The sequence below is a fragment of the Bifidobacterium criceti genome (assembly GCF_002286935.1).
Lineage (GTDB): Bacteria > Actinomycetota > Actinomycetes > Actinomycetales > Bifidobacteriaceae > Bifidobacterium > Bifidobacterium criceti.
The window spans coordinates 1-57,671 of record NZ_MVOH01000011.1; the positions used below are offsets into that span (position 1 = coordinate 1).

The following is a 57,671-nucleotide window of genomic DNA, read 5'->3' on the forward strand; positions in this document are numbered from 1 at the left end:
TTGCTGTTCTCCGGCCACCATGTTTCTCCCGTGGTCTTGTCCACGGCGAGTGTGTTCTTGGCTTGGTTCCACCACCTGCGCAGCCCGTAGTACGACCATTCGGGTTTATCGCCACGTTCGAGCATGTCCTTGACATGAGCGAGTCCCGCGTTGTAGACGAACCGCGCCGCACCAGCATGAGACTCCAAGAGTCGTTCCTGCCGTGGCGTCGGGTCAAGCGCCACCTTGACCGCCTCAAGCATCGCGTGCCGCCTTCAACGCCGCGTCCGTCTTGCGCTTGGCCGCGCGGCGTCCGTACAGCCTCGCGCACAACGAGGTCAGCACCTCGCTCATGTCGCGCACCAGATCGTCGTCCAGTTCCGTGTCGTCCACCACGACGATCCGGCGTCCCTGCGCTTTCAACGCGCTCTCCACCAGTCCCGCGTTCATGCGGGCGAGCCTGTCCCTGTGCTCCACGATCAGCGTGCCCACGGTCGGGTCGGACAACAACCGGTTGAGCTTGCGCCGCCTGTCGTTCATGCCGGAACCCGTCTCCGTGACCACCTCGGGCTTCTCGACGCCCATGCCAAGGGCGAACGCTTTCAGTCGGTCGGCCTGACGTCGCAGGTCGTCCTTTTGGTCGCCGCTGGATACTCGCGCATAGCAGACGGTGCGGGATTCCATGCTTTTCGATTGCGGCATGGTCTCGTATTTCGGGTCGTGGATGAGCCACATGCCAGACGGCGTGTGCTCCACGGGGACGGGCATGGTGCCCTGACGGCACCATTTCCACACGGTCTGCGGGTGCAGATGCTCACGCTCGGCCCATTCCTTCACCAACATGCAACATAGTATAGCATATTAAAATATATTTAAGCAAATCGTTTAGGAAACAGCCGACCGCCCCGCTATTTCTTCTTCGGTGCGAACACTTTCGCGACGATCCTGCCGATGAGGTTGAGGATGAGGACGATGACGATGAGGACGAGCGCGGCCGACCACGCGCGTTCCATCGGGATCGTCGTCACGCATCCGCTCGACGCGTCCGCCGGGCAGTTCGCGCGGTACTTCGAATACTCCTGGTACACGTACACCGGCAATGTCGTCATCTCGCCGCTGAAGAGGTTCGCGTTCGTCGACACGATGTAGCCGGCTGTAATGAGCAATGGCGCTGTTTCGCCGATGACGCGCGCGATCGCGAGGATCGAGCCCGAGACGATGCCGGAGAGCGCGGTGCGCAGGACGACTTTCGTGATCGTGCGTTGTTTCGTCACACCGAGCGCGAGCGACGCTTCACGCAGGTCGTTCGGCACGATCTTGAGCATCTCCTCGGTCGTCTTGACGACGGTCGGGATCATCAGGAGCGACAGCGCGACCGATCCCTCGAATCCGTTGAGCGTACCGGGGCCGACGAGGATCGCGAACATCGAGTAGGCGAACAGGCCTGCGACGATCGACGGGATGCCGCTCATGACGTCGACGAGCAGATGGATCGTGTGCGCGAGTTTCGAGGCGCCCGCGTATTCGATGAGGTACACGGCGCACATGACGCCGATCGGGATCGAGATGAGCATCGCGCCGAGCGTGATCTCCAACGTGCCGATGACCGCGTGCAGGATGCCGCCGTAGCCGCCCGATGGCGTCGGGTTGCCGCCGATGACGTTCGTCATGTTATGGCTCAGGAAATCCCAGTTGAGGCGTCGGATGCCACGCGCGAGCGTCGTCCAAAGCACCGAGACGAGCGGGATGAGTGCGATGACGAACGCGAGGATGATGAGCGCGCGCATCGCGATGTCCTTGCGTTTGCGCGCGGCCGTATAGGAACGCGTCGGCTTGAACTTGTCGAAGTCGATGACGGGTGCCGTGTCGGCGGTCGCCGGCGTGTGCTTCGGTGTCGTCTCGTCCATCACTTCCCCGCTTTCTCGGTGATGCGGCGCGCGAGCAGGTTCACAAGGAACGTGATGACGAAGAGTACAAGACCCGTGCCGATGAGCACCGAGACGCCGATACTGTCGGCTTCGGGGTACTGTGCGGCGATGTTCGCCGCGATCGTCTGGTCTTGCGACGCCTGCAGCAGCCGGAACGAATAGGTGAGGCCAGGCGACAGGATCATCAGGACCGCCATCGTCTCGCCAAGCGCACGGCCAAGGCCGAGCATCGACGCCGAGATGACGCCGGATTTGCCGAACGGCAGCACGGAAAGCCTGATCATCTCCCATTTCGTCGCGCCGAGGCCGAGCGCCGCCTCCTCGAGGAGCTTCGGCGTCTGCAGGAAGATGTCACGTGCGATCGACGTGATGATCGGCAGGATCATGATCGCAAGCACGAGCGCGACGGTCGCGACGGTGCGAGGCGGGTTCGCGGCCGGTCCGGCGAAGAGCGGGATCCAGCCGAGGTATTCGGCGACCCAGTTCCAGAACGGGTAGATCGCCGGCACAAGCACAAGGCCGCCCCACAGGCCGTAGATGACCGACGGGATCGCGGCGAGGATGTCGACGATGTAGCTGAGCACGGCCGCGAGGCGTTTCGGCGCATAATGCGAGATGAACAACGCGATGCCGATCGAGACGAAGAACGCGAGCACGAGCGCGATCGCCGCGACGAGCACGGTGCCGAACAGGAGCGGGCCGACGTAGCCCCAGAAGTTCTTCGCCTTGCCGCCGGTGAAGTTCTCGATGACCGCGCTGTTCGCCTGCTGGTCGCCGCCGATGAGCGGCCATGCGCGGAACAGCAGGAACAGGGCGACGGCTGCGAGCGCCACGAGGATGAGGATGCCGCATGCGGTCGCGATGCCGCGGAAGACGCGGTCCGCCTTCTGGCCGTTGACCGGTTGCGTCAACGATGACGCGCGTGTGGGCGCTGATGGTTTCGATGCCGTGGACATGGTCCTCACTTCACTTCGATCGCGTCGACCGACGCGCGCACGTATTGGGCGATGTTGTCGGGAAGCGGGGCGGAACCGGTCGCGTGCTCCGCCTGGTCCTGCCCGGATTTGCCGGTGATGTAGCCGAGCCACGATTGCGCGAAGCGCGCCGTGTCCGCGTCCTTGTAGACGGGGCATGCGATGTCGTAGGAGACGAGCACGATCGGGTAGGCGCCTTCGACGGTCGTCTTGTGGTTGATGTCGAGGACGACGCGGTTGGCTCCGGGGACGGTCTCGTCAAGCGTCGAATCGGCGACGGCCTTCGACGCGGCGTCGGCCGAGATCTCGGTATAGCTATCACCGACCTTGACGGCGACGGTGCCCATGCCGCCCGCCTGCGAGAGGTCGGCATAGCCGATCGTGCCGTCCGCCTGGTCGATCGTCGAGATGACGCCCGACGTGCCTTTCGCGCCTTGGCCGACGTCGTTCGGCCAGTTCTCGGAGAGGGCGTATGGCCAGTCCTTGCCGGCCGTCGCCTTGAGGTATTCGAGCAGGTTGAGCGTCGTGCCGGATTTGTCGGAACGGTGCACGACCGTGATCGGCAGGTCCGGCAGGTCGAGGTCCGGGTTCTGCTTGGCGAGCGCCGCGTCGTTCCAGCGTGTGATCTTGCCGTTGAAGACCTTTGCAATCGTCGTTGCGTCCATGTTGATGTGGTGGTCTTCGTCGGAGATGCCGCGCAGGTTGAACACGATTGCGATCGGTGAGATGTAGACGGGCACGTCGAATGCGGTCGAACCGGCGCACACCTGTTTCGATTCCTCGACCTGTTTCGCGTCGAGCGGCTTGTCGGAGCCGGCCCAGACGGTCGCGCCCGTCAGGAACGTGACGACGCCCGCGCCCGAACCTGAGGGGTTGTAGGAGATCTTCGCCTTTGGATTCGTCTTCTGGTATCCGGCGATCCACGCCTCGACGGCCGTCTGCTGCGAGGATGCGCCCGCACCGGCGAAGCCGCCTGAGATCGATGAGGCGTTGGAGACCGGCCGGTCCGAGGGATCCGTGTTGTCTCCGCATGCCGCCGCGACGGCGATGAGCGCGACGCCGCACAACGCCGCGAGCGCACGCCGCGCAAGATTGCTACGCATGTGGTTTCCTTTGGTCACGATGCCATTGTATCCGACCACACCAGTGTAGAGGAGAGCGGCGATGGCGCGGGCGTGGAAAGTGAACTCACGGTGAAGGTTCGTCGCTGATCCGGTATCCGACGCCGCGCACGGTCGTCAACAGCGCCGGTTTCGTGGGGTCGTCCTCGATTTTCGCGCGGATGCGTTTGATGTGCACGTCGAGCGTTTTCGTGTCGCCGACGTAGTCGCTGCCCCATACACGTCCGATGAGTTGTTGGCGCGTCACGACGCGTCCTTTGTTGCGGATGAGGTATGCGAGGACTTCGAATTCCTTGAGTGGGAACGCGGTGAGTGTGCCGTTGACGTGCACTTCGTGCGATGCGATCTCCATCGTGACGGGGCCGCATACGAGCGTCTCGCCGTCGGTTGGCGGCCCTGGGGTGATCCGTTCGAGCGTGCGCCGCAGCACCGCGTGGATGCGGGCGAGCAGTTCGCGAAACGAGTATGGTTTCGTCACGTAGTCGTCGGCGCCGATTTCGAGTCCGACGATGACGTCGTTCTCGGTCGATTTCGCCGTCACCATGATGATCGGCACCGGATGCGTCTCGCGGATGCGCCGGCACAGTGTCGTGCCGGATATGCCCGGCAGCATGAGGTCGAGGATGACGAGGTCGAACGGCATCTGCCCGAAGAGCTCCCAGCCTTCCTCACCGGTCGATGCGCCATGCGCCTCGTAGCCTTCGCGCGTGAGTTGGAACAGCAGCGGTTCAAGATAGGATGGTTCGTCCTCGACGACGAGAATGCGTGTCATCTTCCAAGCTCCTTGTCCGTGTCGGGGGTGCCTGCGACGCGAGCGGCATAACGACCGTGAACGTCGAGCCCTCCCCCGGTTTCGACCATACGTCCATCTTGCCACCGTTCGCGAGGATATGGTGCCGCGCGATCGACAATCCGAGTCCTGTGCCGCCCGTGAGGCGCGAACGTGCGGGGTCGACACGGTAGAACCGTTCGAAGATGCGCTGCTGGAGTGCCGGTGGGATGCCGACACCGTGGTCGACGACGCGGATGCGCGCGGCGCCGTCCACGGCGTCGACGGCGACGGTCACGCTCGCATGCTCGGGTGAATAGTGGATCGCGTTCTCGACGAGGTTCTTGACCGCGGTACGCATGCCGCCCGCGTCGACGGCGACGGTGAGCGGCACGCCCGCGGCGTCGTCGCGCATGCGTACGTCCGTATGCCGTACGGCGGCCGCGACGTCGGTGTCGGCGATCGCGCCGGCGACGACATCGCGCACGTCGACGAGGCGCTGCTCGCGCGCGCCGTCGTCCTGCATGCGCCCGAGTTCGATGAGCCTGCGCACGAGCCCGTCGAGCCGTTTCGCCTCGGTGCCGATGCGGCCGGCGAAATGCCTGATCATCTCGACGTCGTCGCCCGCGTCATCGATTGTCTCGGCGAGCAGCATGATTGCACCGACCGGTGTCTTGAGCTCATGGGACACATTCGTCACGAACTCGCGGCGCATGCGCTCGGCGTCGCGCCGGCGGCCGGTGTCGGCGCATACGACGGCGGTGCGTCCATCGCCGATCGGCTGGGCGCGCACCGCGATCCGACGCATGCGTGCGCCGTCCGTGACTGCGAGTTCCGCGGCCGCTTCCGACTGCGCCGTCGCGGCATCGGCGATGAGGCCACGTACACCGTCGTCGGTGAGGTGCCCGTCAGTGACGATGCCGCATGTCTCCGCTGCGGCGTTCGCGGTAAGAATGTTGCCGTGTGCGTCGGCGATGAGGACGGCCTCTTCGAGCATCGCGAGCATCCTGCGTTCGCCATCGATTGAGTCGGCATCGGCGAAACCGCCGAACAGCGCTGGCATTCTCGGGGACCGGTCACGTTCGTATGCGCGACCGGCGCGGTAGGCACACACGCTGGCGATCGCCAACACGACCGCGGCCGTGAGCGCGACGGCGATGACCGCCGATACTGTCATGCCGCGCCTCCCATTCGTCCGTTCACATGCGGGTGAGGATCTCGACGGTGAGCTTCGCCGCCGTGTCGGCGTATTCGCTCACATCGAAGGTCTTGAAATCCTCGTAGTCGGTGTCGGCGTTGTCGCTCATCGCGCGGATGACGAGCGCGGGCACGTCGTTGCGCGCGGCGACGTGCGCGACGGCGGCGCCTTCCATCTCGACTGCGTCCGCGTGCGTTTCGCGGATGACGCGTTCGACAGCTTCGGGCGAATCGACGAAATAGTTTCCGGACGCAATGACGCCGTTGACGTGGTGGATGCCCATGCCGTCGAGTGCCGCCTCGGCGAGCGCAATGAGCTCGGGGTCGGAATGGAACTCCTCGGTCTGCGGCTTCCACTGGCCGACGAGGCGCATGTCGGTGTCGAGGTAGCGCAGCGTCTCGCCGAGCACGATGTCGTTGATGTGCAGGTCGGGGTTGAGGTTGCCGGCGATGCCGGAGAAAAGCACGGCGTCGGGCTGTGCGACGTCGATGAGGCACTGCGTCGTCGCGGCCGCGTTGACGAGGCCCATGCCGCCGACAGTCACCGAGACGTTGAGTTCGCGGCCGTCATGCGTCGGCAGTGTGCCATGTGTGATCGTCAGGCTCGCGCGGCGCTCCTCGGTCACGTCGTTGAGCGATGCGGCGATATGCGCCGCCTCCTCGTCGAGCGCACTGATGATGACGACGGTGGATATCGGCTTGTTCGCCATGGTTCGGTTGTCCCTTCCGGTCGGCTGGTTCGTGGATTGTGATGCTTGTGGGGGTGCCGTGTCAGCGCCAGCGCCGCGCGCTCACGGCGTCGGCGAGTTCGTTGAGCAGCTGTTCCGTATCCGGCCAGCTGATGCAGCGGTCGGTGATCGACTTGCCGTAGACGAGCTCGTCGAGCGGCGCGGCCGGCTGGTTGCCACCTTCGATGAAGCTTTCCATCATGACGCCGGTGATGCCCCGCTCGCCGTCCGCGATGCGCGCGGCGATGTCGCGCACGACGGCCGCCTGACGCACTTCGTCCTTGCCGGAGTTGCCATGCGAGCAGTCGACGATGAGCCCGTGCGCGGCGGCCGATTCCTCCGGCATCGACGCGCGGACCATCGCCATCGCGTCGGCGACCGACTGCGTGTCGTAGTTCGGGCCGCTCACAGAACCGCGCAGGACGATATGGCAGTCGGGGTTGCCGAGCGTCTCGACGGCGCATGCGCGGCCGAGGTGGTCGATGCCGAAGAACGTGTGCTGGCCCGCGGCCGTGATGCAGCTGTTGACCGCCGCCTTGACCGAGCCGTCGGTCGCGTTCTTGAAGCCGATCGGCATCGACAGCCCGCTCGCGAGCTGGCGGTGGACCTGGCTTTCGGTGTTGCGCGCGCCGATCGCGCCCCAGCTGATCGCGTCGGAGATGTACTGCGGGCTTGTCGGTTCGAGGAACTCGGTCGCCGTCGCAAGCCCCGCGCCGAGCACGTCGAGGAGTGTCCTGCGCGCGAGGAGCAGGCCTTTTTGGATGTTGTGGCTGCCGTCGATGTCCGGGTCGTTGATGAGGCCCTTCCAGCCGACCGTGCTGCGCGGCTTCTCGAAATAGACGCGCATGACGATGAGCAGTTCGCCTTCGAGCCGTTGCTTGACGTCGTAGAGGCGCTGCGCGTAGTCGAGCGCCGCCTTCGGGTCATGCACGGAGCATGGGCCGACGATGACGAGGAGGCGGTCGTCCTGCCCATAAAGGCATGCGCGGATCTCGTCGCGCGAATAGGCGACGATGTCCTGCGCGACGCGGTCGAGCGGCAGCGCCGAAAGCACTTGCGCGGGCGTCGGCAGCGGGTCGAGTTCCATGACACGGCGGTTGATGATGCGGTCGATGCCGACGGCGTCCTCCCAGCGGGGCAGGTCGGGAATCGCCGTGAGCGGGTTGCCGCCTTCGGCGATGACGGCGTGCACTTCGTCGAGTTTCGCGTTCGTATATGTCAGCGGTTCGCCGCGCTCGATCGCATGCCGATGGTCCTCGGAGAACGTGTGCATCGGCGCATGCCCGTCCGCGTGCGGATTGTGTCCGTCCATGAGCGCTCCTCCCTGCGTCTCCTCAATGCTTGTCCGTACCCCAGCATAGCAACGCGCACGCCCGTGGTGAAGGACGCTGCGGGATGGGCGCTACTGCGGGCATACGGCGCGCAGGATCATCTGCGCATACGCCTGCGCGCCGAGTTCGTTCGGATGCGTGCCGTCGTCGTACAGGTATTCGGGATGCGCGCCCGACAATCCGGACCAGTCGATGACGCCGACGTTCCCATGCGCATGCGCGGCATCGAGGAACATCTGGTTCGTCTGCTCGATCCATGCGACGGGGGCACGTGTCGTCAGGAAATACAACGGCCTGCCGTTCGCGAGGCGGATGACCTCGTCGACCGCCTGCTGCGTCGGCGGCCCGTTCGTGCCGAGCGCGAAGATGATGACCTGCGGGTCTTCGGATGTGAGGAACTGCGTGAGCATATCGACGCCCGCGCCGAACTGGCGGCTCACGGCACCGTCGACATGCGCGTTCGGGAAATGCTGCGTGAGCACAGGCGCGACGCCTTCGGTCACCGAATCGCCGATGATGAGCATGCGCGCGTCGCATGTGCCGGCCGCGTTGTCGCAGTGCCAACGCGCGGGGTCGAGGTTGTCGGGCGCCTTGAGCGCATCGACCTTCGGCTTCGGCGGCTCCGGCTTCGCCGTAGGAGTCGGCGCCGTCTGCAGGGGTTTCGGCGGCGGCGATGACATCTGCTGCTTGCGCATCGCGTCGAGCTCATGCTTCGCCTGCTCGGCCGTCATGCCGAGTTCGGGGCGCAACGCGACGGCACGGTCATGCATGAGCGTGCGCCACGGCAGCGGCAGCATCATGACGATGATGATGACGACGCCCGTCACGGCGCCGATGAACGCCCCCGGACGCTGCGTGCGCTGCGGGTTGTCATGGGTGCGTTTGAGCCACGGCAGCCACGGTGCGCCACGCAACGCCTCGATCGTCTGGTGGAAGACCTCACCAACGATGAGGATGATGGCGAACTGCCCAAGCACCATCCACCACGGCGTCGTCGCACGCGTCGCCGGGTTCATCACGAGGATGAGCGGATAGTGCACGAGATACAACGAGAACGAGCGTGAACTGAGGTATGCGAGCGCCTTGACGCCCATCGCGCGGCGGAAGGCACCGCCGTGCATGCCCGCCCAGACCATGAGCGCCGTGAGCGCCGCGTACAGCAGGAATCCCCCATGGTACATCCACGCGGACGACGCGTCGACGGTGAACATCGAGATGACGATCGCGGCGGCGCATACGAACGCGCAGCAATCGACGACCGTATGCGCGCGCACGGTGACGGTGCGTGCGCCGACGTGCACATCACGGCTCCATGCGCGCCATGCGGCGGGCAATGCGAGGCCATCGCCATCACCGGACGTGCGGTGGACGAGGACGGCGAGGAGCGCACCGACGAGCAGTTCGGCGGCGCGCGTGTCGAGACCGTAGTAGATGCGCGACGTGTCGCGGCCCGGCGCATACAGCATCGCCATATCCGCCGTCGAAATCGCGATGAGAACGGCGATGGTGCATGCACGCGCCCATGTGCGGCGCACGACGCGCGCGATAAGCGCGAACAGCAACGGCCACAGCAGATAGAACTGCATGATGAGGCTCGTATACCACAGATGCGTGAGCGGCGACGGCAATCCGGCGGCGTCGAAATACGAGACGTGGCGGAAGATGTACGACCAATTGCTGTAGAAAAGCGCGCTCGGCACGGCGTCGGCGCGCAGTTTGAGCAGCAGTGACGGCGCCCACGTGTACACGATGACGGCGGCGAACGCGATCGTCGTCAATACGGGCGGCCAAATGCGGCGCGCGCGCCTGTCCATGAACCGCGGATAGGAGAAGCGGCGCGCGTCAAGCAATCCGAGCATGCCACGCGTGATGAGGAACCCGGAGATGACAAAGAAGACGGTCACGCCGAGGAAGCCGCCCGACGCGAGCTGCGGGCGCATATGGTAGAGGATGACACCGAGGATCGCGAGCGCGCGCAGGCCGTCGATCGCGCGGATGTGCGCCTGGGTGGCCTCACGGCGCGCGACGGGGCGCACAGGCGCGCCGTCGCCGCCGCTGCCATTATGTGGTGTTCCCGGAACGTCGGGGTGCCCCGGGTTCGTCGTGACGTTGAGTTGCGACGCGTTGTCGCTTGCGATGATGCGTTGCATCGTGCGTCAGCGGCGTGCGGCGACAGCGTCGGCGAGTGTACGCAGCACCTCTTCGGTACGGTCCCACGGCACGCACGCGTCGGTCACGGACTGGCCATAGACGAGTTCGTCGAGCGGCGCGGGCTTCTGGTGGCCGCCTTTGAGGAAGCTTTCCATCATGATGCCGAGGATGCCGCGTTCGCCGGCGGCGATGCGCGACGCGATGTCCTCGACGACGCGCGCCTCGACGACTTCGTCCTTGCCGCAATTGCCATGCGCGGCGTCGATGATGAGGCCGTGGTCGCTCGGGCCGGACGCCTTCGACGCCTTGAGCGCGGCAAGCGCGTCGGCGACCGAGACCGGATCGTAGTTCGGGCCGGCGCTTGAGCCGCGCAACACGAGATGGCAGTCGGGGTTGCCTTTCGTCTCGGCGGAGATGACCTGGCCGTCGAGGTTGACGGACAGGAAATGGTGCTCGAATGCGGCCGTGTAGCATGAGTCGGCGGCCGGTTTGACCGAGCCGTCGGTCGCGTTCTTGAAGCCGATCGGCATGCTCATGCCGCTCGCGAGTTCGCGGTGGACCTGGCTTTCGGTGTTGCGTGCGCCGATCGCGCCCCAGCTGATGAGGTCGCACAGGTACTGCGGTGTGATTGGGTCGAGCCATTCGGTCGCGGCGGGAAGCCCGAGCGACAGGACGTCGGTGAGCACTTTGCGCGCGAGCCACATGCCTTTGCGGATGTCGAAACGGCCATTGAGGTCGGGGTCGTTGATGAGGCCCTTCCAACCGATCGTCGTACGCGGTTTCTCGAAATAGACGCGCATGACGATCATCAGGCGGTCACGCAGTTCCTCGTTCAACGCGGCGAGTTTCGTCGCGTATTCGTGCGCGGCCTTCGGATCGTGGATCGAACAGGGGCCGACGATCGCGAGGAGGCGGTCGTCGCGGCCATGGAGGATGTCGCGAATCTGGCGGCGGGAATCGAGGACGAGGTCGCCCATCTCGTCGGTAAGCGGCAGTTCCTTGATGAAATAACGGGGCGCCGGGATCGGGTCGAGCTGACGGATGTTGACGTCGACGGTCTCAGGGACGACGGCGCGTGCGTCGAGCACCTTGTCCTGTGAACTGTCCGGACCACGAAGGGCTGCCATGGTTCCTCGTTTCCTCTCCTCAATACACCACTGAATCCGGATCCTGCCGGAAAAACCGAATACCCATACTAGGACACATCCCCTGACGTATCGGGCGCCTGTATCACAACGCGGCGCGAAGGATGCACCCATCCTCCACACCGCGCGTGCACACACCACTCACACCGTGCACATTGCGCACACCATGCACACCGTGGCCGTGGTTACCGTCGCATCACGCGAGCGCGCCCATCGGATCCCACGCCGGCAGCATCGTCGCGGGCTCGTCGAGCGCCTTGCGGTACTCGTCGGGCAGCATCGCCTTCGGCACGGCGACTTCGAAGACGTATTCGTCGAACCAGTCGTCACCCATCGTGAAGTACCCCTTGTCGGCGATCTTCGTACCCCACGAATTCTCGACGCGCCAGCGGCGCGTCGTCGTGCCGTCGTCGTCGACGTCGACGCCGACGAACGCCATCGCATGGTTCATCGCGGAATCACCGAAGCGTACACGCTGCTCCTTCGTCATGTCGAAGTCGACACGGTAGACCTTGCCGTATTCGAACAGGTCGGCCGCCCATGCGCCGTCGACGCGGTCCATCATCGGATGGCAGTCGGCGCCGAACCACACCGGGATGCCCTGCTCGACGAGGATGTCGCGCACGCAGTCCTTCATGAACTGCACCGGCACGTTGAGGTATGCGGTCGGGTCGCCGCCCGCGACATTGTTCAGATGCTCGATGCCGATCCTGTGGCCCTTCACATGCTCACGGCGCGGGTCGTCGACGAGGCACACGTAGCTTTCGAGGTCGGCGGAGCCGACGTACTTGTTCCAGAACTCCTGCGGCGTGATCTCGCCGTCGCGGTGGAACACGCCGTCCGCATCCGTCCACTCCCAGTGGAAGCGCTTCGGCGGTTCGCCGAGGTGGATCGTGAGCATGCGGTGGCCGGCTTCGACGGTACGGCGCACGATCTCGTCGATCTGGTCCGGTTCGTCGACCATATGCGCGACGGCCGTATGCAGCAGGCGGCGCAGCTGTGTGTTCATCTCGCCGGTGTTCTTCGACGATTCGGTCTCCGGGTACAGGTCCTTCGGCACGGCACCGTACTTCTTGTAGATGTTCATCGCCATCGTCCACTGGCCACCGTCGCCCATGACATCGGCGAGCATATGCTGGAACAGGCGCGAATCGACGGGTTCGCCCGAACGGATGAGGTCGGCGATGTCACCCATGAAATAGTTGACGCGCTCAAGCTTGTCGTAGTACATCGCATAGTTCTGCGAGAACTCGAACTCCTTGAGGTTCATGTTCTTCTTCGCGACGAACCTGGCGACGTTGAGCGAGCTGAACAGCCAGCAGCGGCCCGAACGGTCCTGATGCGTCGCCTCGCCGTTGTCGACGGTCGTCGAGAACCGGCGCTGGAGCAGGCGCGCACGGTCGTAGTTGCGCGCGACCTTGTCGATGCCGGCGGCGGTCACGGCGTTCATCGCCATGCGGTTGACGGGGTCGGAGTCGAAATCGGCGGTCATTTCGTTGAGTGTGTCGGCGGACAGCGGTGCTATCTCGGTCAAGGTCCCTCCTTGTATGCTGGGGTTGGTTGTTGGTCGGTCAGTTGGTTCGGGAAACAGATGTCGTGCGTTCGGACGCGGCCTTATGCGGCCGCCCGCCGCATACGAACGAGTTCCGGACGTGGTCCACGTCCGGAACTCGCCGGCGGTGCGCGCATGTGCCGCGCGCGGACAGCGTCAGTCGGTCAGCTGTGTCGCGTCGGGATCGTTGTCGCTCGCGTCGAACGACGTCGCCGCCGCATCGTCGGCGCCTACGGGACCATCGGAACCGTCGTCGGTCACGACATCGATCGTCTCGGTCTGCGTCTCCTGCACGTGCGGTGCGGCATCGTCGGCGGTGTCGTCCGCACGATCGGCGTCGCCATCATCGGTGGCATCGTCGTGCAACATCGGCGTCGGCGGCACAATCGGCGTATGCGCGACGGGCGCGTGGTCGTCGATGAGCACCGACGCCTGCGCATCGTCATCGTCGGTGTCGTCATCGTCGGTATCGTTGTCGGATTCGACGAAGGCGTTGACGACGGACATGTTGTCGGTCGAATGCGCGTTGTCGACGCCGAGACCGAAGCCGGCGAACGCGTTCGCGAACATCGAACGCAACTCGGAGACGCGCTGCGTGATGTCGGCCTCACGGCTCTGCAGGTCGCCGATGCGCTTCGTCAGGCCGTCAAGCTCGGACTGCGCGGCGCGGCGGCGCTGCTCGATCTGGTTGCTCGCCTCCTCGCTCGCCTTACGCACGATCTGCGCGGACTCCTCGTCCGCCTCCTTGCGCTTGTGCGCGGCGTAGGCGTCGGCCTCCTCGCGGATCTGCTTCGCCTCGGCGATCTGCGTCTCGGCTTCCTCCTTCGCCTGCTGACGGCGCTCCTCAAGGTTCTTGAGCAGCTCGGAGACCTTCTTCGTCGCCTCGTCCTGCTGCGCGGCGATGTCGGCGCGGATCTGCTCGACCTCGGCGTTGACCTGGCTCATCGTCTTCGTGCGGTTGACCTCGGCCGTGTCGGTGATCTCCTGCGCGTGCGACTTCGCGGAATCGGTGATCTCACCGGCCTTGCGCTGCGCCTCGGTCATGAGTTTCGACACCTGCTCGCGCACATCGGCGAGTTTCTTGTTCGCATCGGCGAGCGCCGTCTCGATCTGGTCGTTCGTCTCGCTCTTGAGACGCGCGATCTCCTCGTTCGCGCTGCGGCGCTGTTCGCTGATCTGTGCGGCCGCCTGCGCGCGCATCTCGGACAGCTCACGTTCCTGCGACGCCTTCTCCGCCTCAAGACGCTTGACATGTTCCTCACGCGAATTCGTCAGCTCAAGGTCGAGCGTCTGACGTTGCTCGCTCACCGTCTTCGCCGTCGACGCCTTGAGCTGGCTCGCTTCCTGCTGCGCGTTCGTGATGATCGTCGTCGCTTCGTTCTGCGCGTTCTTGAGCATCGTGTCGGCTTTCGCCTGCGCATCGTCGACGAGATGCTGCGCGTCGAGCTTCGCGTTGTTGATGAGCGTCTGCGATTGCGATTGCGCTTCGACGCGCGCGCTCGCCGCGTCCTTCTTCGCGCGTTCGAGCAGCTCGGTGCTCGTCTGCTCCGCGGACGCGAGCATCTGCTGCGCGTTCGCGCCAAGGGATGCGAACGAATTGTCCGACGTGGCCTTGCGGTTCTTCTCCTCCTGCAGCTGCGCCTGAAGCTGCAGCACCGTGTCGTCCCCGGCCTTCACCTGTTCGCGCAGACGGTCGATCGTCGTCTGCGCCGCAATCATCGCCTCATCCACACGTTCTTTGTCGTAGCCACGCAGCACGACCGGGAACCGCTCAACCATAGTCAATCCTTTCGCGAAAGGTGTCCGCAAAGACGTCGCGCACGTCCCGCGACGCGCGCCCACTTCAATGAACTCTAGTCTATCCGTGTCGCCTATCATCGCCGCAACACGCAAAAACTCACATTGAGCGGAAATCGACGCCGATTGCGGCGTGCGGCGAACGTTGTAGACAGCCGCACACTGCGGCACCGCCGCCAACCATGTCCGCACAACCGCCGCAAACGGCCGCGCACGGCGGCACCGCCGCCAACACCGTCCATACAACCGCCGCAGACGGCTGTACTCTGCGGCACCGCCGCCGACTACAGCAGGATGTCTTTGCTCGTCGGCTGCAGATAGTAGCGCGCGGCGGATCGGACGAGGTCCTTGCCCGCCTGCACCTGTTGGCGCAGCGAAAGCCCATGCTGCGGATGCGGCTGTTCGTTGACGGGGGGAAGGTTGACGAAACCACCCATTGTGTCGCCGCGTTGCGCCGCCCATTCCTGCAATTGGTAGAACAACGCGTTGCACACGTAGGTGCCCGCGTCCGAGCTGAGCGTCGCGGGGATGTTGTCCTTCGCGAACGCGTTGAGGATCGCGCGCAGCGGCAGACCCGTCCAATACGCCGCCGGACCGTCCTCGTTGATGACGCGGCGTCCGGGGATCACGTTCTCCGCGTCGGGGCGCGTCGTGTCCTTGAGGTTGATCGCGCACCGTTCGAGGAGGATGCCGCGCGACGCGCGCTTGAGGCCCGTCGCGATGACGATGTTCGGTTGCACGTCCTCGAGGGTGTCTCGTAGTTTCGCCCATCCGTTGCGGAAACTGACGGGCACGTGCACGGCGTGCACATCGATCGCGACGTCGTGCAGCGGATCCTCGATGTTGTCCGGATCGACGCCGACACCTTCGTTCGCGAGCGCATCCGGTACGACGAGCGACGGGTTCACGCTCACACCTTCATACGGATCGAATCCGGAAATCACGACGGTAAGTTGCTTCATACGACCCCAGTGTAGACGCGCGCGGCGCACGGGGTGTCCATTCCTCGTGCGCCGCGCGGCCATATCAACGATTCCGACGATGTTCAGCTGAGCGCTTGTGTGAACATCGTATGCACATGGCGTTTCGCGGCCGCCTTCGTGATCTCGTCCGCGATGACGGCTGCGAACGGCATGTCGTCTTTCGTCGTGACCTTCATGTTGAGCGGCGAGCCGCCGACGATCGCCACGGGCGTATCGGGGAGGTAGTCGACGACGACGCGCGTGTCGTCGGTCGGACGGAAGTCGGGGTCGTCGGACGCGAGGTCGTAGGCTTCGTGGATCGTCGAGAAACGGAACGCCTGTGGCGTCTGCGCGCGGTACGCATGGCGGCGTTCGGGCACGGAACGTACCGTTTCGCGGTCGCCGAGGTCCTCGGTGAGCAGGATCGTGTCCGTCGAGGGGCATGCGACGGTCGCCGCGTCGAATTCGTCGAGCGCGTCGATGCAGCCGTCGATCTGCGTTTGGGTGACGAACGGACGTACCGAATCGTGGATGAGGACCTTCGCGTCGCCGGGCACGCCGGCTGCCGCGAGTGTCTCGAGCGCGGCGGATGTGCTGTCCGCGCGTTCGGCGCCGCCGTCGATGACGGCACGCACTTTCGTGTATGTGGCGTCGGTGATGAGTTGTTCGACCGCGCCGCGCACATGTGCGTTGACGACGACGATGATGTCGCTCACGCGCGCGTTGTGTTCGAACGCGTCGATGCTCCATCCGACGATCGGTTTGCCGTCAAGCGCGACGAGCTGTTTCGGATTGTCGGGGTCGAACCGCAACCCCGCGCCCGCCGCGAGCACGACGGCGACGACGGGTGCGCCCTGCTCCGCTTCGCGGCGTCCCTCGGCGCCGACGGTCGTCACATCCTGTTGTTCCATGGTCTCATCCTTCGTTCGTTCCTACACAATACAATATACAATACAAAATAAATCTAACATCAATGCAGCGCACATATGCGCAACGGCGCGTTCAGCCGCGCACGATGAGCGCGAGCATGCGCCCTTCGCGCGTCTTGTGCGCGAGCTGCGCACGGCGGTGCGAGAACCATAACGGGTTCTCGAGCGTGCACATGCTGTGGCGGATGCCTTTGATGCGTTCGTCGAGTTTGGGGTCGCCCTCGTTGTCCTCACGGCACAGCTGTTCGAGTTCCACGTCCTGCGACAGGTACTGCGTCGCCGCGTTGACGCGCGGCTGCGACGAGAAGATGCGCTCGGGGCGCACACCCGCTTCGCCGAGCGCGATGAGCGCCGCCTTGTTGATGTCGATGCCGGGACCACCGAACCGTGTGAGCGTGAACGTGCCTGGGAAGCGCGCGTCGAACGCGTCGGCGATCTCGTCGCCTGTCTCATAGCAGTCGCCGCAGATCGCCGGTCCGAGCGTCGCGACGATGCGCGCGGGGTCCGCGCCCTTGTGCTGCATCATCGCGACCGTTTCGCCGATGACGCCCGCGACGAGGCCCTTGCGTCCGCAATGCGCGGCCGCAATGACGCCCGCGACCGGGTCGGCGAGCAGCACCGGCAGGCAGTCCGCGGCGAACACGCCGAGCGCGACACCGGGCTTCGTCGTGACCTGCGCGTCGCCTTCGATGATCTGCACGGCGCCGTCGACCGATTCGACATCGTCGACGCTGTCACCTGGCCGCTGCACGACGATCGAACCATCCTCCCCGCGCACGGCGGTGCGCTCGGTGCCGGACGCATCGAACCCGAACGTCGCGTTCTCGGTGAACACATCGTCCGCGTCGACCGCCGTCGCCGCATGCACCTGGTTGATGATCGACAGTTTCGCGTGCAGCTCATTCGCGAGCGCATCGCGGTTCGCGCGCACATGCGCCGGGTCGTCGCCCGATTTGCCGCCGAGGTTGAAATGCGCCCATTCGTCGGTGCTCACGCCGCCGAGGCGCGTCGTATAGATGACGTTGATGCCGGGCGCGAGCACGATCGGGATCGTGACAGGGATCGGATTGCCTTCGTCGTCGGTCGGTTCGATCGCGGAACTGTCGAGGATCGCGTCATCGTACTGCTTGCCGTCCGCATCCTTCGCGTCGCGCTCGCGCGCGGCCTTGTCCTGTTCTCCGACCGTTTTCTGGCCGTGCGCCTGCACCGCCTTGAGCAGATCGTCAAGATCGATCTGCGTCGGCGTGTGTTCGCCCTGGGCGTCCGCGTGTGCGTCGTTGTGCTGTGCGCTCGCCTCGTTCGGCTGCGCGTCGTGTGCTGATTCACTCATACCGCTCACTTTAGCGGTGTCGCGCGCGTGCGGCCACCGTTGGCGTCATTCCGCTTTGAGCGTCGGCTTCTTCGTACGCGAACGCAATACGGCGTTCACCGGCACTTCGACGTCGAGCGGCAACGAGAACACATGGGCGGGGTTGTTGACGACCGGCACGTCGTTGCCGTCGGCGTCGCGGATGCCGTCCGCGGGCACGACGTATTCGAGCGGTGCGCGCCCCGGCAGCAGGAACTCGACCGTCTGCCCCGGCTCGATCTTGTTGCGGCTCATGATCGTGACACGTCCTCCCTCCTCGGGGCTCCATCCAAGCGTTTCGCCGACGATGAGCCATTCGCGGAAGTACGCGCTGCGGTCGGTGTTCTGCGTCACTTTGTGCTCCGGATAGTAGAACCCGGTGCTGTAGTCGCGGTGCGCGACCTTGTACGGTTCCTCGATGAGCCAATCGGGCAGTTCGACGGGCGGCGCGGGGCGCACGGCGGCGTGCCGCCATCCGTCGGATGTCTCTGCGGCGTACGCGCGCTGACGGTCGAGCCCGGTGCGGCGCGCCGCGCGGTTCGAGATCTCCGCGCGTTCGCAATCGGCGCGCGCGGCATCCGCGATGTCCATGTCCGCGTCCGCCGCAACGCGCGCGTCCTCACCTTCGTCGTTCGCGCTGTCCCAATTCGGCATCCCCGCGAACGCGGCGTCGGCGTTGACCATGATCTCGTCGCGCACATCGTCGCCGACGTCCTCCCCCGCGCGCACGACGCGGTCACGGAACGGCTTGATCACATTGCCGTCCGCATCCTCGAACCCACGTTGCACCATGTACTCGTTGACGGCCGTCTTGTACGCGTTCGTCATCGCGGCGACATAGTACGCGGACTTCGCACGTCCCTCGATCTTGAGCGACGTCGCACCCGAATCGATGAGATCGTCGACGTGCGCCATCATGTTCATGTCCTGCGAATTGAACAGGTACGTGCCCTGCGCCGTCTCCTCGATCGGAAACACCTGCCCCGGGCGCTTTTCCTCGACGAGCGAATACTTCCAACGGCACGGCTGCGCGCATTCACCGTGGTTGCCGTCGCGGCCCGTCAGATAGTTCGAAATGAGGCACCGCCCCGAGAACGCCATGCACATCGAGCCGTGGACGAAGGCCTCGATGTCAAGGTCGTCGGGGATGTTCGCGCGGATGTCGCGCACGGCCTGCAGATCCATTTCGCGCGCGAGCACGACACGCCGCGCGCCAAGCTCATACAGCGCGTTCGCCGCGAGGTAATTCGTGACGCCCGCCTGCGTCGACACGTGCAGTTCGAGTTCCGGCGCGATCCTATGCGCGAGCATCATGACGCCGATGTCGGTGACGATGAGCGCGTCAACGCCGGTGCCGCGCAGGTCGTTGATGTACGCTTCGATCGCCGTGATCTCATCGTTCCTCGGCAGGATGTTGAGCGTGACGTAGACGCGCGCGCCGCGCTCATGCGCGTAACGTGCGCCCTCGGTGAAGTCGTCGATGCTCAGGTTGCGCGGCGCCGAACGCATACCGAACGCCTTGCCGCCGCAATACACGGCGTCCGCGCCGTAGTCGACGGCCGTCTTGAGACCACGTAGATTGCCCGCAGGCGCAAGCACCTCAGGTTTCACGCGACGTTTCATGCTCGATTCCTCCATATGCTCACCCATATCCTCACCCACTGTGTCCGTTTTTCGTCGCAGACCAGTGTAGCGTCAGCGCGCGCCTTCACATGCGCGCACCACGTTGCCGACTGTGTGCGGGTGCGGGCGTTCCGTCCCGTTCTGCAGACCCCACCAACTAATCCACCCGCAAACCACACCGTTTCCGTCCCGTTCCGCAGACGCGCGCTACCAAACCACCCGCAAACCCCGCCATTCCCAACCCGTTCCGCAGACCCTACCGACCAAACCACCCATTCCGTCCCGTTTCGCAGCTCCGCCCAACCAATCCACCCGCAAACGCGCCCGTTTCCGTCCCGTTTCGCAGACCCCACCAACCAAACCGCCCACACCTACGCACAACGGGCGGCTCCCGCGCATATCGCGCGGAACACCGCCCGTCGGACACGACTGTTCCGAAGTCCCGGCGTCAGCCGAGCGTCGCGAGTTCCTCCGGAGTGAGTTCGAGGTCGCCCGCGTGGAGCGAGTCGAGGATCGTCGCCGGACGATGCGCACCCGGAATGACGAACACATGGTCGCCCTTCGCAAGCTCCCACGCGAGCACGACCTGCTGGTAGCTCACGCCGCGCTTGTCCGCGATTGCGCGGAACGGGTCGAACTTCGTCTCATCCTTCGGTTTACGGAATCCACCAAGTGGACTCCAGCACACGAAGCTGATGCCGATGCGCGCCGCATGCTCAAGCGTATCCGCAGTCTCCGTATAGATTGGAGAATACTGGTTCTGCACCGCGATGAGCGAGTCCCCGAGGATTTCCTGTGCGATGTCCATCTGTTCAATCGACGCGTTCGATACGCCCGCCTCTCGCGCGACGCCCTCGTCGACGAGCTGCTTGATCGCTTCGATCGACTCCCCGTACGGCACACGCGGATCAGGACGGTGGAAATACAGCAGATCGATTGTGTCGACACCGAGCGCGAGTGCGCTTTCCTTCGCACGACGGATCAGGTTTTCCGGGGTGCCGTCGACGGCCCACGTCGGTTTGCCGTCGGTGAAGTTACGATAATGCCCGACCTTTGTCGCGATGAGCACTTCGTCCTTCGGACCTTTCCAGCTCGCCATCGCGTCGCGCACAAGCTTCTCGCCCGTCTGTTCCTCACCGCCCGAGCAGTAGTACGCCCACGCTGTGTCGATTTGACGGCAGCCCGCGTCGAGCGCCGCGTGAATCGTCTCGATGCCCATGTTCGGACCGAGGTTGTTCTCGATCGTCAACGGCATTTCGCCGAGCCCTATCGCCGTCGTATCGAACGGTCCCATGTTTCTGTGCAGTACCATCGCTGCTCCTTCGCGTTGTGACGAGTGGTCGTGACGAATGTCGGCGCACCGCGTCACGCGGAGCACCGTCCGCCACCATCATAGGAATCGCCCCGTAATTCCCCGCGTACCACCGCGCGTGAAACACCGCACAACGGTACGCTCAGCGGCCGCCGAACGAACCGCCGCCGGAGCCGCCCGACGATCCGCCGAATCCACCACCCGAGAACGATCCACCCGAACCACTGAATCCGCCCGATCCGCTCGACGACGGCGCCGCAGCGGCGATCGTCGACTGCACCGACGCCATACCCGCGCTCAGCTGTGTGCCGAAATCGGTGAAGCCGCCGGCGAACGCGCCGAAGCTGCCGCCCGCGACGGCCGCGCCGAGCGACGAACCGACGATTGTGCTCGGTCGCGCGGACCAGAACAACACACCCGACGCGTACGCGTTGTCGTCGAGCCACGACGCATCGTTGACCTGGGGATACGCGGTCGCGAGCTGCTGGAGCACCTTGCGCGACACGCCGAGCGCCGCCGCGTACACGAGATACTTCCCCCACAAGGTGACGTCGAGCACCTCGCGGTCGGCGAACGTGCTGAAATCCTCGAGGTACCGTTCGAACCCGACGAGTTCGCCGACCGTCCGCTGACCGGAATCGGTTATTTCGTAATTCTTGTGCAGCACGCACGCGAGGATGCCGCACAGGACCATCGGGATGCACAGGCAGCACGCGAGCAGCAGATTGCCTTCGAACGCCATCAGATAGATGCCCGCGAGCACAGCGATCAGGATGTCGAACACACCGAACGTGACCGCGGTCGCCTTCGCCGGTTGCACCGCGTCGAGGTCGTCGCATTCATGCTCGCACGCGCGTTTGAAGAAGTCGAGTTCCTCGTGGCCGTCGGTCCATTTGCTGAATTCGCGGTTCATCTGTTTGATGTCGAAGACGGGCGTGTGCAGCCGCTTGTACGCTTCGAGCAGGATGTAGAGGAGACGGCGCTCGGACGTGCACAATCCGAGTTCGGTACGGGAGTATCCGTCCGTGACCGTCTCACCGAGCGCGCGCGGCATGAGCACGATCGTGCTCGTCTTCGCGAGTTTGCGTGCGCTCGCGCCTGACGATGCAATCAGCCGCGCGACGTCCGCCGACGTCACACGGCTCAGGTCGACGCCCGCATAGCGTTTCGCCTCGCCGGGATACACGGCGATGAGTTTCTTGTCGATGAGCGACATCATCGTCGCCGCCATCTCACGACTCATCTGCGACGACACGCCCACACGTCCGATTTTCGTCCACAGCACAGCGGCCGCACCCGGTGTCATCGGCGGCACGTCGCGGCTGTATGCGACATCACCCGCGAGCTTCGCCTTGTGCCGCGAGCGCAACGCCGCGCGGATGCCGAAGAAGCTGAGCGCCGCGCCGGCGAGCGCGATCGCACCCCATATGCACACGCGGATGACGGCTGTCTTGTGCTGCTTGTCGTGCCATTCGCGTTCCTGACGCGTTTCGTCGTCGATCGTCCATTGTTTCGCGTTTGCGTCCACCTGTCGGACAACGTTGTGCAGTGGTGCGTTCGTCATCATCGCGACGATGTCGAGGTACTGTCCGGTCTTGACGTTGTACGCGGTGCACGCGATGCCATGCGGCGTGCGCTCCGTCTTCGCGTTGCCGGTGTAGTGCAGCCACGCCCACGAATCGTCGCGCCCGACGCCTTCCGGGAACGTCACGTTGATATGCGCGACGCCGATCGGCGTCTCGTTCTCGGTGCCGAACGGCTCCCATTGGAACACGCTCACGTCGTTGTACTGCGTCGTGACGCCTTCCCATGTCATGGTGATCTCGAACCGCATGCTGTCGGCGGAATATGTTCCCGGAATGTTCCATCCGATCTCGATCGTCTTGTCATGTGGACGGTCGGATGGTTTGGTGTCGCCATCCGCGTCCGCGGCAGCGTCCGCACCGCCCATGTCGGCGCGTTCGTCTTCCCCCATCTGCGTACGTGTGCGCGATTCGAGACCGTCGACGGCCGGGTCGAAGGTCTTCGTCGACGAACCGTTGTACGTGACGTCCGCGATGTACCAATGGTTCGCGTATTCGCGGTCCCATTGCGTCGACGGCATATATTTCGGCTGTTTCGGCTCGATCTGCGTGTACTCCTCACCCGTCGTGAGGTTCTTGACGCTGACGTCGGTGATGTTCGTCAATTGCGCGGCGTTGAGCGTATACGTCTGGTACAGCTGTTTCCACGGTATCGCATTGTCGTCCGAATCCGTCCGTTCGTGCAGTGTGATGTCGACCGTCTCCTTGATGCGCAGGTCGCCGTTCTCCTGGACGTGCACATCGTAGTCGAGCGAACGGTATTCGAGGTCGGACGAATTCGCGTCCTTCGCGATGAGGAAACCGACGCCGAACACGAGCGCGCAGACGACGAACGTCCACATGAGCGAACTGAGCATCGAAAGCCATACACGGTTCTTCATGTCACCACCTCATATCTGGTTCCGTTTCGCGAGCCGTCTTCGTCACCGAAGGGCGCATCCGCCATCCGCACACCGTTCCACGGTGGTATCGACGATGGCGAATCGATATCACATGTTCGATTATCGTGTGCGCGGCCCCTCCCCCGCCCGTTTTTCTCAAAACCGCAGTGCGCCCCATGCCGCAGCACGGTGCGTTTACGCGTCCGTCGGCGTACCGTCGCGCCCCACACACCGCAGAGCGGTACGCTCATGGTACGCGGATACGAAAAAGCGGCGGGTGCGCGCATCGTCGCGCAACCGCCGCCATACCGTCCCCACGAGATCAGTACTGTGGATAGCCGCCGTTGTTCTGTGTCGGATACTGCGGATAGCCGCCGTTCTGCTGCGTCGGCTGCATCGGTGCGCCCATCGGCGCACCCGGCTGTTGCGTCGGGAACTGCGGCGTCTGCTGCGCGAAGTTCACACGCGGCGCCTGACGCTCGTCATCGCCGACAGTGAAGTTCGCCGCTTCGACGAAGTGCCCGAGTCCCGCGACGATGTTCGACGGAATCGACTGGATCTTCGTGTTGTACTTGAGGACGACATCGTTGTAGAACTGGCGTCCGTACGCGATCTGTTCCTCGATCTGCGCGAGCTGCTGCTGCAGATTCATGAAGTTGACGTTCGCCTTGAGGTCCGGATACGCCTCGACGACGGCGCGGAGGTTCAGCATCGCACGCGACAGCTGGTTTTCGGCGTTCATGCGCGTCACGAGCGACGATCCCGGCTGTCTTGCGGCGTCCACGACGTTCGCACGCGCCTGCGTGACCTGTGTGAGCACGGCATTTTCGTGCCCGGCGTATCCCTTGACCGTTTCGACGACGTTCGGGATAAGGTCGGCGCGTTTCTTGAGCAGCACGTCGACCTGCGCCCAGCCGTTCGTGACACGGTTGCGCAGCTGCACGAGGGTATTGTACGTCGTGATGAACCAGATCACGAGCACGAGGATGATCGCCAGAATGACGATGAGCGCGATGATGGCGCCGTTCATAAGCGGTTCTCCTTGATTGTGGTGGGTCGACGTCCGCATATGCCGCGGACATGTCGTCGTCCAATGGTTCACGATTATCTCACGTCGAGCCAACAACGACCGTCCGCATACCACGACATGGCCATTCCCGCACAACGGTACGCTCAGGCGCGCGCCAGCGTACCGCAGTGCGTAGCCATACGCACCGGTATGCCCATGCGGGCGCCGCACCATCCGCCGGCGGCGAACAGTGCGGCGCGTCCTGTGAAGTACGTCACAACGCCCCGCCCCGCATCCCCGGCGCCCACATCCCAGATCGCCTACGGACACGCGTGCCCGCACGCCAATGTGGTGTTCGTCACATTCCCTAACCACTACATGTAGTGGTTAGGGAATGCTGAGCCCACTATGTATCGTTGTGCAGGTTCGTTCTGGCGCGCCGCGCCGGAACCAGATGACCAGCACACGCGAGACGAGACGAGAGGAGCGCACGATGCCCATCACGATCTACACGAAACCCGGCTGCCCACAGTGCACGGCGACGCGCCGCGCATTTGACAGGCTCGGCGTCGGCTACGACACCGTCGACGTCACAACGGACGCGCAGGCGCTGCGCACGCTGCAGGACGCGGGCTTCCGCGCCGCACCCGTCATCATCACCGACGACGATTCGTGGTCCGGCTACCGTCCGGACAAGATCCGCGCCTACGCACGCGCGCACACCATGCACGACACCCACGGCGCACGCGCATGACCGGACTCATCGTCTACTTCTCGTCGGCGTCGCGCAACACCGAACGGTTCGTCGAACACTGCGACTTCCCCGCGCACGGCATCGACGTCGCGCGCATTCCGCTCGGGGCCAACGACGCGCCGCTGCACGTCGCCACCCCGTACATCCTCATCGTGCCGACGTACGGCGGCGGCGACGCGCGCAAAGCCGTCCCCGTCCAAGTCAAACGGTTCCTCAACGACCCCGGGAACCGTTCATGGATCCGCGGTGTCATCGCGTCCGGCAACACGAACTTCGGTGAGGCGTACGCAGCCGCCGGACCGATCATCGCGCGCAAATGCGGCATTCCGCTCATGTACCGCTTCGAATTGATGGGCACCGCGCGCGACATCGCGACGGTCACCGAAGGTGTCACACGTTTCTTCGCGAACACACCCACCAACACGACCGACATCCGCTCATCCAACCCAACCAATCCGACACAACCCACATCAAACCCAATCCAATCCCAGGACCAACGATGACCCTCCCCACAACCCCCGCAAACGCGAACACGAACTCCCCCGAAACCGACTACCACGCGCTCAACGCGATGCTCAACCTCTACGACGAGCACGGCCGCATCCAATTCGACAAGGACCTCGAAGCGGTCGGCATGTTCCTCGAACACCATGTGCGCCCTCGTACGCCCGAGTTCGCGAGCGCCACCGCGCGCATCGACTACCTCATCGACAACGACTACTATGATGCGGACGTCTTCGCGCGCTATTCACGCACGTTCCTCGAGGAGTTCCTCACCTACGCCGAACACGCCGGACACCGCTTCGACACGTTCCTCGGCGCGTTCAAATTCTTCCGTTCGTATGCGCTCAAGAGTTTCGACGGCGCGCAGTATCTCGAGGACTTCCCGCAGCGCGCCGCGGCGGTCGCGCTCGCGCTCGCGGACGGGGACGAACAGGCGGCGCGCGACGTCTTCGACGAGATCGTCTCGGGACGGTTCCAACCGGCGACGCCGACGTTCCTCAACCTCGGCAAGGCGCAGCGCGGCGAAGCGGTCAGCTGTTTCCTCGTGCGCATCGAGGACAATATGGAATCGATCTCGCGCGGCATCAACGCGGCGCTCCAGTTGAGCAAACGCGGCGGCGGCGTCGCGCTGCTGTTGAGCAATCTGCGCGAGGAGGGTGCGCCGATCAAGCATATCGAGAACCAGTCGAGCGGTGTCGTCCCCGTCATGAAACTGCTTGAGGATTCGTTCAGCTACGCGAACCAGTTGGGCGCGCGGCAGGGCGCGGGCGCCGTCTATCTGCACGCGCACCATCCCGACATCATGAAGTTCCTGGATACGAAACGTGAGAACGCGGATGAGAAGATCCGCATCAAATCGCTCGCGCTTGGCGTCGTCATCCCCGACATCACGTTCGAGCTCGCGAAACGCCGCGAACCGATGGCGTTGTTCAGCCCCTACGACGTCGAGCGCGAATACGGTGTGCCGTTCGCCGACCTCGGCATAAGCGCACACTACGACGAGCTGCTCGCGAACCCGAGGATCCGCAGGAGTCAGATCGACGCACGTGAGTTCTTCACGACGCTCGCGCAGATCCAGTTCGAATCCGGCTACCCGTACATCCTGTTCGAGGACACGGCGAACCGTGCGAATCCGATATCGGGGCACATCACGATGAGCAACCTGTGTTCCGAGATCCTGCAGGTGCAGGAGCCGAGCACGTACCACGAGGACCTCAGTTACGCCCACATCGGCCGCGACGTGAGCTGCAACCTCGGTTCGCTCAACATCGCGCGCGCGATGGACGGCGGACTCGCGCGCCCGGTGCGCACGGCGGTGCGCGCGCTCACGGCGGTCGCGCGGCACACGTCGATCGACGCGGTGCCGTCGATCCGCCGCGCGAACGACGAAGGCCACGCGATCGGCCTCGGCCAGATGAACCTGCATGGGTTCCTCGTGCGCGAAGGCATCCGCTACGGCAGTGCGGAGGCGCTCGATTTCACGAACCTGTATTTCATGACGGTCGCGTACCACGCGTACGCGGCGTCGCACGAACTCGCGGTCGAATACGGGCGCGCGTTCACGGGGTTCGAAACGTCCGCGTATGCGAAGGCGCCCGGCGACGGCAATCATTTCGACCAATACCTCGACGGTTCGCTCGACATCGCGCCGCGCACCGCGCGCATCCGCGCATTGTTCGAACGGTTCGACGTCGCGCTGCCGACCGCCGATGATTGGCGCGCGTTGCAGCAGGAGGTCATGCGCGACGGGATCTACAACCAGTATCTGCAGGCGGTGCCGCCGACCGGTTCGATCTCATATATCAACCATGCGACGAGTTCGATCCATCCGATCGCGTCGAAGATCGAAATCCGAAAAGAGGGCAAGATCGGCCGCATGTATTATCCGGCGCCGTATATGACGAACGAGAACCTCGACTATTACGACGACGCGTACGAAGTGGGATGGCAGGCGATCGTCGACACGTACGCGGAGGCGACGCCGCACGTCGACCAGGGGCTCTCGCTCACCTTGTTCTTCCCGGACACGGCGACGACACGCGACCTCAACAAAGCGCAGATCTATGCGTGGCGCAAAGGCATCAAGACACTCTATTACATCCGCATCCGCCAACAGGCGCTCGAAGGCACCGAAGTCGAAGGCTGCGTGAGCTGCACATTGTGAGCGCGGCGTGCAGTGCGCAACAGTACGACCGCACACGGCATCGACGAACAATCGAACAACACAATTGATATATATATGTATAAAGGAGCACGACGAATGGCACCGCACGTCAAACTGATCGACCGCGTGACCGCGATCAACTGGAACCGTCTCGACGATGAGAAGGACCTCGAGGTCTGGGACCGTCTGACCGGCAACTTCTGGCTCCCCGAGAAAGTGCCCGTCTCGAACGACATCCCCGATTGGCGCGCGATGAGCGACGCCGAACACACGCTCACGATGCGCGTGTTCACCGGGCTCACGCTCCTCGACACGATCCAGGGCACCGTCGGCGCCGTGAGTCTCATCCCGGACGCGCTCACACCGCACGAGGAAGCCGTCTACACGAACATCGCGTTCATGGAGAGTGTGCACGCGAAGAGCTATTCGTCGATCTTCTCGACGTTGTGCTCGACGCGGCAGATCGACGAGGCGTTCGATTGGAGCGAACGCAACCCGCACCTGCAGCGCAAGGCGCAGATCGTGCTCGACTATTACGAGGGTGACGATCCACTCAAACGCAAAGTCGCGTCGACGCTGCTCGAATCGTTCCTGTTCTATTCGGGCTTCTATCTGCCGATGTATTTCTCGGCGCACGCGAAGCTCACGAACACGGCGGACGTCATCCGTCTCATCATCCGCGACGAAGCCGTGCACGGCTACTACATCGGATACAAGTACCAGAAAGGGCTCGAAGCGGCGGGCGACGCGAAACGCGCCGAGATGGAACAGTACACGTATGATCTGCTGGGCGAACTGTACGAGAACGAGGTCGAATACACACATTCGCTCTACGACGAGGTCGGTCTCGCGGACGACGTCGAGCAATTCCTCCACTACAACGCGAACAAGGCGCTGATGAACCTCGGGTATCCGGCGCTCTTCCCCGCCGAGATCTGCGACGTGAACCCCGCGATACTCGCCGCGCTCTCGCCGAACGCCGACGAGAACCACGATTTCTTCTCCGGTTCCGGCAGTTCGTACGTCATGGGCAAGGCCGAGGAGACCGACGACGACGATTGGGATTTCTGAGTCCAGCCGATATCCACGGTAAGGGAGGGCCCCTTCCACCTGTTCAGGTGGAAGGGGCCCTCCCTTACCGCAGTCCGGTACGCTCACATGCGTGTCAGTGTACCGGACTGCGGTATATTCCGCGCCACGGTACGCTGGAAGGGGCCGTTGCGTACCGCATTGCGGAAATAGTGCGCGGACAACGCTGGCTCTGTCCCGGATTGCAGTTCCCCCCGACCAAACGGGACGCAAACACGGCCAATTCCGCCCCGAACCGCAGTTCCACCCTGCACAACCACCCGATACGCCCCAATCCGCAAGCGCCATCTGCACAACCACCCGCAAACACGCCTGTTCCCGTCCCAAGTCGCAGGCCACACCGACCAAACGGGACGCAAACACAACCAATTCCGCCCCACTTCGCAGCTCCGGCCTACGCAACCACCCGGCCCCAACTTTCCGCAACGCGGTACGCTACGAGGCCCGCCACCATACCGTGATGCGGCCAATTCCGCGCTGCGGTACGCTACGGCGCCCCTCACCGTACCGTGGTGCGGAATTTCCCGCACCACGGTACGGTGAGGGGCGCCGTAGCGTACCGCAGCGCGGAAACTGTGATGCCGATTGCTCCCCGAGTAGCACAAAGGGTCCTGTGCCATGCACGGCGCAGGACCCCGGATGCTTCACGATGTCTGGGCGCAACCTCAGACACGCGTGTCAGCGGCTGCGATCAGTCCTCGAACGGATCGAAGTCGCGGCGCACGCGGCGGCGCGGACGCTCATGACGCTCCGCGCGCTCGGCGCGGTATTCGTCATAGTTCTCGTCGGCGGCGTAGCGCGGGTTGCGGTCGTCATTGCGGCGGCGACGCGGACGCTCATCACGGTCACGGTCGTCATCATCACGGCGGCGCGAACGGCGCGGACGGTCATCATAATCACGGTCGCGGTCGTCGGAACGGCGGCGACGCGGACGCTCATCGTACTCGTCATCGTCGTAGTCACGGCGGCGCGGACGGTCATCGTAATCGCGGTCACGGTCGTCGGAACGGCGGCGACGCGGACGCTCATCACGGTCGCGGTCGTCATCATCACGGCGGCGCGAACGGCGCGGACGCTCATCACGGTCATCACGGCGGCGGTCGTCGCGGCGGCCTGCACCGGCGTTGTTCTCCTGGTTCTCGAAGCCCGGGATCGCGAGCGAGATCTTGCCGCGGTCGTCGACGCCCTGGACGACGACTTCAACGGTGTCGCCTTCCTTGAGGACATCCTCGACCGAGTCGATGCGCTCGCCGTCGGCGAGGTTGCGGATCTGCGAGATGTGCAGCAGACCGTCGGTGCCCGGCGTGAGGTTGACGAACGCGCCGAAGCTCGTCGTCTTGACGACCTTGCCGGTGTAGGTCTCGCCGGCCTGCGGCACGTGCGGGTTCGCGATCTGGTCGATGATCTCCTTCGCCTTCTCGGCGGCCTCGCCGCCTTCGGACGCGATGTAGACGGTGCCGTCGTCCTCGATCGTGATCTCGGCGCCGGTGTCCTCCTGGATCTGGTTGATCATCTTGCCCTTCGGGCCGATGACTTCGCCGATCTTGTCGACCGGGACGGTCGTCGTGATGATGCGCGGCGCGAACGGGCTCATCTCGGCCGGACCGTCGATGCACTCGTTGATGACCTCGAGGATCGTCGTGCGCGCCTCATGCGCCTGCTTGAGCGCGCCGGCGAGCACGTCGGCCGGGATGCCGTCGAGCTTCGTGTCGAGCTGGAGCGCGGTGATGAACTCGGCCGTGCCCGCGACCTTGAAGTCCATATCGCCGAACGCGTCCTCGGCGCCGAGGATGTCGGTGAGCGTCTTGTAGATGTGCTCGCCGTCGACGTCGCCGGAGACGAGGCCCATCGCGATGCCCGCGACCGGGGCCTTGAGCGGGACGCCCGCGTCGAGGAGCGAAAGCGTGCTCGCGCACACCGAACCCATCGACGTCGAACCGTTCGAACCGATCGCCTCGGAGACCTGACGGATCGCGTACGGGAACTCCTCACGGCTCGGCAGGACCGGGACGATCGCCTTCTCGGCGAGTGCACCGTGGCCGATCTCGCGGCGCTTCGGGGAGCCGACACGGCCGGTCTCACCGGTCGAATACGGCGGCATCTCATAGTTGTGCATGTAACGCTTCGACTGCGGGCCGCTCAGCGCGTCGATCTGCTGCTCCATCTTGAGCATGTTGAGCGTCGTGACACCGAGGATCTGCGTCTCGCCACGCTGGAAGAGCGCGGAACCGTGGACGCGCGGCACAATGCCGACCTCGGCGGAAAGCGTACGGATGTCGCGCAGGCCACGGCCGTCGATGCGGTAGTCCTGCGTGAGGATGCGGCGGCGGACGATCTGGCGCTGGAGCTCCTTGAACGCGTTGCCGAGCTCCTTCTCCTTCTCCATGTCGTCCATGTCGGTGAACTCAAGCGAAAGCGCGTCGCGCACCTTCTGCTTGATCTCGGCGATGCGCTCCTGGCGCGGCAGCTTCTCGGCGATCGAAAGCGCCTCGTCGAGGTCGGCGTGCGCGAGCTCGTCGACGCGGTTGTAGATCTCCTCGGTGTACTCCGGGAAGAGCGGGAAGTCACGCGTCTCCTTCGCGGCGAGCTTCTTGAGTTCGTTCTGGGCGTCGCACAGGACCTTGATGAACGGCTTCGCGGCTTCGAGGCCACCGGCGACGACTTCCTCGTCCGGCTTCGTCTGGCCCTCGTCGTAGATGAGGTTCCACGCGTTCTTGCCGGCGCCCGCCTCGATCATCGCGATCGCGACGTCGCCGTTCTCGATGACACGGCCCGCGACGACGATCTCGAAAACGGCGCGTTCACGTTCGCTCCAACGCGGGAACGCGACCCACTGGCCGTCGATGAGCGCGAGGCGCACACCGCCGACCGGGCCGGCGAACGGCAGGCCGGAGATGAGCGTCGACGCCGAAGCGGCGTTGAGCGCGATCATGTCGTATGAATCCTCAGGGTTGACGGCGAGGATCGTCTCGACGACCTGCACTTCGTTGCGCAGCGTGTGCGGGAAGAGCGGACGGAGCGGGCGGTCGATGATGCGGCATGCGAGGATCGCCTCGGAGCTCGGGCGGCCTTCGCGGCGGAAGAACGAGCCTGGGATCTTGCCCGCGGCGTACATCTTCTCCTCAACGTCCACGGTGAGCGGGAAGAAGTCGTAGTTCTCCTTCGGGCTGTTGCCGGCCGTCGTGGTCGACAGGACCATCGAATCGTCGTCCAGATAGGCGGCCACGGCGCCGTCCGCCTGCTGGGCGAGACGACCGGTTTCGAAGCGCACCGTGCGCTTGCCGTACGAGCCGTTGTCGATGACGGCCTCAACCGCCTTGATTTCGGGACCCTCCATAGGGTTCCTCCTTTTGTTCTGTTGTTACTGCTGTTCTACAAACATCCTCGTCAGACCACGGATGCTTCCCGTGGCCGTGATTATGGTTATTCGCGGGTGTTTCGCCCCACGCGCCCGCGATCCGCCAGCCTGACGAATCCCCCGGGCCTCTTTTCGGAACCCGGACGCTCCCGTCCGCGATTCCGCCAGTGTCTCATTGTAATACCGCCGGCTTGCGTCCATCCCTCTATGCCACCGGCTATACCGTCACCCTACCGTACCGTGACGGCCTCCGTCGCCCGCGTGCGGGCGGCATACAAAAAACCCGAGCCGGCCTTGTGCCGGACTCGGGCGGACGTTTGGATTATCGGCGCAGGCCGAGGCGCTCGATGAGCGCACGGTAGCGGTTGATGTCCACGTTCTTGAGATAGTCAAGCAGACGGCGGCGGTCACCGACCATGAGCAGCAGGCCACGACGCGAATGGTGGTCGTGCTTGTGCTCCTTGAGGTGCTCGGTCAGGTCGGCGATGCGCTTCGTCAGGAGCGCGATCTGGACCTCCGGGGATCCGGTGTCACCTTCATGGGTAGCGTACTTAGCGATGATGTCCTGCTTTTCTTCAGCCGTCAGTGCCACGGCATCCTCCTTGTTGACTGCGCGGTGCTGCCGGCCCTATGCCGGTGCGCTCTCGATCCGCGGGCGAAACACGCCAATCGACCATGGTACATGCGCCCACGGACGTGCGCGTACCGCCGCCGCCATCGTTCACGATGGGAGTTCACTATGTGACCTTTTTGTTCGCCAAAGGGATAAGCCGGGACCGCGACCCACGGAGACGCAACAGGCGCGTTCCTACAATGTTCGCAACCGTCAGGCGTACCCGCGGCCGTCAACCCGGCGGCGCGGCGGACAATAGGAAGGAACACGAACCAATGGGCACCGTTACGAAAATCGGCATCGTCGGCATGGGACACGTGGGCGCGCACGTCGCGAACAGCCTCGTCCTGCAGGGCGTCGCGGACGAACTGTACATGACCGAGCAGTGCTCGGGCGACGAAGACCACAGCGCGAAACTCGCCGCGGAAGTGCAGGACCTCGGCGATTCGCTCGCGTTCTGCCCACACAACGTCGCCCTCTACAACTGTGGGGAGGACTACGCACGGCTCGCCGACTGCGACATCATCATCAACGCGGCCGGCAAAGTCAGGCTCGCGAGCGAGGACCGCGACGGCGAGCTGTTCTACACGACCGATACGGCGAAGACCTTCATCACACCAATCGCCGACGCCGGATTCGACGGTGTCTGGATCACGATCTCGAACCCATGCGACGTCGTCGCGACCGAAATCTGGAAACTGTCAGGCATGGATCCCAAACGCGTCATCGGCACCGGCACCGCGCTCGACTCAAGCCGTCTCAAATACGCGCTCTCGCGCGCGACCGGCTACGACCAGCATTCGATAAGCGCATACATGCTCGGCGAACACGGCAACAGCATGTTCGCGGCGTGGAGCGCCGTCAACTTCGGCGGCAAACCGCTCGCGCAGCTGCGTGAGGAGCAGCCCGACCGTTTCGGTTTCGACGAGGGCGAAGTCGAACAGGAGGCGCGCCACGGCGGCTACGTGACGTACGCGGGCAAACAGTGCACGGAATTCGCGGTCGCCGACGCCGCCGTGCGCCTCGCGCGCGCCGTCATCTCGAACGAACACTACATCACCGCGTGCTCGACGCTCATGACGGGCGACTACGGCGAAGAGGGGTTCTTCACGTCGCTGCCGTGCGTCGTCGGCGCGAACGGCGTCGAGGAGGTCATGCACTTCGACCTCTCGGACAGCGAACTGCGCGAGTTCCAGGCGAGCTGTGCGCACGTCAAGGAGAACCTGTCGCGCATCGGACTGCTGTGAACTGCTGTCTGCTGTGAGCTGACCGTGGGCTGACCGCGCGCCATATGCGACGTCCGCGTTGCCGTATCGGGAACGCGGACGTCGTGCATTGTATGAACATTGTGCGGCGCGCATCACACGATCGTGAGCATCCCTCCGAACATCACGATGAGCAGCGCGACCACTTCGAACACAAACCACAGCACAAGCGACGTCCACACGTGCGTGAGCACATTGAGCGGCGAATCCTTCTTGATGATGACGAGGAGTCCGACCCAGACGACGGCGAACGCGGCGAGCGCGAGCGCAGCCGCGATGATGCCCAGATTCGCGGCGTTCGCGATGCGCGCGGAGTCGCCGTACATGACGTATGTCGAATGCCAGAAGTCGAATTTGAGGAGCGATACGCCCGACACGAACTGTTCGGCGCTCAGGAACACGATGAACGACGTGAACCAGGGAATTTTGCGACGGTCGACGATCATCATCGCGAGCGACACGAACGCGAACAACGTGACCGCCCACGCGACGAGCGCGATGCCGCGCGGATCGATACGTTCGACCGCGTGCACGACCTGCGACGTGTGCCGCACCGCGAGCGTGCGCCCCGCCCAATACGGGAGCACGAGCGCCGCGAGTGCGAGCACACACCCGACCGTCCAACGCACCGGATGCGACTGGCTGCGCTCGATGTCCGCGAGTGAGACGTCCGATTCCGGAATCGTGGCTTCGGGATGCTTCGAGACGACGTTCGCCTCCATCTCCTGGCCGCTGTGCGGCTGGGTGGGCGTCGGGCGCGGCTCGGCGTCGAGCTCCGCGACCTCCCGTTCGTCGGCGTCCGCCATCGGTGACCTCCGTTCCCGCCCGCGTCCGCGACGCGCGCAGTTCCTGCCAATATGTCAGTCTCAGCATACGAACCGCGCCCTACCGTATGCGCCGGCGGCATTGTGCGTCGGTGTGCGCGTCGCGCGACCGCACACACTGCGGCACCGCACGACGCAGACACCCCCGTTTCCGTCGCGCGACCTCCACTTTTCGGCACCGCACGACGTAACTGCCTTCTCAGCGTCGCGCGACCGCACAGTCTGCGGCATCGCACGACGCAGACACCCCCGTTTCCGTCGCGCGACCTCCACTTTTCGGCACCGCACGACGTAACTGCCTTCTCAGCGTCGCGCGTCCGCACAATCTGCGGTATCGCGCGTCCGCACACACTGCACCACCGCACGTCGCAACCGCACAGCCCGTACACACACCCCGTGTACGATTCGGCGGCATGAGCATCACGGATACGTTGTACACGACACTCGCCGACCTCAACATCGACTACGACGAAGTCGCGCACGAGGCGGTCACGACCGTCGAGGCCGCGCAATTCGTCACAACACTCATCGGCGGCGTCGGCGTCAAGAACCTGTTCCTCACAAGCGCGCGCGGCGCATACGTTCTCGTTATGCTCGCGCAGGACGCACGCGCCGACCTGAAGGCGCTCGCGCGCATCGCGGACAGCGGACGGTTGAGTTTCGCGAACGCCGAACAGCTGCACGACGTCCTCGACCTCGAACCGGGCAGTGTGACGCCGCTCGCCGTCATCAACGATGAGGACGGCGACGTGACCGTCCTCATCGACCGTTCGCTCGAAGGCGCACGTCTGCTCATGCATCCGCTCACCAATACGAAAACGGTCGCGATCGACTACGCTGACCTCATCCGTTTCCTCGACGCGACCGGCCATACGCCGATACTGTTCTGACAGCACACCGACCGCATGCACACTCCCGTACGCAAACAAACATGGCTGATTTCGTTGGAAATCAGCCATGTTCAGTGGAGCGGATGACGGGAATCGAACCCGCGTAATCAGTTTGGAAGACTGAGGCTCTACCATTGAGCTACATCCGCGCATCGTCCGGAACCTCGTTCCACACAACGTGTGCCATTATACACAACGCCCAGCCAACCGCAAATCGTGTGTGCCGCAGCGCGACCACTTCCTCACTGCGGTACGCTTACGCGCGTCCCAGCGTACCGTTGTACGACACACGCCGTACTACTGCGCGCACAATATGACGGTCGCCGATGCGATGCCGCCATCGTGTGCGATCGACACGAACCACTGCGGTTCCGGTTGTGGTTCCGCGTCGCCGACAACATATCGTCCGACCGACGCGCGCAACCGCCGCTCCACATCCGCTCCGAGCACGACGCGTGGGCAGCCGTTCGCCTCAGCGAGTACTTCGATTGCCGCCCACGGCGTATCGTCGAGCGAATACGGGGGCGTCGCCGATCCGAGCGCCGCGCACCACGCTTTGACGACCGCTTCCTTCGCCGCCCATTTGCCGGCGAGGTGCACGGCTTCGCCGTCGTGTTTGAGCTCCGCGCGCATCCGTGCCTGCCGCAGTTCGCGGGCGGAGAACAGGGCGCGCATCCGCGTTCCCGGTGTGTCGAGCTGTTCGCCGAACGCGCGCACATCGACGACGTCATGTCCGATACCCAACATCGTCATCGTCACGACCTCCTCATATCGATACATTCCCGCACGACGGTACGCTTACGGACCTCTCAACGTACCGCAGTGCGTATCTACCACGCACAACGGTACGCTTACGGACGCCTGAGCGTACCGGAGTGCGGAAAGCACCGCACAACGGTACGTTCAGCCGCGCGCACAACACGCGCACTACCGCGCGTCGTAGACGCCGTCGGCGCCGAGGCGCGCGTCGGGGTCGAGCAGCATCGCCTTTTCGACTTCGTGCGCGTCGTAGCCGCGCCCGTCCTCGCGGAAGCGACGGTTGTCGATCGGCTCGTAGAGCGCGGCGCGCCCCATCATGCCTTCCTCGAGCCTGCGCTGTCCTGCTGCGAGGCGCGCGTTCGCACGTGCGCGCCACGCGTTGAGCGCCTCAACGCCGCACGTGTGCGCGACGGCCGCTTCGAACGCGCCCGGATGCACGATCGCCGCGAATCCGCTCACGTGGCCGAAGCCGAGCGATGTCGCGAGCGCCGCTTTCACCGTCTGCCGCGAACCGATCGCGAGTGGCGAACGCAGCCACACCATATGGTCGTCGCGTTCGAGTTTCGGGTCGACGCATTCGAGTGCCGCGTTCGCCGGCACGGTGCCGGACCTGAACAGCTGGGTGATGCCGTTGACCTGGAACACGCACGCGCCGCCCTTCGCATGTCCGGTGAGCGACTTCTGCGAGATCACGAACAGTGGATTGCCGTCCGTCCTGCCGATCGCGTGCGCGAGCGTGTTGTGCAGTTCCGATTCGTTCGGGTCGTTCGCGTTCGTCGAGGTGTCGTGTTTCGAGACGACGGTGATGTCGTCGGGTGTGACGCCGAGCGCCGCGAGGTCGCGCACGAGTTTCGACGACCGTCCGCCCATGCCGGCCGCGAGCGCGCCGAGGCCGGGCGCCGGGATCGACGTATGCGCGCCGTCGGCGTACGAGTGCACGAAGCCGATGACGCCGGCGACCGGCAGTCCGAGCTTGAGCGCGATGTCGCCGCGCGTGAGCAGCACGGTGCCGCCGCCCTGCGATTCGACGAAGCCGCCGCGCCTGCGGTCGTTCGCGCGCGAGAAGAACCGCGGTTCGATGCCCTTGTCGAGCATCTCCTGCGAGTTCGCCGTCGCGTTCATGTTGCCGAATCCGATGACCGATTCGACGCCGATGTCGTCGATCGCGCCGGTCACGACGAAGTCGGCTTTGCCGAGCGCGATCTTGTCGGCGCCTTCCTCAAGCGAGACCGCGGCCGTCGCGCATGCCGAGACCGGCTGCACCATGTTGCCGTAGCCGCCGATGTAGCTTTGCATGACGTGTGCGGCGACGACGTTCGGCAGCGCCTCCTGGAGGATGTCGGTCGGGATCTCATGGCCGAGGAAGCGGTCGAGGTACAGCTTGCGCATCGACGCCATGCCGCCGAATCCGGTGCCCTGCGTGCTCGCGACCATCGACGGGTGCACGGCCTGGAGGATCTCAGCCGGCGTGAAGCCCGCGGACAGGTACGCGTCGACGGTCGTCACGATGTTCCACAGCGCGATGTTGTCGACGTCGCCGACCATCGACGCGGGGATGCCCCACTTCGTCGGGTCGAAGCCGTCCGGGAACTGTCCGCCGACGGTGCGCGTCATCGTCGCGCGACGCGGTACGCGGATCATCGATCCTGCGTGGCGTGTCACGGTCCATTCGCCGCTTTCGTCGTCGGGTGCGATCGTTGTGTGTTCGGCGTCCATCGTCACGTATTCGTCGGCGATCGCGCGCGTCGGCACGTTGAAGCTCACGTCGTGGTCGAGGTAGACTTCCGCTTCCTCCTCGTCGGTGCCGCCGCGGTAGTCGTTGCCCATGCCCGTTTCGAACGGCCGCACGCCGGATTTCGCGACGACTTCGTCATGGTAGCGTTCCGCGATGTCGCTTTCGGGCACGAGGTTGCCGTCCGTGTCGTACCATCCGGGCTTCGGCGAATCCGCCCAGCTGAGCAGTCCCATGTTCCACGCGAGTTCGAGCACGGCGCCCGCGGACAGTTCGACGTCGCCGTCCGCGTGGATGCCGAGTTCGGCCTCCGCGCGCGTACGTCCCGACCCCCAGGGGCCGAGTTCGCCGATTGAGACGATGACGATCTCGTCCTCCGGTTTCGCACTCACCTGTGCCCAGTCCGCGAGGTCGACGTCCGCCTGGCGCGGCACGTGCGGCGTCGGCAGCGCCTTGATATGCGCGCCGCCGTCCATGGCCACCTCGGTGTCCGCGTCTACGGCCGCCGCCTCGGCGTCCGCAAGCGCTTCGGCGCGCAACGCCTTGATGTCGATCGGCTGCGCGCCGAGGCCGCCCGTGAGGTCGACGTCGAGTGGTGCGTCCGCGGCTTGCGCGCGTGCTTCGGCGGTCGTGAGCTTGAGCAGTTCCGCCGCGATCTCCTCGGTCGAATACGTGCGCAACCCGTGCCGTTCGACGACGTCGACGAGCGGGTCGTTGCCGCCCATGAGCCCGGTGCCGCGCACCCATCCGATCTTCGGATGCGCGAACGTCACACGCTCGGACCATGCGCGTTCGCTGCGCGCACGGTTGACGATCGCGTCGAACGCCGATTTGACTTCGCCGTACGCGCCATCGCCGCCGAACACGCCGCGGTTCGGCGATCCGGGCAGCACGACATGCAAGGTGTGCTGCACGTCCGTTTCGGCGCCGATTGCCGCGAATCCGGCGATCGCGCGTTCGACGCCCCACAGCATGAGGCGCGCCTGGGATTCGAACAACGCGCCCGAATCGGCGAGCGAACCGTGCACGGGTGGTGCCGCGAACGGGAAGAACAGGTCCGGTTCGTACGCCGGTTTGAGCACGGTCGTCGTCGCGCCGTTCGTCTTCTTCTGCACGTGGCCGACCCATGCGACGAGCGCGTCGACGTCCCGGTACGACGAGAGGTTCGCCGGTACGAGCCACAGGTTCGCGCCGCCGCGCGCATGCTCGCGGTATGTGCGCTGCGCCCACGCTTTCACGGATGGTTTGAAGCTGTGCGAGGTCGCGATGACGGTCGCGCCGCCTTCGAGCAGTCCGTTGACGACTTGTGCGGCGATCGAGTTCGGTGCGACGCCGGTGACGACGGCGACCTGCCCGTCGTAGGCGAGTGCCGCATCGGCGGCGTCCGCCGCCGCTTCGTCGGCGATCGCCGCGTAGCGTGCGGCGAGGTCGCCGTCCGTGTGCGCCGCGTACCATGCGGCCTGCGCCGCGACGGCCGCGCCGGCCGCCGTGAAGTCGCCGCTGAGCGCGTCCGTGTCGCCGTTGTAGTACGCGCGGGCGAGGTCCTCGCGTGCGGACGCCCAACGGTCGTCGAACAGGATCGCCTGCCGCGCGTCGAAGCGCGGTGAGACCTGCGCCGGCCAGTCGGAGCCGAGCTCCGCTTCGACGGCCGCCGCGATCGCGGCGTTCTCGTCCTCCTCCTCGGCGACGACAGGGGCGCCGAGGCCGAGCTGTCCGAGGACGAACCGTGCGGTCGCCGCAAGAACGCCGTCGGATCCGGTGACGGACTGTGCGTACGCGTCGAGCGCCGCCGAGTCGACGACGCCGCCTGACGCGCCGCCCGCGCTTGGCATCGCGACGTGCACGCCGTGCGCGGCCGCGACGGCCTGCACGGACGCGTCGATCATCGCGTTCGCTGCCGCCATGTTCGAAGCCGCGCCGGTGCCGAGTGTCGCGAGGTCGCCGCCGCGCGCGCTTGCGCCGTCGCGTGTGCCGAGGACGAGTTCGGCGGCCACATGGTCGGCCCATCCTGCGCCGAGCTGCCACGTCTCGGTCACACGTTTGACGATCTGCGGCAGTTTGACGCCTGCCGCACCGAAGAGCGCGCGTGTGCGGTCGCGGACGATGTCCGCGAGGACGGGGCCGAAGGCCTTGTAGTTCGGCGCGACGTTGTCGACGAGCGCGCTGAGGTCGCGGATCGAGGCTTCCGCCGCACCGTCGACGCTCGCGACGCCGAGTTCGGAGCTGATGTCCATCAGCAGCTGGTTGCGGCGTGATGAGACGCCGTTCGTCAACGTGTCGGTCGTGTCGTTGTCGCCGATCTGCTCGGGGCGTACTTTCGCCGCGTACGCGAGGAGTGTCGCGATGCCGTCGTGTGCGCGGAACGCGATGTCGGCGACGTTCGCGCCGCTCACGCCGTCCGCCGGCGCCACCGGTGCGGCGGCCGGCGCCGGTTCCGTGACGACCTCGGCCGGGGCGGCCTGTGCGGCGGGTGCCACCGCCGGCGCGCTTTCGGCTGCCGGCGCATCATCGTCGCGTTCGGGCACGAGCGAATCCGCATCGGTCATATACACGCGGCCTTCGTCACGGCCGACGTTGTAGACGGCCACCTGGCGGCGGCTGAATTCCGGCAGCCTGAGCGTCTTCGACGCGAGGTTCGCGAGCGTCGGCGCGTTGCCGAGGCCGACCTCGACGACTTCCTCGACGCCAAGCCCGCCTTGTTCGGCCGTGCCGAACAGCAGCGCCTGCGTCTCGATCCACCGCACGGGCGATGCGAACTGCCACGAGAGCAGTTCGGTGAGCAGCAGACGGCCGAGCTTCTGGTCGTCCTCGGCGTAGGACTCCCACACGGCGTCGTCGGCGAGCGCGGCGGCGATCCGCTCGCTCGGCACGACGTCGAGGATCTTCCGCGCGAACTCCTTCGTCATCTCGAACGGCGCGGCGACGAGGTTCGGGATGTAGAGCCCCTCAAGCGAACCGCGGTAGTCGATCTCGGCGGGCAGCAACGCGTCGAGCTTGTCGCGGAACTCGGGCACGCCCTTGCGCAGCAATGTCGAATGGAACGGCACGTCGATGCCGGGCACGAGCATGAACGCCGGTTTGCCGCCATATTCGGCGACACGGCGCGCCGCGTCCGCCTTGAGCGCCTTGAGGCCCGCGATCGTGCCGGCGACCGCGTACTGCTGCCCGGCGAGGTTGTAGTTGACGATCTCGAGGAACTCGCCGCTCGCCTGCGCGACCGATGCCACATAGTCGCGCACATGCGCGTCGTCGACGCCGAACTGGTTCGGACGCAGGGCACCCATGCGGTAGTTCGAACGGCCCTGCGCGTCGCGGTCGATCAGGTGGTGCATCGTCGAGCCGCGGTGGAACACAAGTTCGAGGACCGTCTCCAGCGGGATGACATGCGCGAACGAGCTGAGCGCGTTGTATTCGCCGAGCGAATGGCCGGCGAAATACGACGGGCGGATGTCGGCGCCCGCCTCGTGCATGCGAGCGGTCTGCGCGAACGCGACGGTCGCGAGCGCGACCTGCGTGAACTGCGTGAGGTTGAGCAGGCCTTCCGGATGACGGTACGTGACGCCGTTCGCCGTGAGTTCCTTCGGATTGTCGCGCACGACGGCGAGGATCGAGAACCCGAGGCGCTCGCGCGTGAGCTTGTCCGCGCGTTCCCACACGTCGCGCGCGGCGGGCGACTGCGCGCGCTCGTCGAGGACCATGCCCTGCTGTTGGATGCCCTGGCCCGGATAGACGAATGCGCTTATCGGCGCGCGCGTGATTGCTGTTGCACGTGAAACAAGTTCGCCGCCGATCCTGCATGTCACTTCGAGGACGAGCCCGGCATGCGCGACGCGTCCGACGCGTTCGACCGTGATCTCCACATCGTCGTCGAGCTGCACCATGCCGTACATGTTGTACGTCCATCCGGCGATCTCGTAGTGCGCGCCATCGTTGTCAAGCGCCTGCACGGCGTGCTGCGCGGTCGCCGAAAGCCACATGCCGTGCACGAGCGGTTGCGCGAGGCCGCTTATCGCGGCGCCGCGGCGCGACGTGTGGATCGGGTTGAAATCACCCGACGTGCGCGCGAACGCCGTCATGTCATGCGGCGCGCGCACGGTCACACGGCGCAGCATGCGGCGCGGCGTCTCACGGATGTCCTCAAGCAGCCCGCCATGGTTCGGCGCGGGCGTCGGCAGGTCGTCGCTGTAGGCGCGGCCGCGGATCGCGAAGCGTTCGGTCTCACGCGCGACGAGCGTGCCATCGGCGAGATGGTGTTCGACATGGATCGTCACGACGCGGCCGGACGCGGATTCCGCATACTGCTCGGCCCATCCGTACAGCGTGATCTGTTCGCCGGTATGCTCGAGCAGTTCGTCCTCGGTCATCTCGAGTTCGATGAGATGGTCGAGATGCACGGCGTTGAGCAGGCCCTCGATGACCGGATACCCGTCGACGTAGACCGAGCCGAGCGCCGCGTAGATCGTCGGCCATGCTGGGCCGACGAGCGCGTCGGGCGCGATCGGCGCCGGCGCAAGGTCACGTGGCAGCGCGCCGCCGGTCGCGGCCTCATGGTCATACCCGAGGTTGGCCGACAGCGTATACGCGGAGCGGGCCACACCGAACGGGAACTCCTGCGTGTCATCGGCGGGCTTCACCGCAGGCATCGCGTCGAGCACGTCACCGGTGATCGCCGTGTTGCCGATGCCCGCCGTGTCGGCGAGCATGCGGTAGACGTGCTCCGGGAGGCGCTCGCGGTCGACGACCGGGATCGTGCCCTCCGCGTCGAGCGCGACGTTGAGCGGGATGATGATGTCGCGCACGGCGTGCTTGCCGAGGCCGCCGTCCGGGTCGCCGTCCCAGAACGTGTCAAGGTGGATGTCGAGGTCGAATCGTTCGACGCCCGCTTCGTCGTCACGTCCGAGGTACGTCAGCTCGTAGGTCTCATCGCCGTGTGCGGTGCCGTACGCCGGGTTCGCCGTCTGGTGGCCGATCCACGAGATGTGGCGGCTTGCGCGGATGAACGATTCCGCGTCCGTCGCGTCGGCGAGCGACGCGAAGCGGCTGTCCTCCGCGTCCGCCGCGCAGTCGGCCGCATCGGCGGCGACGCGCGCCGTCATCGCGTCGTTGAAGCGGCCGAGGATGTCAGCGACCGGTTCGTCGACCGTCGTGATGCCGGCGACCGAGATCGGCCCGGGGATGATGCGCACCGAATCGGCGGAATACCGCGCGTCTTCGGACTGCCACAGCTGGTCCTGTCCCCACCAGCGCAGCAGGTCGTTGTCGATCGCGGGCACGAACGGCATCGGCTTCGGGTATTCGCGCACAAGCTCGATGAACCACGCTTCGTCGCTCGGCACGACGTTGAGCTCCGCAATCTGCGGATAGCGCGCCTTGAGCGCGGCGAGCGCGGCGAACGGATCGCCCTCGACGTCCTCGCGTACGGCGAACATCGGCGTGAACGCGCCGTGTTCGAGGTCGATGACGCGCGCTTCGATGCGCTGCAGTAGGTGCAGGTAGCGGTCGGCGTATGTGCCGTCCGCCCACGGGAACGAGAGTTCGGCGAAACGCCGTGCCCAATCCTCGTACGTCATCGTCTTGAGGTCGCCGAAATACGGTTTCGCGGTCGCGTTGAGCGCGTCGATGATCTCATCGCGGCGCGCTTCGAGTTCCTCGGGGTGTTTCATGACGCGCACAAGGAGTCGTCCGCAGCGTGCGGACGCGTTCTCGAGTTCGTAGATGTCCGCGTGCAGATGGCTCAGTCCACTCGTCACGCCACCGACGGCCTTGCCGCTCGGCACCCATTGTTCGCCGAGTGGCGCGAAGACGTCGCCGTCCGCCCCGTCCGCTTCGGTTATGCCGGGTGTTTCGACGAGGAGACGCTTGACTTCGGGGGACGTGTGCGCTTCCTTCGCCGTCATGACGGCGGTGCCGATGAGGACGCCGTCGACGGGCATCGCCGGGCGCCCGTGGCGCTCCGCCCACGCACCGCTCATGTAGTCGGCCGCACGTTCGGGTGTGCCGATGCCGCCGCCGACGACGAGGACGAGGTTCGACTGTCCGCGTACCTGGGCATACGTCGCGAGGAGCAGGTCGTCGAGCGATTCCCAGCTGTGGTGGCCACCCGCGGAGCCGCCTTCGACCTGTACGATGACGTCCGCCGGTGCGACGGCCTGCGCGATGCGCACGACCTGCCGGATCTGCTCGACCGTGCCGGGCTTGAAGCACACGTACGGGAAGCCGTCCGCGTTGAGTTCGTGGATGAGCGCGACCGCTTCGTCGAGTTCGGGGATGCCCGCGGAGACGACGACGCCGTCGATCGGCGCGCCCGACGCGCGGTGCTTCGGCACGATGCGCGACGTGCCGAACTGCAGGTTCCACAAGTACCGGTCCATGAACATCGCGTTGAATTCGACGGTGCGCCCCTCGTCGAGCAGGTCGGCGAGCTCGCGCATATGGCGGTCGAAGACCTCGGCCGTCACCTGGCCGCCGCCCGCAAGCTCGGCCCAGTATCCGGCGTTCGCGGCCGCGGCGACGATCTCCGGGTCGACGGTCGTCGGCGTCATGCCGGCGAGCAGCACGGGCGGCTTGCCGGTAAGGCGTGTGAACGCCGTCTCGACGCGCTCGCCGTGCGGGGTCTGGATGAGGCGCGGCGCGTACGCCGACCAATCCTGTACGCGCGCCGGGTCGTCGGCGCGTGCCGCGAGCGCGGCGCGGTCCTCGACGCACGCCGCTTCGATGACGCCGACGCCGGTGCCTTCCGCGACGGCCGTGAACAGTTTCGTGAGCGTCGTGCCGGGCCCCAAGTCGACCGCCCACAGTGTGCGCGGGTCGTGCGCGTTGAGCAGATCGGCGACTTCGCCGCTCCAATCGACCTGGTTGACGAGCACTTCGCTTGCGAGCGCACGCGCGAGGTCCGTGTCGATGCCGCATGCGTCCGCCCATGCGGTGCACTGTTCGACGGCCTGCGCCATGAGCGGGCTGTGGAACGGGAGCGTGACCTCAAGGTATTCGAGGACCGGGTCGAAGACGTTGCCGCCGCGCACTTTGTCGGCGCGCAGCTGCGCCTGCCGCTTGTGTTCCTTCGCCGCCTGCACGACGAACGACGCGAGGTCCTGCGGGTGTCCGGACAGTACGACATGGTTCGGGGAGTTGACGACGGCGACGGCGACCGGTCCGCGCGCATCGTCGACGCGCGCGATGAGCTCGTCCGCCTGTGCCGGCAGCATGCCTTTCACGGAAAGCATCGGCGTCGCGTCGCCGTATTGGCGCACGATGCCGTGTGCGCGCGCCTCGCGTGTGCCGGCAGCACCAATCAACGCGGCGATCGCGAGGATCTCGTCGATCCGGGGCTGCGCCGCGTCGATCGATCCGGCGTCGCGGATTGCCTGCGCCATATGCACGCCGAGGATGCCTTGTGAATGTCCGAGGAGCGCGACCGGTTCCGCGTCGGCGAGTGTGTAGCCGAGCTGTTCGAGGTCGAGCAGCGCGCCGAGTTGCGCGAGCGCGATGCCTTCGATGCTCACCGTCGCGTCGGCGGCCGCGCCGAGCGCGACCTGGTTCGTCTCGAAGCCGAAGAGGTCGGTGTCACGCCCCGTCGTCGCGAGCAGCTCGGCGGAGACGGGGGTGAGGAGGTCGTGTGCGCGGCGTTCGGCGGCGGTGAGGCGTTCGGCGACCGCCGGTTCGTCCATCAACGCGCGCACGGCGGCGGTCCACGGTGTGGACTGTCCCGCGAACATCAGCGCGTGGGGTTCGTTCATCAGTCGTTGCACGAATAATGCGTTGCTCATCTTCTCGTGTGTTCCTTTGGTTGTGTGATTGGTGAGTCGTCGTGGTGATTTGGTTGCGATTGGTGATTTGGTTGCGATTGGTTGGCGGCCGGTGGGTCGCGCTCAGCCAAGCCGTCCGTCTAGAGCGGTTGGTTGCCGTGGTGTTTCGCGACGCGCCGCGTGCGGCGTTTGCTTGCGAGGAGCTTGAGCGCCTCGACGAGCGTGTCGCGTGTCTGTTCGGGGTCGATCATCGCGTCGATCTGCCCGGTTTCCATCGACAGGTTCGCGTTGACGGTCGTGCGTTCGTATTCGGCCGCGTATCTCGCGCGTACGGCGTCGACGTCCTGTCCCGCGTCCTTCGCGCGTTGCAGGTCCTTGCGGTGGATGATGTTGACCGCGCCCGTCGCGCCGAGCACGGCGATCTGCGCCGCCGGCCACGCGTAGTTGAGGTCCGCGCCGATCGATTTCGACCCCATGACGATGTACGCGCCGCCGTAGGCTTTGCGCAGCACGACCGTGACGAGCGGCACCTGCGCGTTCGCATACGCGTAGATGACCTTCGCGCCGCGGCGGATGATGCCCGCGTGCTCCTGTTGCGCGCCCGGTTTGTACCCGGGTGTGTCGACGAGTGTGACGACGGGCAGGTTGAACGCGTCGCACAGCCGCACGAAGCGCGCGACCTTCTCCGACGAGTCGACGTCGAGGCCGCCCGCGTCGACGTTCGGCTGGTTCGCGACGACGCCGACCGGATGCCCGTCGATGCATGCGAAACCGACGACCGCGGACTGCGCGAACAGTTCGTGGACCTGTACGAATTCGCCGTAGTCGACGATGCAGCGGATGACGTCGAGCACATCGTAGGGTTGGCGGTCGTTGTCGGGGACGATCGAAGTGAGGCGCCGCGCGACCTCGTGGTCGGCGCGCGTCGCCATGTACGCGTACGTCGGCGGTTGCGCGTCCGCATGGGACGGCAGATACGCGAGCACGGTGCGCGCGTAGTCGATCGCGTCCGCCTCGTCGGCGCCGAGGTAGTGCGCGACGCCCGACGTCGTACTGTGCACGACGCCGCCGCCGAGGTCGTCCATGCTGATCGATTCGCCGGTCGCCGCTTTGATGACGTCCGGTCCCGTCACGAACATGTTCGAGTTCTCACGCGTCATGATGATGATGTCGGTGAGCGCCGGGCAGTAGACGGCACCGCCCGCGCACGGCCCGAGGATGAGTGAGATCTGCGGCACGTAGCCGCTCGCGTCGCACGTCCTGCGGAAGATGCGCCCGTATTGCGTGAGCGCGGCGACGCCTTCCTGGATGCGTGCGCCACCCGAATCGATCAATGCGATGATCGGGATGCGCAACGCGAGCGCCTGGTCCATCAGTTGGCAGATCTTGCGTCCTTCGGCCGCGCCGAGCGTGCCGCCACGCACTGAGAAGTCCTGTGCGTAGACGGCGACGCGGCGCCCGTAGACGTCTCCGAATCCGGTGATGACGGCCGCGCCCGCGCGTCCCGCGTTGATGTCGCCGCCGCTGAACCGTCCGATTTCCTCGAATGTGCCGGTGTCGAGGAGCAGGTCGAGGCGTTCGCGCGCCGTGAGTTTGCCTTTCACATGCTGCCGGTCGCGCGCGTGCGCTTCCGCGTCGCGCGCGAGCTGCGCCGCTTTGAGCACGGCGGGGCGAATCGGCTGCCGTTCGCCGTCCGCGTCGCCCGCATCCGTGTGCGCGGCCGCTTTGACGGCGTCGTCGAGTGTGCCGTCGGCGACGAGCGCCTGCAATGTCGGCGATTCGGTGATGTCGCTCATGCCTGCTCCCCCTTGTGTTCCGCATCGTGCGCGCCATGTGCATCGTGCGCGTCGTCGTCGCGCACCGCGCCTTCGACGTCGATCGTCAGCAGTGTCTGCCCCGCGTCGACGGACGTCGCGGGCGACGCCGCGATGTCGCGTACGGTGCCGTTGACGGGCGCGTACACATAGTTCTCCATCTTCATCGATTCAAGTACGACGAGCAGGTCGCCTTTGCCCACCGTCTGTCCGGTCGTCACGTTGATTCTTGTGACGATCGCCTGCATCGGCGACGAGATGACACCCGAACGTTCGTCACGTGCCGGTTTGCGTTCGACATGGTGCATGCCCTGCCCGCGCAGCGGCTGCGTCGGGCGTTCGGCACCGCGTGTGCGCGCGCCGCCCGTGAGTGTCGCGACGACGTCGCTCGGCACGGTGAGCACGACGCGTCTGTTGTTCATCTCGATGACGATCTCCTCACTCGGCGCGCGCGTGTCGTCGACGGCCGCGCTGAGTGACGCCGGCTGCCCCGCGCGTGTCGAATCCGGTTCACGGTTGAGGTACTTGCGTTCAAGCCACTTCGTGCTCACGGCGAACTCGGCGCCGTGTTCGGTGGTGAACTCGTCGTCGGAGAAGATCGTCTTGTATAGGTCGACAGGTGTCGGCACCCCCTCGATCTCGATTTCGTCGAGTGCGCGGCGCACGCGCGCGACGGCCGTCGCACGGTCGTGCGCGGTCACGATGAGCTTGCCCATCATCGAATCGAATTTCGGGGAGATCGTGTCGCCTTCGAGCACACCCGAATCGACACGGATGCCCGGTCCGCTCGGCCAACGCACCGTTTCGAGCGTGCCCGACGACGGCGTCAGGTTCGATTTCGGATCCTCACTCGTGATGCGCAGTTCGAAACTGTGGCCGCGCGCCGCCGGCGCGGGCGTGAGCGCGCGCCCCGCGGCGATGTTCAGTTGTTCGCGGACAAGGTCGACACCGCTCACCTCCTCGCTCACCGTGTGCTCGACCTGCAGACGCGGGTTGACTTCGAGGAAATACGCCTTGCCCGAAGGGGTCACCATGAACTCGCACGTGCCGAGCCCCACATATCCGACCGCTTCGAACAGGCGGCGCGAATAGCGGCGCAACTGGTCGAGCACATCCTCGGACAGGAACGGCGCGGGCGCCTCCTCGACGAGTTTCTGGTTGCGGCGTTGGACCGAGCAGTCACGCGTCGAATACACGGTGAACGCACCATGCATGTCGCGGCCGCACTGCGTCTCGACGTGGCGTCCGTTGTCGATGAACCGTTCGACGAAATACTCGTCAAGGTCACCGCCCTGCGCGGCGTTGTGGTTGAGGTAGAAGCCGCGCAGCTCGTCGTCGGTGCGCACAAGCGTGATGCCGCGGCCGCCGCCGCCATCGGTGCGCTTGAGCATAAGCGGATAGCCGTGCGTATGCGCGAAGTCCAGCAATGTGCGCATGTCCGTGACCGCGTGCGAAATGCCCGGCACAGGCGGCACCTTCGCCTTCTCGGCGACCTGGCGGGCGCTGATCTTGTCACCGAGCGCGTCAAGCGCACGCGGCGATGGGCCGATCCAGACGGCTCCTTCGTCAAGCACCTTGCGCGCGAACGAACCGACCTCGGACAGGAACCCATAGCCCGGATGGACGGCGTTCGCGCCCGAACGGCGCAAAATCGAAATGAGGAGGTCCTCGTTGAGATACGTGTCCGCATACGTGTCCCCGGACAGCAGGAACGCCTCGTCGGCCATGCGCACATACTGGCAGTGGCGGTCCTGCTCCGCGTAGACGACGACCGTCGGCACACCCATCTCACGCGCCGTGCGCACGACGCGCAGCGCGATCTCGCCGCGGTTCGCGACGAGCAGCTTCATGCTGGCGGTGGCGGGGGATGCGGTTGCATCGGCCGAATCGGATATGGGAGGTGCGGCCGCCGCAGATGGCGCGGATGACACGGCTGGCGGTCGTGAATTGGGGTCTTCGTCAAGCATGCGTTTCAGCATCCTCTGTTTCGCGCGGCGGCGACACTTGCGTTTGCACAAGAATCGGCACCGACTTTTGTTCACGTCCACAAACCGCACCGTAACCAATGTCCCGTAACGTGGTCGGCGAACGTGGCGGCGTGCAGGCGGCGGACGGCTCGCGGGTGGCTGTAATCGGCGGCGGCACCGCAGCACACAGCCATCCGCGGCGTCGATACGGCTGTAATCGGCGGCGGCAGCGCGAGGTGCGGCCGTCTGCGCCGCGGCGCAGCAGTTGGCGCGCTGCGGTCGCGCGACGCCGCCATCACCTACCCACACCCACCCATTGTCTACCGGCCGCATACGGCGACCCTTGAATCTGGAAGGACACAGCACGATGAAATCGGCAATGAACCCCAACAACAGTCTCACTATTCGGACACAGAAGGTCACGATTCGGCGTGTCATCGGCGGCGGACTGCCGGTCGCGCTCACGGCGGGCGCGCTGTGGGCGGCGGCTGCGATCGGCCGCATCGCGATTCCCGGCACACCAGTGCCGATCACACTGCAGACACTCGTGCTGATGATCGCCGCGGTGACGCTCGACTGGAAGCGCGTCACGAGCGCCGTCGCACTGTATCTGACGATGGGGATGTGCGGACTGCCGGTCTTCTCGGGCGGCATGTCGACGGCCGCGCTCGTCGGGCCGACGTGCGGGTTCCTCTACGCGTTCCTCCCCGCGGGCGTCGTCACCGCGACGCTCGCCGCCACACTCACGCGCGGCGTGCGCGGTGTGTGTGGTGGACGTGGCGTGCACGGTGTGCAATCAGACGGCATGCGTGCGGACAGCGCGCAACTGCATGCATCGGTTGAGCCGGACAATCGCGCGCGTGGAGGACGTGCGGGCGGTGTGCTGACATCGGCGCTCATGTTCGCGGCACATCTCATCGCGTGTGTGCTTGGCTGCGTGCTGCTGCAGGACTGTGTCGGCGTGCTCGTGCAGGCCGCGATGACGAAGGTCCCGCTCGACGCGCTCGCGACCGCATCGGCCGCGTTCATCCCCGGCGACCTGCTGAAAGCCGCGCTGGCTGCGTCGCTCGCCACCCCGATCGCGCTGGCAAAACAGCGCTGACGCGCGCGTACCGTAGCGCGGTATGTTCCGCAGATTGGTACGCTAAGCCCCCCTATGCGTACCAATCTGCGGCCACTCCCGCACCCCGGCACGCTAGGCGCCTCTTCAGCGTACCGCCCTACGGCATTCCCCGCACCCCGGTGCGCTGACACCCATCCACACATACCGACCCGCGGCATTTCCCGCACTGTGGTAGGCAAACGCCACCCCGCACGTACCATCCCGTAGTATCCCACCGTACGCAGCGTCCCACTCAGCATGCCCCCTCTGCCAACCCCGGACGCAAACGCCCCATTCCCCATCCCAATCCGCAGGCCTCAGCTGCGATTCCGGACACAACCACTCGTCTACGCGTCCCAATCCATAGGCGCCATCTGTATAACCAGATGTAGCGTCCCCATCCGCAGACGCCAACTACCAGCCCGGACGCAACTGCCCAACTTTCCGTCCCTACCCATAGGCCTCAGCTGCGGTTCGGGACGCAACGTCCCACCTTGCAGGCACCAACTACCAGCCCGGACGCAACTGCCCTACTTTCCGTCCCACTCCGCAGACGCCAACTGCGATTCCGGACACAGCGTCCCACCTTGCAGACCACCCATGCCAAAAACGGACGCAATCAACCCATTTCGCGTCCCACTCTGCAGGCACCATCGGCCAATCCGGACGCAAACGCCCCTCCGCCCCAATCCGCAGGCATCACCGACCAAACAGGACACATAACATAACAGTTCACCTAACGCCCCTACGCCTCCACCGGCAGCACACCCACGTCGGCGGTGTGTACGATCTTCTCTTCGCCACCGTCGGTCGTCATCAGCAGTGACGCGTCACTGTTGATGCCGCGCGCGATGCCGTATTCCGTCTCGCCGTTCGCGTAATGCACAACTATCGGATGCCCGATCGTCCACGTTTCCTGCATGAGCCGGCGCCACAGATGGTCCGCGGCCTCTTTCGGATTTTCCCCGAAGACCCACAGACGATTCTGCATATGGCGCGCGGTGCGCGACGCGATGAGGTCCATGACCGCCGCCGTCGACGGCCGCTCCCCTGTATGCCCAGGGCGTGTGATGAGCTGCCACGACGTGGACTGTTCAGTCGGCAGTTCGCTGACAGGAACATCGATGTTCAGCCCCACGCCATACACGATCGCGACGATGTCCGGATCGGGCACGTGCACGACCTGCGCGAGGATGCCGCCAAGTTTGCGCCCGTGGTACACGATGTCGTTCGGCCATTTGAGCATGACGTCGTCGCGCGTGTCGTCGATGTTCGACGGATCGCGCACGAGTTCCATATCTGTTTCACTGAGTGTTTCACGCAGTCCGTCGAGCACGGCGAGCCCCGCGATGATCTGCAGCCATCCGTTGAGTTGCGGATTTTGCGCGACCGTTTTCCCGACAGCTGACACGAACGACATCGTGAACGACTTATCCTGCACGCTGAACCACGTGTGGTCGAGGCGGCCGCGTCCCGCTGTCTGTTCGCGCGCGGCGACAATCGTCATACCGTTGCGATTCCAACGTCCGCTCGTGATGTACTGTTCCGCGACCGTATTCGTCGACCCGACTTCTTGGAGCGACACGACGTTCGCAACCGCTCGCGTGAGCGGAAGGTCGCCGTTGATGACGTTGTCATCACGGAACGGATCGATTGGTGCCGCGTTCGCTTGCGGCGTTGTGTCCGGCTGTGCGACGTTCGCGTTCTGCGTATCCGCCGTGTCCACATTTCCGCTACTGTTCCCGTTGTTGTCCGCCATCAGACCCTCCTCACCGTTGTTGACCGCCCGACGCGACGCTTCCTCCTCCATCATGCACCCGTGTGTCGAATTACACCGATGCGGCTGCGAGCGAACACTTCCGCCGCTGGTGCCCCGCATATCGGCGGGCCGTGACTCGCGAGCGCCGCATGTGCCCCGCGAGCGCCGCCCGTTCCGTCCCGATTTGCCGCGCGCATCTGCACTTCCACCCGCAAACCCGTCCGTTTCCGTCCCAATCCGCATGCCTGGCCGACCAACCCGCCCGTTTCGGCCCACTCTGCAGACCGGTCCAACCACTCCACTCACAAACCCGCCCGTTTCGGCCCACTCTGCAGACCGGTCCAACCACTCCACTCACAAACCCGCCCGTTTCCGTCCCAATCCGCATGCCTGACCGACCAACCCGCCCATTCCGCCCCGTTCAGTCCCCGTTCAGTCCCCATTCCGTCCCGTTCCGCAGACGCCACCTGCACATCCACCCGCAAACCCGCCCGTTTCCGTCCCAATCCGCATGCCTGGCCGACCAACCCACCCGTTCCGTCCCCTTCCGCAGACCGAACCGCCCATCCCACCCACAAACCCGTCCGTTTCCGTCCCGAACAGCAGACCGCGCCTACATATCACACCGCCATTCGGCCGCCGATTGTACAATCGCCACTATGGCACGTGAGCATTCCAGTGATTCCCGCACCTCAGCAACGACGCCGATTTCCAAGGCCGACGCGTCCGACGTGCGCGCTGCATCTGGCGCATCCGCCGCCGCAACCACATCCGCGACCAAGGGCACAGCCACATCCGCATCCGCGAATACAGCAGCCGCTCCCACCTCTGCCCTCGCGGACACAACCGCCGACACTTCCGCAACCGCAACCCGAACAACCACCGACTTCCACACATCGCGCCCGACGTTCGCCCACCGCTGCGGTACGTTCTTCCGTTGGCTTATCGTGACGCTCGCGTGCGTGTGGATTTCGTGGTGCGCCGCAATCGGCCCGATCATGCGTTCCGACGCCGGACTCGCCGCGTTCGGTTGGACGAACGCCCTGCTGTTCGTCATCATGTTCACGTGCACGTTCGGTTTCGTGCTGCTGCTTGTATACACCGCCCACCGTCGCGAGGGCATGTTCCGCCCGCACAATCTCACACACATCCATCCAATCCACCCGATTCCCACCTCCCCCACTTTCACGACCGCACCCATCCCCCCAACACCCCACCCATCATCCACCACCAATACAACCGATTCAATCGTTTCTTCCACACCCATTGTGGATTCCACATCGACTGTGGACAACCATACCGACATCCACACCACTTCCACCACAGATTCCACGAATCCCCCCACCGATCCCACAATCCACAGCGTTTCCCACAACCGTGCATCCACATCGTCGGTTATCCACAGATTCCACAACGCGGCACATCGTTTCACAACCGCCGCATCCCACGTCATCATGACGACGACATCCAACTGGAAACGCATATGGCTCGTCCTCATTGTCTGCTGGTTGTGGATTCCGACGACACTCCTCGCCGCGTTCGGCGCCGACATCTACTCACAGGCACGTGAATTCGCGTGGGCGTGGAACCAATGGACGGGCGTCGAGCAACCATACATCGGATTCTTCTCGTTCGTTCCGATGGACATCTATCCGACCGCCCACTACATGTGGCCGTCGTCGCCGACGTACCTGACCGACCAACACAACATCGTGCTGACCGTCTTCTACGGCGGTGCGCTCGCGATTTCGCGGTATCTGACCGGTTCGAACGACGCCGGCCTTGTCGTCCTCGCAGCCCTCCAATGGCTGTTCGCCGGTTTCTGCTGTGCGTCCGCCGCGAACCGTTTCTTCAATATGCCGTGGCTCACGCGCCGCGCGAACAGTACGGACGGTTCCCCGACCGTGACCTCGGTCGCCCCGTATCCGGGCACCCCCGCCGGGCCATGCGCGCGACTGCTCGTCATGATCGTGTTCATCTGCTGTCCGCTTGTGCTGTTCTCGACGATTTCACTGACGAAATCACCGCTGTTCGCGTTCACGTTCACGTGGTGGTTCGGTCTGATGTATGAGCTGTACATGACGCACTCCCCACGTCTCAAGTCACGTTCGCGCACATCGAATACACACGCATCCGCACAAGCCACCCCTGTGGATACGACGTTCGCGTTCCCCACACGGTTGTCCACATCCGCGGCAATCCACAATGACGTATCCACATCGAACGTTATCCACACAATCCACACCACCAACACACCCCGCACACGACGCGTCACGATCGCGGCACTCGTCGTCTCCGTATGCATCATGCTGATCAGCGCGAAATACGCGTGGTACATCCTCGCCGCGCAGCTCGTATTCTCGATACTCGCCGACCGTCGCCGTTGGAAACTCTATCTGTGCACATTGTTCCTGCCGACTTTGCTGATCCACGGTTCGATTTCCGCACTCATCGCTTCCGGCGCAATCATCAGCGGTGACGCAATCGAATCGCGCGGCATCCAAATCCAAATGATCGCGCGTGTCGCACGCGACAATCCGGACGCGATCCCCGCCGACGCGCGCACGAAACTCGCCCCGATCTTCAATCTCGACCAAATGGCGCAAGCCTACCGCCCCCAGGACGCCGACCCCGTCAAATCCTCCGGCATCCAGTCGAAAAAAGTCAGCTATCGTTGGCGTTCCGTGACGCCCGAGGATATGGACAACCTCAACAAAGCGTGGCTCGAAATCGTTCGCGCCGATCCCCTTTCGGCATTCAACGGTCTGTTCGCGAAGAGCTACGGCTACTTCGACATATTCGATCCCGCATACGTGCCGATGAGTTACTACCTCGACAACGACTACGTCCAGCAGACGAACACGTGGATCAAGTACTACAACCACGGTTGGCGTTCGCATGTCGCCGATTTCGCGCGCGGCTGGAGCAGCATTCCGGTGCTCGGTTGGTTCACCCACGGCAATTTCTATGTCACGTTCACATTGCTCATCGGCGCCGCGGAACTCGCGCTCAAACGTTGGCGAGCGTTGTCATGGCACATGCCGCTGTTGCTGCTCATGGGCGTCATGATTACGGCACCGGCGAACAATTTCGAACGCCATATGCTGCCGATCGCGTTCGTGTTCGGTTTCCTGTGCCTGATGTTCCATCGCGACACGTGCCGCCGCGTCGACGTTCCGGAGCGCACTATGGAGCCCATCACCGCGCACGACACGCCCCGTAGTTGACAACACGCGCGCGTTGAGTCGCGCGTCAGCGGTCGCGTATGCGTCCCAAAGCGATCGCCGTGTTCAATACGAACGCATCGCGCGGATCGGTCGCGTCCCATCCGGTCGTCTCCGCCGCACGCTTCAGCCGGTAGCGCACCGTATTCGGATGGATGTTGAGTTCCTTCGCGGTCGTTTCAAGCGAACCGCCGTGCCGTAGGAATGTGGACACGGTCACGAACGTCGGATCGTCGTCGTTCGCGCCGTGCAACACCTGGTACACGTTACGGTAGAGTTCCTCGCGCGCCATGTCGTCGCCGATGAGTGCACGTTCGGGCAGCAGGTCGTCCGCTCGCAGCGGACGGGTCTGTTCGACGAGGGAAGGTGCCGCTTGGAGCGAAAAAAGCGTTTCGCGCACGACGTGACTCGCGCCTTCGATGCCTTCACGAATCGGACTCACATACACCGCCGCGTCCTCGCTGAACGCCGACAGCATATTCGTGCACGCAACGCCAGCGGACACGGCCGCCTGCACACGTGCGCACACAATGACGAATGTGCCGTACACGCCGATGATCGGAGATGCTCCGCCCAAATCGGCGATAGCGGTTTCGATACGGGACACCGTATCCGCCATGTTCTGCGCGGGTTCTCCGCCGACGGCGAAGCATTCGAACGCGCCACGCCAACCGACGACGTTGAGCAGTGACGTGACACGTTCGTCATGCAGACCGCTCACGAGGCATTCGAACGCGAGCGCCCTGATCGTGCCATCGTCCGTGCGCCCTGCGAGCAGTTCCAAAATATCCGCGTGTTCGTCACCCAACATATCCCCGATTCTACGCGCTCCAGTGCGCAACCCATCCGCGATCGCGCACTCTGCACACGATCGCCACTGTACCGCTGCGCATACCAATTCCGCACAACGGTACGCTCAGACGACCGTCAGCGTACCGTGCTGCATACTACTCACGCACAACGGCACTTTCCATACCACCGCGCTGAGTATCCTCTGTCCCGATCTGCAGACCCGCCCCACCAAACCACCCGCAAACACGCCAGCTTCCGCCCCGAACAGCAGATCCGACCAACCAACCCACCCGTTCCGTCCGATCCCGCACACCCCACCGACCAAACCACCCACAAACACGCCAGCTTCCGCCCCGAACAGCAGATCCGACCAACCAACCCACCCGTTCCGTCCGATTCCGCACACCCCACTGACCGAACCACCCACAAACACGCCAGTTTCCGTCCCGATCCGCAGACCCGACCTACCAACCCACCCGCACACCCGCTCCACATACCCGCACACAAAAAATCCCCGCTGAGGAATACTCAGCGGGGACTTTGCGCCGTTCAGCGACGCCGACCAGATCAGATCAACATCAGATCGAAGCCGGATCGACCGGGATACCCGGTTCCATCGTCGCGGTGATCGTCGCCTTCGTGATGTAGCGGCCCTTGACCGTGGACGGCTTGAGACGCTTGACTTCGTCGGCGATCGCGCGGAAGTTCTCATCGAGGGCTTCAGCGGTGAACGAAAGCTTGCCGATGAGGAAGCTCAGGTTGCCGTTCTTGTCGACGCGGAAGTCGACCTTGCCGCCCTTGATGTCCTTGACGGCCTTCGTGACGTCCATCGTCACGGTGCCGGTCTTCGGGTTCGGCATGAGACCACGCGGACCGAGCACGCGGCCGAGGCGGCCGACCTTGCCCATCATGTCCGGGGTCGCGACGACGGAGTCGAAATCGAGGAAGCCGTTGGCGACCTGCTCGACGAGATCGTCGTCACCAACGATGTCGGCGC

The 57,671-nt window shown here is 64.9% G+C and carries 36 protein-coding genes, 1 tRNA gene and 2 pseudogenes (1 of these 39 running past the window's edge); 8 read left to right on the top strand and 31 right to left on the bottom strand.

Annotation, left to right across the window (positions count from 1 at the left end):
• The 20 genes from B1526_RS05070 to B1526_RS05165 all read right to left on the bottom strand — a co-directional run.
• The coding region (locus B1526_RS05070; protein WP_157908699.1) for a helix-turn-helix domain-containing protein at window positions 1-242 on the bottom strand (242 nt) is incomplete at its 3' end.
• Window positions 235-822 (bottom strand): IS607 family transposase, encoded by a 588-nt coding sequence (locus B1526_RS05075; protein ID WP_095615006.1) that lies wholly within the window; start codon window positions 820-822, stop codon window positions 235-237. The genes B1526_RS05075 and B1526_RS05070, both read right to left, overlap by 8 nt.
• Before the next feature lie 65 nt (window positions 823-887).
• On the bottom strand, window positions 888-1,886 hold the full coding sequence (pstA, locus tag B1526_RS05080; RefSeq protein ID WP_095615007.1) for a phosphate ABC transporter permease PstA: 999 nt from the start codon (window positions 1,884-1,886) through the stop codon (window positions 888-890).
• Window positions 1,886-2,863 (bottom strand): phosphate ABC transporter permease subunit PstC, encoded by a 978-nt coding sequence (gene pstC, locus B1526_RS05085; RefSeq protein ID WP_095615008.1) that lies wholly within the window; start codon window positions 2,861-2,863, stop codon window positions 1,886-1,888. Before pstC ends, pstA begins: the two co-directional genes overlap by 1 nt.
• A gap of 5 nt (window positions 2,864-2,868) precedes the next feature.
• Window positions 2,869-3,984, bottom strand: coding sequence for a phosphate ABC transporter substrate-binding protein PstS (locus B1526_RS05090; RefSeq protein WP_095615009.1), 1,116 nt, complete (start codon window positions 3,982-3,984; stop codon window positions 2,869-2,871).
• Between the two features lie 85 nt (window positions 3,985-4,069).
• Window positions 4,070-4,774, bottom strand: coding sequence for a response regulator transcription factor (locus B1526_RS05095; protein WP_095615010.1), 705 nt, complete (start codon window positions 4,772-4,774; stop codon window positions 4,070-4,072).
• Window positions 4,731-5,948: a sensor histidine kinase gene (locus tag B1526_RS05100; RefSeq protein WP_095615011.1), complete on the bottom strand. Its 1,218-nt coding sequence runs from the start codon at window positions 5,946-5,948 to the stop codon at window positions 4,731-4,733. The genes B1526_RS05095 and B1526_RS05100 overlap by 44 nt, the downstream gene beginning before the upstream one ends.
• A 22-nt stretch (window positions 5,949-5,970) precedes the next feature.
• The gene (mtnN, locus tag B1526_RS05105; protein ID WP_095615042.1) at window positions 5,971-6,663 is read right to left on the bottom strand and encodes a 5'-methylthioadenosine/S-adenosylhomocysteine nucleosidase; all 693 of its coding nucleotides are present in this window, start codon (window positions 6,661-6,663) and stop codon (window positions 5,971-5,973) included.
• Window positions 6,664-6,739: 76 nt separating this feature from the next.
• On the bottom strand, window positions 6,740-7,969 hold the full coding sequence (locus B1526_RS05110; RefSeq protein ID WP_095615043.1) for a 3-deoxy-7-phosphoheptulonate synthase: 1,230 nt from the start codon (window positions 7,967-7,969) through the stop codon (window positions 6,740-6,742).
• A gap of 129 nt (window positions 7,970-8,098) precedes the next feature.
• Window positions 8,099-10,177: an acyltransferase family protein gene (locus B1526_RS05115; RefSeq protein WP_095615012.1), complete on the bottom strand. Its 2,079-nt coding sequence runs from the start codon at window positions 10,175-10,177 to the stop codon at window positions 8,099-8,101.
• 6 nt (window positions 10,178-10,183) lie between these two features.
• Window positions 10,184-11,305 (bottom strand): 3-deoxy-7-phosphoheptulonate synthase, encoded by a 1,122-nt coding sequence (locus B1526_RS05120; protein WP_095615013.1) that lies wholly within the window; start codon window positions 11,303-11,305, stop codon window positions 10,184-10,186.
• 214 nt (window positions 11,306-11,519) lie between these two features.
• A complete protein-coding gene (locus tag B1526_RS05125; protein WP_095615014.1) occupies window positions 11,520-12,857 on the bottom strand; it encodes a C1 family peptidase in 1,338 nt (445 codons plus the stop codon).
• Window positions 12,858-13,031: 174 nt separating this feature from the next.
• On the bottom strand, window positions 13,032-14,654 hold the full coding sequence (locus B1526_RS05130; protein WP_235607052.1) for a cell division protein: 1,623 nt from the start codon (window positions 14,652-14,654) through the stop codon (window positions 13,032-13,034).
• A gap of 302 nt (window positions 14,655-14,956) precedes the next feature.
• Window positions 14,957-15,634, bottom strand: coding sequence for a pyroglutamyl-peptidase I (locus tag B1526_RS05135; protein WP_095615015.1), 678 nt, complete (start codon window positions 15,632-15,634; stop codon window positions 14,957-14,959).
• Window positions 15,635-15,717: 83 nt separating this feature from the next.
• Window positions 15,718-16,545, bottom strand: a complete 828-nt coding sequence (locus B1526_RS05140; RefSeq protein WP_095615016.1) for an IspD/TarI family cytidylyltransferase — start codon at window positions 16,543-16,545, stop codon at window positions 15,718-15,720.
• 91 nt (window positions 16,546-16,636) lie between these two features.
• On the bottom strand, window positions 16,637-17,893 hold the full coding sequence (locus B1526_RS05145) for a polyphenol oxidase family protein (protein ID WP_095615017.1): 1,257 nt from the start codon (window positions 17,891-17,893) through the stop codon (window positions 16,637-16,639).
• Between the two features lie 45 nt (window positions 17,894-17,938).
• The gene (locus B1526_RS05150) at window positions 17,939-19,534 is read right to left on the bottom strand and encodes a peptidase U32 family protein (RefSeq protein WP_095615044.1); all 1,596 of its coding nucleotides are present in this window, start codon (window positions 19,532-19,534) and stop codon (window positions 17,939-17,941) included.
• A 448-nt stretch (window positions 19,535-19,982) separates the two neighbouring features.
• Complete coding sequence (locus B1526_RS05155; protein WP_095615018.1) at window positions 19,983-20,846, bottom strand: aldo/keto reductase; 864 nt, start codon at window positions 20,844-20,846, stop codon at window positions 19,983-19,985.
• 142 nt (window positions 20,847-20,988) lie between these two features.
• Window positions 20,989-23,310, bottom strand: a complete 2,322-nt coding sequence (locus B1526_RS05160) for a DUF2207 domain-containing protein (RefSeq protein WP_095615019.1) — start codon at window positions 23,308-23,310, stop codon at window positions 20,989-20,991.
• A 322-nt stretch (window positions 23,311-23,632) separates the two neighbouring features.
• The gene (locus B1526_RS05165; protein WP_095615020.1) at window positions 23,633-24,340 is read right to left on the bottom strand and encodes a LemA family protein; all 708 of its coding nucleotides are present in this window, start codon (window positions 24,338-24,340) and stop codon (window positions 23,633-23,635) included.
• Window positions 24,341-24,812: 472 nt separating this feature from the next.
• On the opposite strand from B1526_RS05165, the gene B1526_RS05170 reads away from it, so the two are divergent.
• From B1526_RS05170 to nrdF, 4 genes and pseudogenes are all read left to right on the top strand, one after another.
• Window positions 24,813-25,073 carry a glutaredoxin family protein gene (locus B1526_RS05170; protein ID WP_095615021.1) on the top strand — a complete coding sequence of 87 codons (261 nt, stop codon included), beginning with the start codon at window positions 24,813-24,815 and terminating at the stop codon, window positions 25,071-25,073.
• Window positions 25,070-25,495 (top strand): annotated as a pseudogene (gene nrdI, locus B1526_RS05175) (class Ib ribonucleoside-diphosphate reductase assembly flavoprotein NrdI); the annotation flags it as partial. The gene B1526_RS05170 and the pseudogene nrdI, both read left to right, overlap by 4 nt.
• A 149-nt stretch (window positions 25,496-25,644) precedes the next feature.
• Window positions 25,645-27,741: a class 1b ribonucleoside-diphosphate reductase subunit alpha gene (gene nrdE, locus B1526_RS05180; protein ID WP_235607056.1), complete on the top strand. Its 2,097-nt coding sequence runs from the start codon at window positions 25,645-25,647 to the stop codon at window positions 27,739-27,741.
• Between the two features lie 96 nt (window positions 27,742-27,837).
• A complete protein-coding gene (gene nrdF / locus B1526_RS05185) occupies window positions 27,838-28,812 on the top strand; it encodes a class 1b ribonucleoside-diphosphate reductase subunit beta (protein ID WP_095615024.1) in 975 nt (324 codons plus the stop codon).
• Window positions 28,813-29,521: 709 nt separating this feature from the next.
• On the opposite strand, the gene B1526_RS05190 is transcribed toward nrdF, so the two are convergent.
• Window positions 29,522-32,167, bottom strand: a complete 2,646-nt coding sequence (locus B1526_RS05190; RefSeq protein WP_095615025.1) for a polyribonucleotide nucleotidyltransferase — start codon at window positions 32,165-32,167, stop codon at window positions 29,522-29,524.
• A gap of 343 nt (window positions 32,168-32,510) precedes the next feature.
• Window positions 32,511-32,780: a 30S ribosomal protein S15 gene (gene rpsO / locus B1526_RS05195; protein ID WP_095615026.1), complete on the bottom strand. Its 270-nt coding sequence runs from the start codon at window positions 32,778-32,780 to the stop codon at window positions 32,511-32,513.
• A 296-nt stretch (window positions 32,781-33,076) separates the two neighbouring features.
• Between rpsO and B1526_RS05200 the strand changes: the two genes are divergently transcribed.
• Entirely contained in the window at window positions 33,077-34,048 is a 972-nt protein-coding gene (locus tag B1526_RS05200; protein WP_095615027.1) for an L-lactate dehydrogenase, read from the top strand.
• 113 nt (window positions 34,049-34,161) lie between these two features.
• On the opposite strand, the gene B1526_RS05205 is transcribed toward B1526_RS05200, so the two are convergent.
• Window positions 34,162-34,872, bottom strand: a complete 711-nt coding sequence (locus B1526_RS05205) for a teichoic acid transporter (protein ID WP_095615028.1) — start codon at window positions 34,870-34,872, stop codon at window positions 34,162-34,164.
• Window positions 34,873-35,303: 431 nt separating this feature from the next.
• Between B1526_RS05205 and B1526_RS05210 the strand changes: the two genes are divergently transcribed.
• On the top strand, window positions 35,304-35,780 hold the full coding sequence (locus B1526_RS05210; protein WP_095615029.1) for a prolyl-tRNA synthetase associated domain-containing protein: 477 nt from the start codon (window positions 35,304-35,306) through the stop codon (window positions 35,778-35,780).
• Window positions 35,781-35,855: 75 nt separating this feature from the next.
• Here B1526_RS05210 and B1526_RS05215 read toward each other — a convergent pair.
• The 5 genes and pseudogenes from B1526_RS05215 to B1526_RS05235 all read right to left on the bottom strand — a co-directional run bounded on the left by B1526_RS05215 (window position 35,856) and on the right by B1526_RS05235 (window position 49,680).
• A tRNA-Gly gene (locus tag B1526_RS05215) sits at window positions 35,856-35,929 on the bottom strand.
• A gap of 148 nt (window positions 35,930-36,077) precedes the next feature.
• Window positions 36,078-36,527: a holo-ACP synthase gene (locus B1526_RS05220; protein ID WP_095615045.1), complete on the bottom strand. Its 450-nt coding sequence runs from the start codon at window positions 36,525-36,527 to the stop codon at window positions 36,078-36,080.
• 180 nt (window positions 36,528-36,707) lie between these two features.
• Window positions 36,708-45,890, bottom strand: a pseudogene (locus tag B1526_RS05225) (fatty acid synthase subunit beta domain-containing protein); the annotation flags it as partial.
• A 266-nt stretch (window positions 45,891-46,156) separates the two neighbouring features.
• On the bottom strand, window positions 46,157-47,785 hold the full coding sequence (locus B1526_RS05230; RefSeq protein WP_407641001.1) for an acyl-CoA carboxylase subunit beta: 1,629 nt from the start codon (window positions 47,783-47,785) through the stop codon (window positions 46,157-46,159).
• A gap of 23 nt (window positions 47,786-47,808) precedes the next feature.
• Window positions 47,809-49,680, bottom strand: a complete 1,872-nt coding sequence (locus B1526_RS05235; protein ID WP_095615032.1) for an acetyl/propionyl/methylcrotonyl-CoA carboxylase subunit alpha — start codon at window positions 49,678-49,680, stop codon at window positions 47,809-47,811.
• Between the two features lie 484 nt (window positions 49,681-50,164).
• Here B1526_RS05235 and B1526_RS05240 point away from each other — a divergent pair, with 484 nt between their 5' ends.
• Window positions 50,165-50,899 (top strand): biotin transporter BioY, encoded by a 735-nt coding sequence (locus B1526_RS05240; RefSeq protein WP_133088468.1) that lies wholly within the window; start codon window positions 50,165-50,167, stop codon window positions 50,897-50,899.
• Between the two features lie 745 nt (window positions 50,900-51,644).
• Here B1526_RS05240 and B1526_RS05245 read toward each other — a convergent pair.
• On the bottom strand, window positions 51,645-52,712 hold the full coding sequence (locus tag B1526_RS05245; protein ID WP_235607053.1) for a biotin--[acetyl-CoA-carboxylase] ligase: 1,068 nt from the start codon (window positions 52,710-52,712) through the stop codon (window positions 51,645-51,647).
• A gap of 605 nt (window positions 52,713-53,317) precedes the next feature.
• Here B1526_RS05245 and B1526_RS09325 point away from each other — a divergent pair.
• Complete coding sequence (locus tag B1526_RS09325) at window positions 53,318-55,885, top strand: DUF6020 family protein (protein WP_235607054.1); 2,568 nt, start codon at window positions 53,318-53,320, stop codon at window positions 55,883-55,885.
• Between the two features lie 25 nt (window positions 55,886-55,910).
• Here the strand turns inward: B1526_RS09325 and B1526_RS05260 are convergent, their stop codons facing one another.
• A complete protein-coding gene (locus tag B1526_RS05260) occupies window positions 55,911-56,693 on the bottom strand; it encodes a PucR family transcriptional regulator (RefSeq protein ID WP_095615035.1) in 783 nt (260 codons plus the stop codon).
• 559 nt (window positions 56,694-57,252) lie between these two features.
• Window positions 57,253-57,671, bottom strand: partial view of a 50S ribosomal protein L1 gene (gene rplA / locus B1526_RS05265; protein WP_095615036.1) — the 3' portion only. It continues 271 nt past the right edge of the window; 419 of the gene's 690 nt are visible here — the last part of the coding sequence; its start codon lies beyond the right edge, outside the window; it ends in the stop codon at window positions 57,253-57,255.

What these genes read in the sequence shown, in the direction of transcription:
- B1526_RS05115 (WP_095615012.1), bottom strand. Translation starts at nt 10,177, where the DNA reads ATGCAACGCATCATCGCAAGCGACAACGCGTCGCAACTCAACGTCACG.
- B1526_RS05190 (WP_095615025.1), bottom strand. Translation starts at nt 32,167, where the DNA reads ATGGAGGGTCCCGAAATCAAGGCGGTTGAGGCCGTCATCGACAACGGC.
- nrdE (WP_235607056.1), top strand. Translation starts at nt 25,645, where the DNA reads ATGCTCAACCTCTACGACGAGCACGGCCGCATCCAATTCGACAAGGAC.
- B1526_RS05160 (WP_095615019.1), bottom strand. Translation starts at nt 23,310, where the DNA reads ATGAAGAACCGTGTATGGCTTTCGATGCTCAGTTCGCTCATGTGGACG.
- B1526_RS05075 (WP_095615006.1), bottom strand. Translation starts at nt 822, where the DNA reads ATGTTGGTGAAGGAATGGGCCGAGCGTGAGCATCTGCACCCGCAGACC.
- B1526_RS05130 (WP_235607052.1), bottom strand. Translation starts at nt 14,654, where the DNA reads ATGGTTGAGCGGTTCCCGGTCGTGCTGCGTGGCTACGACAAAGAACGT.
- B1526_RS05140 (WP_095615016.1), bottom strand. Translation starts at nt 16,545, where the DNA reads ATGGAACAACAGGATGTGACGACCGTCGGCGCCGAGGGACGCCGCGAA.
- B1526_RS05110 (WP_095615043.1), bottom strand. Translation starts at nt 7,969, where the DNA reads ATGCACACGTTCTCCGAGGACCATCGGCATGCGATCGAGCGCGGCGAA.
- B1526_RS05120 (WP_095615013.1), bottom strand. Translation starts at nt 11,305, where the DNA reads ATGGCAGCCCTTCGTGGTCCGGACAGTTCACAGGACAAGGTGCTCGAC.
- B1526_RS05240 (WP_133088468.1), top strand. Translation starts at nt 50,165, where the DNA reads ATGAAATCGGCAATGAACCCCAACAACAGTCTCACTATTCGGACACAG.
- nrdF (WP_095615024.1), top strand. Translation starts at nt 27,838, where the DNA reads ATGGCACCGCACGTCAAACTGATCGACCGCGTGACCGCGATCAACTGG.
- B1526_RS09325 (WP_235607054.1), top strand. Translation starts at nt 53,318, where the DNA reads ATGGCACGTGAGCATTCCAGTGATTCCCGCACCTCAGCAACGACGCCG.
- B1526_RS05135 (WP_095615015.1), bottom strand. Translation starts at nt 15,634, where the DNA reads ATGAAGCAACTTACCGTCGTGATTTCCGGATTCGATCCGTATGAAGGT.
- B1526_RS05220 (WP_095615045.1), bottom strand. Translation starts at nt 36,527, where the DNA reads ATGTTGGGTATCGGACATGACGTCGTCGATGTGCGCGCGTTCGGCGAA.
- B1526_RS05210 (WP_095615029.1), top strand. Translation starts at nt 35,304, where the DNA reads ATGAGCATCACGGATACGTTGTACACGACACTCGCCGACCTCAACATC.
- B1526_RS05205 (WP_095615028.1), bottom strand. Translation starts at nt 34,872, where the DNA reads ATGGCGGACGCCGACGAACGGGAGGTCGCGGAGCTCGACGCCGAGCCG.
- B1526_RS05165 (WP_095615020.1), bottom strand. Translation starts at nt 24,340, where the DNA reads ATGAACGGCGCCATCATCGCGCTCATCGTCATTCTGGCGATCATCCTC.
- B1526_RS05260 (WP_095615035.1), bottom strand. Translation starts at nt 56,693, where the DNA reads ATGTTGGGTGACGAACACGCGGATATTTTGGAACTGCTCGCAGGGCGC.
- B1526_RS05100 (WP_095615011.1), bottom strand. Translation starts at nt 5,948, where the DNA reads ATGACAGTATCGGCGGTCATCGCCGTCGCGCTCACGGCCGCGGTCGTG.
- B1526_RS05145 (WP_095615017.1), bottom strand. Translation starts at nt 17,893, where the DNA reads ATGAGTGAATCAGCACACGACGCGCAGCCGAACGAGGCGAGCGCACAG.
- B1526_RS05150 (WP_095615044.1), bottom strand. Translation starts at nt 19,534, where the DNA reads ATGAAACGTCGCGTGAAACCTGAGGTGCTTGCGCCTGCGGGCAATCTA.
- B1526_RS05170 (WP_095615021.1), top strand. Translation starts at nt 24,813, where the DNA reads ATGCCCATCACGATCTACACGAAACCCGGCTGCCCACAGTGCACGGCG.
- B1526_RS05155 (WP_095615018.1), bottom strand. Translation starts at nt 20,846, where the DNA reads ATGGTACTGCACAGAAACATGGGACCGTTCGATACGACGGCGATAGGG.
- pstA (WP_095615007.1), bottom strand. Translation starts at nt 1,886, where the DNA reads ATGGACGAGACGACACCGAAGCACACGCCGGCGACCGCCGACACGGCA.
- B1526_RS05245 (WP_235607053.1), bottom strand. Translation starts at nt 52,712, where the DNA reads ATGATGGAGGAGGAAGCGTCGCGTCGGGCGGTCAACAACGGTGAGGAG.
- B1526_RS05235 (WP_095615032.1), bottom strand. Translation starts at nt 49,680, where the DNA reads ATGAAGCTGCTCGTCGCGAACCGCGGCGAGATCGCGCTGCGCGTCGTG.
- B1526_RS05090 (WP_095615009.1), bottom strand. Translation starts at nt 3,984, where the DNA reads ATGCGTAGCAATCTTGCGCGGCGTGCGCTCGCGGCGTTGTGCGGCGTC.
- pstC (WP_095615008.1), bottom strand. Translation starts at nt 2,863, where the DNA reads ATGTCCACGGCATCGAAACCATCAGCGCCCACACGCGCGTCATCGTTG.
- B1526_RS05200 (WP_095615027.1), top strand. Translation starts at nt 33,077, where the DNA reads ATGGGCACCGTTACGAAAATCGGCATCGTCGGCATGGGACACGTGGGC.
- B1526_RS05095 (WP_095615010.1), bottom strand. Translation starts at nt 4,774, where the DNA reads ATGACACGCATTCTCGTCGTCGAGGACGAACCATCCTATCTTGAACCG.